The 57671-nt window shown below is 75.1% G+C and carries 51 protein-coding genes and 4 tRNA genes (1 of these 55 running past the window's edge); 35 read left to right on the top strand and 20 right to left on the bottom strand.

The genetic code is table 11. From position 1 onward, the window contains the following. The 14 genes from MT994_RS08145 to htpX all read left to right on the top strand — a co-directional run. The coding region (locus tag MT994_RS08145) for a fibronectin type III domain-containing protein (protein WP_354805859.1) at window positions 1–2870 on the top strand (2870 nt) is incomplete at its 5' end. 47 nt (window positions 2871–2917) lie between these two features. Further along, entirely contained in the window at window positions 2918–3892 is a 975-nt protein-coding gene (locus MT994_RS08150; RefSeq protein ID WP_061269450.1) for a MoxR family ATPase, read from the top strand. An 82-nt stretch (window positions 3893–3974) separates the two neighbouring features. Further along, window positions 3975–5318 (top strand): DUF58 domain-containing protein, encoded by a 1344-nt coding sequence (locus MT994_RS08155; RefSeq protein ID WP_082774863.1) that lies wholly within the window; start codon window positions 3975–3977, stop codon window positions 5316–5318. After that, window positions 5318–7819, top strand: coding sequence for a transglutaminase-like domain-containing protein (locus MT994_RS08160; protein ID WP_354805860.1), 2502 nt, complete (start codon window positions 5318–5320; stop codon window positions 7817–7819). Before MT994_RS08155 ends, MT994_RS08160 begins: the two co-directional genes overlap by 1 nt. After that, window positions 7816–9429, top strand: coding sequence for an RDD family protein (locus MT994_RS08165; RefSeq protein ID WP_354805861.1), 1614 nt, complete (start codon window positions 7816–7818; stop codon window positions 9427–9429). The genes MT994_RS08160 and MT994_RS08165 overlap by 4 nt, the downstream gene beginning before the upstream one ends. Next, window positions 9426–10283, top strand: a complete 858-nt coding sequence (locus tag MT994_RS08170; protein ID WP_354805862.1) for a protein phosphatase 2C domain-containing protein — start codon at window positions 9426–9428, stop codon at window positions 10281–10283. Before MT994_RS08165 ends, MT994_RS08170 begins: the two co-directional genes overlap by 4 nt. Then, window positions 10280–11980 (top strand): FHA domain-containing protein, encoded by a 1701-nt coding sequence (locus MT994_RS08175; protein ID WP_354805863.1) that lies wholly within the window; start codon window positions 10280–10282, stop codon window positions 11978–11980. Before MT994_RS08170 ends, MT994_RS08175 begins: the two co-directional genes overlap by 4 nt. Beyond that, window positions 11977–13770, top strand: a complete 1794-nt coding sequence (locus tag MT994_RS08180; RefSeq protein WP_354805864.1) for a protein kinase — start codon at window positions 11977–11979, stop codon at window positions 13768–13770. The genes MT994_RS08175 and MT994_RS08180 overlap by 4 nt, the downstream gene beginning before the upstream one ends. Then, on the top strand, window positions 13767–14468 hold the full coding sequence (locus MT994_RS08185) for a hypothetical protein (protein ID WP_043654136.1): 702 nt from the start codon (window positions 13767–13769) through the stop codon (window positions 14466–14468). The genes MT994_RS08180 and MT994_RS08185 overlap by 4 nt, the downstream gene beginning before the upstream one ends. 103 nt (window positions 14469–14571) lie before the next feature. Beyond that, the gene (locus MT994_RS08190) at window positions 14572–19050 is read left to right on the top strand and encodes an FtsK/SpoIIIE domain-containing protein (RefSeq protein ID WP_061268516.1); all 4479 of its coding nucleotides are present in this window, start codon (window positions 14572–14574) and stop codon (window positions 19048–19050) included. Window positions 19051–19185: 135 nt separating this feature from the next. Continuing rightward, the gene (locus MT994_RS08195; protein WP_021482523.1) at window positions 19186–19458 is read left to right on the top strand and encodes a hypothetical protein; all 273 of its coding nucleotides are present in this window, start codon (window positions 19186–19188) and stop codon (window positions 19456–19458) included. Between the two features lie 131 nt (window positions 19459–19589). Then, window positions 19590–20063 (top strand): LpqN/LpqT family lipoprotein, encoded by a 474-nt coding sequence (locus MT994_RS08200; RefSeq protein ID WP_354805866.1) that lies wholly within the window; start codon window positions 19590–19592, stop codon window positions 20061–20063. Window positions 20064–20280: 217 nt separating this feature from the next. Continuing rightward, window positions 20281–21693: an FAD-dependent oxidoreductase gene (locus MT994_RS08205; RefSeq protein ID WP_034653179.1), complete on the top strand. Its 1413-nt coding sequence runs from the start codon at window positions 20281–20283 to the stop codon at window positions 21691–21693. Between the two features lie 203 nt (window positions 21694–21896). Then, window positions 21897–22781 (top strand): zinc metalloprotease HtpX, encoded by an 885-nt coding sequence (htpX, locus tag MT994_RS08210; RefSeq protein WP_021483666.1) that lies wholly within the window; start codon window positions 21897–21899, stop codon window positions 22779–22781. A gap of 44 nt (window positions 22782–22825) precedes the next feature. Here the strand turns inward: htpX and MT994_RS08215 are convergent, their stop codons facing one another. From MT994_RS08215 to rarD, 3 genes are read right to left on the bottom strand one after another with little or no spacing between them, the layout of a single operon-like run. Continuing rightward, window positions 22826–23797 carry an HAD family hydrolase gene (locus MT994_RS08215; protein WP_342065193.1) on the bottom strand — a complete coding sequence of 324 codons (972 nt, stop codon included), beginning with the start codon at window positions 23795–23797 and terminating at the stop codon, window positions 22826–22828. 5 nt (window positions 23798–23802) lie between these two features. Beyond that, complete coding sequence (locus tag MT994_RS08220) at window positions 23803–24297, bottom strand: YajQ family cyclic di-GMP-binding protein (protein ID WP_043654125.1); 495 nt, start codon at window positions 24295–24297, stop codon at window positions 23803–23805. 56 nt (window positions 24298–24353) lie between these two features. Continuing rightward, window positions 24354–25391 carry an EamA family transporter RarD gene (rarD, locus tag MT994_RS08225; RefSeq protein WP_076405062.1) on the bottom strand — a complete coding sequence of 346 codons (1038 nt, stop codon included), beginning with the start codon at window positions 25389–25391 and terminating at the stop codon, window positions 24354–24356. A gap of 130 nt (window positions 25392–25521) precedes the next feature. Between rarD and MT994_RS08230 the strand changes: the two genes are divergently transcribed. From MT994_RS08230 to MT994_RS08255, 6 genes are all read left to right on the top strand, one after another. Then, a tRNA-Tyr gene (locus tag MT994_RS08230) sits at window positions 25522–25603 on the top strand. Between the two features lie 165 nt (window positions 25604–25768). Then, window positions 25769–25841: transfer RNA gene (locus tag MT994_RS08235), tRNA-Thr, on the top strand. Between the two features lie 61 nt (window positions 25842–25902). Beyond that, window positions 25903–25979 (top strand) — tRNA-Met (locus MT994_RS08240). Window positions 25980–26065: 86 nt separating this feature from the next. Further along, window positions 26066–26236 carry a 50S ribosomal protein L33 gene (gene rpmG / locus MT994_RS08245; protein WP_021482899.1) on the top strand — a complete coding sequence of 57 codons (171 nt, stop codon included), beginning with the start codon at window positions 26066–26068 and terminating at the stop codon, window positions 26234–26236. Window positions 26237–26264: 28 nt separating this feature from the next. Beyond that, window positions 26265–26723: a MaoC family dehydratase N-terminal domain-containing protein gene (locus tag MT994_RS08250; RefSeq protein ID WP_076405063.1), complete on the top strand. Its 459-nt coding sequence runs from the start codon at window positions 26265–26267 to the stop codon at window positions 26721–26723. After that, complete coding sequence (locus MT994_RS08255) at window positions 26720–27154, top strand: MaoC family dehydratase (protein WP_021482901.1); 435 nt, start codon at window positions 26720–26722, stop codon at window positions 27152–27154. Before MT994_RS08250 ends, MT994_RS08255 begins: the two co-directional genes overlap by 4 nt. 88 nt (window positions 27155–27242) lie before the next feature. On the opposite strand, the gene MT994_RS08260 is transcribed toward MT994_RS08255, so the two are convergent. After that, window positions 27243–28274: a hypothetical protein gene (locus MT994_RS08260; RefSeq protein ID WP_076405064.1), complete on the bottom strand. Its 1032-nt coding sequence runs from the start codon at window positions 28272–28274 to the stop codon at window positions 27243–27245. After that, window positions 28271–28807, bottom strand: coding sequence for a SigE family RNA polymerase sigma factor (locus MT994_RS08265; RefSeq protein WP_255181242.1), 537 nt, complete (start codon window positions 28805–28807; stop codon window positions 28271–28273). Before MT994_RS08265 ends, MT994_RS08260 begins: the two co-directional genes overlap by 4 nt. A gap of 239 nt (window positions 28808–29046) precedes the next feature. Here MT994_RS08265 and MT994_RS08270 point away from each other — a divergent pair, with 239 nt between their 5' ends. Further along, window positions 29047–30576, top strand: a complete 1530-nt coding sequence (locus tag MT994_RS08270; RefSeq protein WP_354805870.1) for a Tat pathway signal sequence domain protein — start codon at window positions 29047–29049, stop codon at window positions 30574–30576. Window positions 30577–30585: 9 nt separating this feature from the next. On the opposite strand, the gene MT994_RS08275 is transcribed toward MT994_RS08270, so the two are convergent. Next, window positions 30586–31728, bottom strand: a complete 1143-nt coding sequence (locus MT994_RS08275) for a LacI family DNA-binding transcriptional regulator (RefSeq protein WP_168944725.1) — start codon at window positions 31726–31728, stop codon at window positions 30586–30588. 192 nt (window positions 31729–31920) lie between these two features. Here MT994_RS08275 and MT994_RS08280 point away from each other — a divergent pair, with 192 nt between their 5' ends. The 3 genes from MT994_RS08280 to MT994_RS08290 all read left to right on the top strand — a co-directional run bounded on the left by MT994_RS08280 (window position 31921) and on the right by MT994_RS08290 (window position 35998). Next, window positions 31921–33408 carry an MFS transporter gene (locus MT994_RS08280; protein ID WP_338077385.1) on the top strand — a complete coding sequence of 496 codons (1488 nt, stop codon included), beginning with the start codon at window positions 31921–31923 and terminating at the stop codon, window positions 33406–33408. Further along, window positions 33405–34718: an MFS transporter gene (locus MT994_RS08285; protein WP_168944723.1), complete on the top strand. Its 1314-nt coding sequence runs from the start codon at window positions 33405–33407 to the stop codon at window positions 34716–34718. The genes MT994_RS08280 and MT994_RS08285 overlap by 4 nt, the downstream gene beginning before the upstream one ends. A 92-nt stretch (window positions 34719–34810) precedes the next feature. Next, window positions 34811–35998 carry a UDP-N-acetylmuramate dehydrogenase gene (locus MT994_RS08290; RefSeq protein WP_206153842.1) on the top strand — a complete coding sequence of 396 codons (1188 nt, stop codon included), beginning with the start codon at window positions 34811–34813 and terminating at the stop codon, window positions 35996–35998. A gap of 87 nt (window positions 35999–36085) precedes the next feature. Here the strand turns inward: MT994_RS08290 and MT994_RS08295 are convergent, their stop codons facing one another. The 3 genes from MT994_RS08295 to MT994_RS08305 all read right to left on the bottom strand — a co-directional run bounded on the left by MT994_RS08295 (window position 36086) and on the right by MT994_RS08305 (window position 38542). Beyond that, on the bottom strand, window positions 36086–37072 hold the full coding sequence (locus MT994_RS08295; RefSeq protein ID WP_354805871.1) for a L,D-transpeptidase family protein: 987 nt from the start codon (window positions 37070–37072) through the stop codon (window positions 36086–36088). 155 nt (window positions 37073–37227) lie between these two features. Further along, window positions 37228–37623: a GntR family transcriptional regulator gene (locus tag MT994_RS08300; RefSeq protein ID WP_085388410.1), complete on the bottom strand. Its 396-nt coding sequence runs from the start codon at window positions 37621–37623 to the stop codon at window positions 37228–37230. Next, the gene (locus MT994_RS08305) at window positions 37616–38542 is read right to left on the bottom strand and encodes a hypothetical protein (protein ID WP_354805873.1); all 927 of its coding nucleotides are present in this window, start codon (window positions 38540–38542) and stop codon (window positions 37616–37618) included. Before MT994_RS08305 ends, MT994_RS08300 begins: the two co-directional genes overlap by 8 nt. A gap of 165 nt (window positions 38543–38707) precedes the next feature. Between MT994_RS08305 and MT994_RS08310 the strand changes: the two genes are divergently transcribed. Both MT994_RS08310 and MT994_RS08315 read left to right on the top strand, forming a co-directional pair. Further along, window positions 38708–40036 (top strand): aminoglycoside phosphotransferase family protein, encoded by a 1329-nt coding sequence (locus tag MT994_RS08310; protein ID WP_354805875.1) that lies wholly within the window; start codon window positions 38708–38710, stop codon window positions 40034–40036. A 64-nt stretch (window positions 40037–40100) separates the two neighbouring features. Then, complete coding sequence (locus MT994_RS08315) at window positions 40101–40493, top strand: hypothetical protein (protein WP_194522157.1); 393 nt, start codon at window positions 40101–40103, stop codon at window positions 40491–40493. Between the two features lie 69 nt (window positions 40494–40562). Here MT994_RS08315 and MT994_RS08320 read toward each other — a convergent pair whose 3' ends face one another. The 3 genes from MT994_RS08320 to MT994_RS08330 are packed head-to-tail and all read right to left on the bottom strand — an operon-like array spanning window position 40563 to window position 43245. After that, window positions 40563–41237, bottom strand: a complete 675-nt coding sequence (locus tag MT994_RS08320) for a response regulator transcription factor (RefSeq protein WP_354805877.1) — start codon at window positions 41235–41237, stop codon at window positions 40563–40565. After that, entirely contained in the window at window positions 41234–42907 is a 1674-nt protein-coding gene (locus MT994_RS08325; RefSeq protein WP_354805878.1) for a HAMP domain-containing sensor histidine kinase, read from the bottom strand. Before MT994_RS08325 ends, MT994_RS08320 begins: the two co-directional genes overlap by 4 nt. Continuing rightward, window positions 42904–43245 (bottom strand): hypothetical protein, encoded by a 342-nt coding sequence (locus tag MT994_RS08330; RefSeq protein ID WP_354805880.1) that lies wholly within the window; start codon window positions 43243–43245, stop codon window positions 42904–42906. The genes MT994_RS08325 and MT994_RS08330 overlap by 4 nt, the downstream gene beginning before the upstream one ends. Before the next feature lie 122 nt (window positions 43246–43367). Here MT994_RS08330 and MT994_RS08335 point away from each other — a divergent pair, with 122 nt between their 5' ends. After that, entirely contained in the window at window positions 43368–44138 is a 771-nt protein-coding gene (locus MT994_RS08335; protein ID WP_308821541.1) for a methyltransferase domain-containing protein, read from the top strand. Between the two features lie 49 nt (window positions 44139–44187). Here MT994_RS08335 and MT994_RS08340 read toward each other — a convergent pair whose 3' ends face one another. The 5 genes from MT994_RS08340 to MT994_RS08360 all read right to left on the bottom strand — a co-directional run bounded on the left by MT994_RS08340 (window position 44188) and on the right by MT994_RS08360 (window position 49150). Next, complete coding sequence (locus MT994_RS08340) at window positions 44188–45207, bottom strand: adenosine deaminase (protein ID WP_034654722.1); 1020 nt, start codon at window positions 45205–45207, stop codon at window positions 44188–44190. A 101-nt stretch (window positions 45208–45308) separates the two neighbouring features. Further along, on the bottom strand, window positions 45309–45974 hold the full coding sequence (locus tag MT994_RS08345) for a response regulator transcription factor (RefSeq protein WP_354805881.1): 666 nt from the start codon (window positions 45972–45974) through the stop codon (window positions 45309–45311). Next, a complete protein-coding gene (locus MT994_RS08350) occupies window positions 45971–47299 on the bottom strand; it encodes a sensor histidine kinase (RefSeq protein WP_354805883.1) in 1329 nt (442 codons plus the stop codon). The genes MT994_RS08345 and MT994_RS08350 overlap by 4 nt, the downstream gene beginning before the upstream one ends. Then, window positions 47286–48143, bottom strand: coding sequence for an ABC transporter permease (locus tag MT994_RS08355; RefSeq protein WP_168944717.1), 858 nt, complete (start codon window positions 48141–48143; stop codon window positions 47286–47288). Before MT994_RS08355 ends, MT994_RS08350 begins: the two co-directional genes overlap by 14 nt. Continuing rightward, complete coding sequence (locus MT994_RS08360) at window positions 48140–49150, bottom strand: ABC transporter ATP-binding protein (protein ID WP_354805884.1); 1011 nt, start codon at window positions 49148–49150, stop codon at window positions 48140–48142. Before MT994_RS08360 ends, MT994_RS08355 begins: the two co-directional genes overlap by 4 nt. 205 nt (window positions 49151–49355) lie before the next feature. Between MT994_RS08360 and MT994_RS08365 the strand changes: the two genes are divergently transcribed. The 5 genes from MT994_RS08365 to rplA all read left to right on the top strand — a co-directional run bounded on the left by MT994_RS08365 (window position 49356) and on the right by rplA (window position 52152). Continuing rightward, a tRNA-Trp gene (locus MT994_RS08365) sits at window positions 49356–49428 on the top strand. Between the two features lie 160 nt (window positions 49429–49588). After that, complete coding sequence (gene secE, locus MT994_RS08370; RefSeq protein WP_034653782.1) at window positions 49589–49816, top strand: preprotein translocase subunit SecE; 228 nt, start codon at window positions 49589–49591, stop codon at window positions 49814–49816. Between the two features lie 114 nt (window positions 49817–49930). Next, complete coding sequence (gene nusG / locus MT994_RS08375; RefSeq protein ID WP_354805885.1) at window positions 49931–50788, top strand: transcription termination/antitermination protein NusG; 858 nt, start codon at window positions 49931–49933, stop codon at window positions 50786–50788. 96 nt (window positions 50789–50884) lie between these two features. Beyond that, window positions 50885–51316 carry a 50S ribosomal protein L11 gene (gene rplK, locus MT994_RS08380; RefSeq protein ID WP_021482529.1) on the top strand — a complete coding sequence of 144 codons (432 nt, stop codon included), beginning with the start codon at window positions 50885–50887 and terminating at the stop codon, window positions 51314–51316. 119 nt (window positions 51317–51435) lie between these two features. Beyond that, the gene (gene rplA, locus MT994_RS08385; RefSeq protein WP_074808882.1) at window positions 51436–52152 is read left to right on the top strand and encodes a 50S ribosomal protein L1; all 717 of its coding nucleotides are present in this window, start codon (window positions 51436–51438) and stop codon (window positions 52150–52152) included. A 116-nt stretch (window positions 52153–52268) separates the two neighbouring features. Here rplA and MT994_RS08390 read toward each other — a convergent pair whose 3' ends face one another. The 3 genes from MT994_RS08390 to MT994_RS08400 form a co-directional block, all read right to left on the bottom strand. Beyond that, complete coding sequence (locus MT994_RS08390) at window positions 52269–53564, bottom strand: glycosyl hydrolase family 18 protein (RefSeq protein ID WP_354805888.1); 1296 nt, start codon at window positions 53562–53564, stop codon at window positions 52269–52271. A gap of 210 nt (window positions 53565–53774) precedes the next feature. After that, window positions 53775–54329, bottom strand: coding sequence for a hypothetical protein (locus MT994_RS08395; RefSeq protein WP_194522164.1), 555 nt, complete (start codon window positions 54327–54329; stop codon window positions 53775–53777). After that, window positions 54326–54733 (bottom strand): DUF4383 domain-containing protein, encoded by a 408-nt coding sequence (locus MT994_RS08400; protein WP_043659485.1) that lies wholly within the window; start codon window positions 54731–54733, stop codon window positions 54326–54328. The genes MT994_RS08395 and MT994_RS08400 overlap by 4 nt, the downstream gene beginning before the upstream one ends. Before the next feature lie 354 nt (window positions 54734–55087). Here MT994_RS08400 and MT994_RS08405 point away from each other — a divergent pair, with 354 nt between their 5' ends. The 3 genes from MT994_RS08405 to MT994_RS08415 form a co-directional block, all read left to right on the top strand. Then, window positions 55088–55723: a sigma-70 family RNA polymerase sigma factor gene (locus MT994_RS08405; RefSeq protein WP_034653623.1), complete on the top strand. Its 636-nt coding sequence runs from the start codon at window positions 55088–55090 to the stop codon at window positions 55721–55723. Beyond that, complete coding sequence (locus MT994_RS08410; RefSeq protein WP_034653625.1) at window positions 55720–56217, top strand: hypothetical protein; 498 nt, start codon at window positions 55720–55722, stop codon at window positions 56215–56217. Before MT994_RS08405 ends, MT994_RS08410 begins: the two co-directional genes overlap by 4 nt. 145 nt (window positions 56218–56362) lie before the next feature. Further along, window positions 56363–57671, top strand: the 5' portion of a protein-coding gene (locus tag MT994_RS08415) for a S8 family serine peptidase (RefSeq protein ID WP_354805889.1). Its footprint extends 479 nt past the window's final position; 1309 of the gene's 1788 nt are visible here — the first part of the coding sequence; it begins with the start codon at window positions 56363–56365; the stop codon falls past the right edge of the window.

Below are 57671 nucleotides of genomic sequence, written 5' to 3' on the forward strand. Positions count from 1 at the left end.
CGCCCCTGCTGCCCCCGGTCGCGCGCGACGACACCGTGCCCGTGGAGGACATCCTGGGCAAGACCGAGGTCACCGTCCCCGTCCTGGACAACGACGAGGACCCCGACGGCGCCGCGAGCGAGCTCACTGTCACCACCGACGCGAGCACCGCGAGCGTCACCCCCGACGGCGAGCTCACCGTCACCCTCACCGAGGGCCGCCAGGTCATCACCTACACCGCGACCGACATCGACGGCCTGACCGCCAAGGCCTTCGTCAAGGTCCCCGGCCTCACCGACCAGAAGCCCACGCTGCGGCCGGGCACGCAGCTCGAGGTGCTGGCGGGGGAGTCGCTCCCGATCGACCTCACCCAGCACGTGCTCGTCGTGGAGGGCCGCTCCCCGCGCCTGACCACCGAGGACAAGGTCAAGGTCACCGAGGGGGACCGGCAGGTCCCGTCCGTGACCGAGATCGTCTACACGCCCGACGCGGACTACACCGGCCCGGCGTCGGTGTCGTTCGAGGTGACGGACGGGTCGGGCCCGGACGACCCGGAGGGCCGGACGAACGTCCTGACGATCCCCGTCCAGGTGCTCCCGCCGGAGAACCTGCCGCCGGAGCTGTCGACCCCGACGCTCGACGTCGCAGCGGGCGAGGAGGCCTCGATCGACCTCGCGCGCTTCGCGACCGACCCCGACGGCGACCCCCTGACGTTCAAGGCCACCGGCCAGGCGCAGGGCGTGACCGTGTCCGTCGAGGGCACCACGCTGCGCGCCCAGGCGACCCCGGACGTGCCCAAGGGCTCGGTCGTGCAGGTCCCGATCACCGTCACCGACGGCGAGCACCCCCCGGTCGAGGGCACCGCGACCCTGACCGTCGTGGCCTCGACCCGGCCCCTGGCCCGCGCCAACCCCGACACCGTCGACGACGCCCACCAGGGCAAGGCCACCACCGTGCCCGTCCTGGCCAACGACTCCAACCCGTTCCCCGACCGGCCGCTGACCCTCGTCGACGCCGTGGTGGAGACGGGGCAGGGCACCGCCTCCGTCTCGGGCGACCAGGTCTCGGTCACCCCGCGCGACGACTTCGTCGGGGTCATGGTCGTCCGGTACCGGATCCAGGACGCGACGAAGGACCCCGACCGCGAGGTCGAGGGCCGCGTCCAGCTCAAGGTGCTGGGCAAGCCCGAGGCGCCCGCGACCCCGCAGGTCGTCGAGGTCCGCTCCAAGACGGTCGTGCTCACCTGGGACCCGCCGAACAACAACGGCGCCGACATCACCGGCTACACCGTGCGCTCCCAGAACGGCTACGAGAAGGCCTGCGGCACCACCACCTGCACCCTGGACGGGCTGACCAACAACGTCGAGTACACGTTCACCGTCTTCGCGACCAACGCCGTCGGCGACGGACCCGCCTCCCCGGCCTCCGCCGTCGCCCGACCGGACGAGAAGCCCGACCCGCCCGCCGCACCCACCCTCGAGTTCGGCGACAAGTCCCTCACGGTCACCTGGACCAACAAGACCTACACCGACCGCTCCCCGATCCAGGCCGTCAACCTCGAGATCTCGCCCGCGCCGCCGGGCGGCGCCGTGCAGAAGACGGCCCTGACCGGGACGTCGGTGACGTGGGACGGCCTGCAGAACGGCGTCGCGTACAAGGTGCGCGCCCAGGCCGTGAACCTCGCCCCCGACCCTTCGGACTGGGGCGACTACTCGGCGGCCGAGACGCCGGCGGGCAAGCCGGCGGCTCCCGCCAAGCCGGCGGTGCAGCGCACGTCGATCGGCGACACGTCGCAGATGCAGGTCTCGTGGGGCGCGCCGGACGGCAACGGCGCCCCGATCACGCGGTACACGATCGAGGCGCTGCGGGGCGGGAGCGTCGTGCAGACCTCGACCGCCGCCGGCGGCGCGACGTCCGCGACGGTCGGCGTCCCGGCGGACACGACGGGCTACGCGTTCCGGGTGCGCGCGCACAACAAGGCGACGGACAAGCTCGGCGACGCCGAGTTCTCGCCGGCGTCGGACCCGGTGCGCGCGTTCGCAAAGCCGGGCGCGGTGTCGAACCTCAGCGCCGACGCGAACGGCACGGACGGCCAGATCCAGCTGTCGTTCGGCGCCGCGTCCGGCAATGGCGTGCGGGCCGAGGAGATCTCCTACCAGTACGACGCCGGCGGTGGCTGGCAGCCGCTCGGCGCGAACAAGGTCGTCGGCGGGCTGTCGAACGGCAAGACGTACCGGATCGCGGTGCGCGCCGTCGCGGGGGTCGACGGCGCGCGCGAGCCTGGCGCTGCGGCGACGGCGAACGAGGAGTCGCCCTACGGGCCCATCCCGGCGCCGGTCGTGTCGATGAACGGCGGCGACCGCTCGATCACGTACAGCTGGTCGACCGCGGGCAACGGGCGCGGGTACTCCGTGCAGGTGCGCGGCGCGGTCCAGTCCACCCAGAAGGAAGGCTCCGGGAGCCTCTCGGTCGGCTACTCCGAGACGCGCGAGATCTGCGTCCGGGTCACCCCGACGGAGGGCGCCGCGAAGGAGACGTGCAGGTCGGCGACGTCCGACAAGAAGCCCGAGCCCGTCCTCACGGTGAGCAAGGGGAGCAATCACAAGCTCCCCGACGGCAACTGGCCGGGATACTGCACCCACTCGTCGTGCGCCGAGCTCTACCTCACCATCAAGGACGGCCCGGCCAACACCGCGTTCCGGGTGACGTGCTACGGCGGCGGGTCGCAGATCGGGTCCGGCAACTACAGCCGCGACGCCCAGGGCCGCGCCCTGCAGACCGACGGCAACGGGAACTACTCCGGCGGCCAGCAGTGCGTCTACGGCCAGCCGGGCGGCTCGGCGCGGATCGAGACGACCATCGGGAGCACGAACACCATGACGTGGTACTAGCGCGGCCCGCGCCCCACCTCGGACAGCACAGCGAACGGAAGCGACGAATGACCACCATGACCCCCGAGCAGGCCACCTGGTTCGCTCAGACCTTCGACCGCCTCGTCGGCAACGTGGGCCAGGCCGTCCTGGGCAAGGCGCACGTCGTGCGCCTGACCCTGACGTGCATGCTCTCCGAGGGGCACATCCTCCTCGAGGACGCGCCCGGCACCGGCAAGACCTCGCTCGCGCGCGCCCTCGCTGCGAGCGTCCAGGGCACGAACAACCGCATCCAGTTCACCCCGGACCTCCTGCCGTCCGACGTCACGGGCGTGACGATCTACGACCAGAAGACGGGGAAGTTCGAGTTCCACCAGGGCCCGATCTTCGCGTCCATCGTCCTCGCGGACGAGATCAACCGCGCCTCGCCCAAGACGCAGTCCGCGCTCCTCGAGGTCATGGAGGAGGGCCGGGTCACGGTCGACGGCGTCGGTCACGAGGTCGGCCGCCCGTTCATGGTCATCGCGACGCAGAACCCCATCGAGCAGGCCGGGACGTACCGCCTGCCCGAGGCGCAGCTCGACCGCTTCCTCATGAAGGCCTCGATCGGCTACCCGGACCACGCCTCGACGGTCGAGATCCTCTCGGGCGCGTCCGTCCGCGACCGGAGCAAGACGCTCCAGCCGCTCATCACGACGCAGGCCGTCACGGAGATGGCCGAGCTCGGCGCACGGGTGCACGTCGACGGCGCGGTGCTCGAGTACGTCTCCCGGCTCGCCGAGGAGACGCGCAACGCGCCCGAGGTGCGCGTCGGCGTCTCCGTCCGTGGTGCGCTCGCCCTCGTGCGCTGCGCGAAGGTGTGGGCCGCCGCGCACGGGCGCAACTACGTCCTGCCGGACGACGTCAAGGAGCTGGCGCAGCCGACGTGGGCGCACCGCCTCGTGCTCGACCCCGAGGCCGAGTTCGCGGGCGCGACGAACGAGGCCGTGCTCGGCCGCCTGCTCGCCGACGTCGCGGCGCCGCAGGAGCGCCGCAGCGCCTGACACGACCGGCGTCCCGCACGCCGGCCGCACGCCGTCCCGCCGCCGGCGGACCGACGGCCCGCACCGACCGAGAGCTCATGCCATGAACGCCACCCCCGGCCCGACGAGCGGGCGCCCCAGCGCCCGCTCCGGCCGCACCGCCAGCGGCGGCCGCCCGGGCGCACCCCGCGCGGGGTCCGCCCTCGCCGGGCTGCTCCGCCCCCTGGCCGCACCCCTCGCGCGGGTCACCGCGCCGGTCGGGCGTGCGCTCGCGCCCGCCGCGCGGACGGTCCGGCCCGTGACGTCCGCCGTCAGCCCGTTCGGCTGGGCGGCGCTCGTCGTCACGGTCGCGGCCTGGTGGGCGGGGCTCGCGCTGTCGTGGCTCGAGCTGCTCGTCGTGGCGGTCCTGCTCACGGTCGCGCTGCTCGCGGCCGTCGCGTTCGTCCTCGGGCGCTTCCGGTACGCCGTCGTGCTCGACCTCGCGCAGCAGCGCGTGACGGTGGGGGACCGCGCGGTGGGCCGGCTCGACGTCCGCAACGACTCGGCCCGTCCGCTGCTCCCGTCCGTGATGGAGCTGCCCGTGGGGCAGGGCATGGCGACGTTCCCCGTGCCGCGTCTGCGCCCGCAGGGGAGCCACGAGGAGATCTTCACCGTGCCGACCCACCGGCGGTCGGTCATCTCCGTCGGCCCGGTGCGCTCCGTGCGGGCCGACCCGCTCGGGCTCCTGCGGCGCGAGGTCGTGTGGACCGAGCCCGAGGAGCTCTTCGTCCACCCGCGGGTCAAGAACCTGTCCGGCTCGTCGACCGGGTTCCTCAAGGACCTCGAGGGCCGCGTGACCACCGACATCTCGAACTCCGACGTGTCGTTCCACGCGCTGCGCGACTACGTGCCCGGCGACGACCGCCGCCACATCCACTGGAAGACGACGGCCCGCACGGGCCAGCTCATGGTGCGCCAGTTCGAGGAGACGCGGCGCTCGCACCTCGCGGTGCTGCTCTCGACGCGCGCCGAGGACTACGCGCACGACGACGAGTTCGAGCTCGCCGTGAGCGCGTGCGGGTCGCTCGGGCTCCAGGCGATCAAGGAGGACCGCGGCGTCACGGTCCTCGTCAACGACGGCAACCTGCGCGGCGACCACCGCACGCGCCTCCTCGACGACCTCGCGCGCGTGGAGACGCAGTCGCAGCGCACGTCCCTCGTCGACGTCGCGCGCGTCGCGGGCCTGACGATCACCGACGCGTCCGTCGTGGCGTTCATCGTCGGGAGCCGGGTCACCCCGACGGAGCTCCGTGCGGCGTCGGCGCGCCTGCCGCAGGACGTGCGCGTCATGGCGATCCAGTGCGTGCCCGGCGCGTCCCTCAGCCGGCACGCCATCGCGGAGCTCGTCGTCCTCACCATCGGCGAGCTCGGCGAGCTCCCCCTCGCCCTGCGGAGGCTGAACGACTGATGAGCGCGCCCAGCACCACGACGCGCGGCTCGCGCCGCGCCACGCCGGTCGGCACGCCGGCGCCCTCGTCCGGCACGTCGCAGCGGAACACGACCCGGCTGAGAGGCGCCGACACGCCGCGCGCCCTCACGGCGCTCGGCGCCGTCGACGCGCTCGCGCTCGTCCTCGTCCTCGGTGCCACGGTCGTCGGGTTCGGCCCCGTCTGGGGCTCCTCGGGCTACCTGCTCCCCGCGGCGGGGGGCGCCCTCGTCGGTCTCGCGGTCGCGTGGCTCGGCGCCTGGCGGCGCTGGGCGGCCTACACCGTGCTCCCGGTCGCGGTCCTCGCGTACCTCCTCCTGGGCGGTCTGCTCGCCCTGCCCGCCGACGCGATCGGCGGCGTGCTCCCGTCGCTCACGACGATCGCCGACCTCGCGCGGGGGGCGGTGACGGGCTGGAAGGAGTTCGTCACGACGGTCCCGCCGCTGCACTCGTTCCCGCACCTCGCGGTCGTCCCCTACCTGCTCATGCTCGTCACGGGTCTCCTCGCGGGCACGATCGCGTGGCGCGCGCGTCGTGCCGCGTGGGCGCTCGTGCCCGTGGCCGTCGCGTTCGTGGCGGTCATCCTGCTCGGGACCGTCATCGCGGCGTACCCGGTCGCACAGGGCCTCGTGCTCGGCGGCGTCGGCCTGCTCTGGGCGGGGTGGCGCGTCACCGCCGCGCGGCTCGGCGCGCACCAGATCACGACGGAGGCGAGCCGCGCCGCTACCCGGCGCCTGTGGTGGCACCGCGTGCGTACGGGCGCGGCGATGCTCGTCGTCGGGGGCGTCGCGGCGGCGTTCGCGGCCCCCGCGCTCCTGCCCGACGACCCGCGCACCGTCCTGCGCGAGACGGTCGTCCCGCCGCTCGACCTGCACCAGTACGTCAGCCCGCTCACGGCGTTCCGCAAGTACGCGAAGGACATGCGCGAGGACGAGCTGTTCACCGTCCGGGGCCTGCCCCCGGGCGCGAAGGTCCGCCTCGCCGCGCTCGACACCTACAACGGCGTCGTCTACGACGTCTCGAGCGGGCTGCCCGGCTCGGGCGTCTACACGCGCGCGGGCCAGGAGATCGCGACGGTCGCGCCCGGCACGCCGACGCGCCTCGACGTCCAGGTCGGCGACTACACCGGGGTGTGGGTGCCCGACGTCGGCCAGCTCGCGGGCATCACCTACACCGGCGAGCGGGCGCGCGAGCTCGCCGACACGACGTACTACAACGGCACGACCGGCACGGCGCTGTCGACCGCCGGGCTGCGCCCGGGCGACACCTACACGCTCGACGCGCTCGTCACGGCCGAGCCCACCGAGGACGACCTGCGCGCCGGGGCGATCGACCAGTCGGTGCAGGTCCCCACGCCGCCGAAGGGCGTGCTGCCCGCGTCGCTCGCCGGCAAGGCCGCGCAGTTCATGGGCGAGGAGACCGAGCCCGTCGACCAGCTCTACGCGCTGCGCGACGGCCTCGTCGCGAGCGGCATCTTCTCGAGCGGGCTGGACACGCAGCCGCCGTCGCGACCGGGCCACTCGGCGGAGCGGATCGACACGCTGCTCGCCGACGAGGAGATGGTGGGCGACGACGAGCAGTTCGCCGTCGCGCTCGCGCTCATGGCCAACCAGGCCGGCATCCCGGCGCGCGTCGTCATGGGCTTCTACCCCGACCTGGACAAGAACCCGCTCGAGCCGGGCGAGCCGTACACGGCGACCGGGACCGACGTGCACGCGTGGGCCGAGGTGCCGTTCGTCGGGCACGGCTGGGTGCCGATCACGGCGATCCCGGACGAGGACAACAAGATCCAGCCCGAGCCGAAGAGCCTCCAGGTGCCCAAGCCCCCGATCCTCGAGGACCCGGAGCCGCCGGAGGAGCCGGCCGAGGCCGAGGCCGGGAAGATCGACGACGAGGAGAAGGAGAAGGCCGACAGCGACGGGTTCGACTGGGGCCAGGCCGTCCTCATCGGCGTCGCCGTGGTCGTGCCGCTCGCGCTGCTCGCGCTGCCCGTCGTGCTCGTGCTCGCGTACAAGGCGCGGCGCCGGGCGCGGCGCCGCGCCGCGGAACGGCCCGTCGACCGCGTGAGCGGTGGCTGGCGCGAGGTGCTCGACGCCGCGACCGACCTCGGGACGCCCGTCCCCGCCGGCTCGACGCGCCGCGAGGGCGCCGGGCTGCTCGCGCAGGCGTACGGCGCGACGGCGACCATCCCGCTCGCGCACCGCGCCGACGCGACCGTGTTCGGCACCGGGGAGCCGACCGAGCAGGAGATCGAGGCGTTCTGGGCGGACGTCGACTCCGTCGTCGGAGGGCTACGCTCCTCCGTGAACCGTCGCGCGCGGGTGCGCGCCGCGCTCTCGCTGCGGTCCGTGCGCGCGGGCGCCGGTTCCGCGGGCCTGCGCCGGTGGCTGCCCGGCCGCCGCGCCGGTGCGCGGGGTGGAGCCGTGCCCCCGGCGGCAGGGTCGTCGTCGGGGCCGTCGAGTCGACAGGGAGACGAGTCATGAGCGACGTGACGTGCCCCGCCTGCGGGTCCGCGCAGTCCCCGGGGGCCGCGTTCTGCGCGGTGTGCGGTCAGCCGTTCCCGCGGACGGGCCGGCCCGTCGCCGCGCCGTCGGCCGGGCCGGTCGGCGGCGTCCAGGCCGTCGCGGGCCGCGGTGGGCCGGACCTGCCGTACGCCGCCGTCGCGCACTCGGCGCCGGACACGACGACCGAGCCCGAGGTCTACGCGGCGACGCAGAAGGCCTTCGTCCCGGTCTCGGCCGGGGCGTCGCCGTCGTCCCTCGCCGCCGCGCCCTTCGCCGGGACCGGCCGCCGCTTCCTCGCCTACCTCGTGGACGCGGCCGTGCCGGCCGTCGTCGCGCTCGTCGTCCTCGTGGCGGGTCTCGCGGTCGTGGGCGCGCCGCTCGGCAGCGTGCAGACGGTGACCCAGGAGGAGGCCGCCGCGCTGCTCGGCAAGATCCTCGTGGTCTACGTCGTGGCCGCGGTGCTCGCGCTCGCGTGGTGGGTCGGCGTCTGGTTCTGGGAGGGGTCGACGGGCAAGACGCTCGGCAACCTCGCGACCGGCATCCGCACGGTGGACGCAGGCACGCGCGGGCCGGTCGGGTTCGGGCGCGCGGCGCTGCGCTGGATCATCGTGGGCGTCGTGCCGCTGGGCGGGATCCTCGTCGTGCTGCTCAGCCCGCGCTTCGACTCCTCCGGCCGGTCGCAGGGCTGGCACGACAAGGCGGGCCGGTCGCTCGTGCTCGACGTGCGCGGCGTCGCCCCCACGTCCTCGGGGTACGACGGCGTCGCCTCGCTCGTGGCGAGCGGCCCCGCCGGGGCGTACGGCGCCCCGGCCGCCCCCGGCGCGTACCCCGCCGCCCCGGGCGGCCACCCGGCCTCGTACCCGGCGCCCGACGCCGGGCGCCCGCCCGCCCCGTCGGCCGCGACCCCCGCCGCGTCGTTCGCGCCGCCGCCGTCTCCCGCCTCGTCGGCCCGCCCGGGCACGGCGTCCGGGGCGGTGCCGGCCGCGCCCGTGCCGGACCCGTGGGCCTTCCCGTCCACGCCCGCGCCCACCGAGGGCGGTCTCATCACGGGCGTCCCCGGCGTCGGGAGCGGAGCGTCCGCCCCGCCGCCCGCCGCGCCCCCGCCGGCAGCGGTGCCAGCGCCCGTGCCGACGCCCGCCCCGGCGGCTGCTGCGCAGTCCGCCGCCCCGCCGGCGGGCCCCGAGGCCGCCGAGCCCGAGTGGGACAGCACCCGGATGTCCGCGCGCGACGTGCGCGCGATGGACCCCGCGCCCGACGTGGCCGTCGTCCTCGAGCTCGAGTCGGGGGAGCGGCGCACCGTCGACCGCCCGACCCTCGTGGGCCGCAACCCCCAGGCGCCCGACGACGGCCCGTGGACCCTCGTCGCCCTCGACGACCCGACGCGCTCCGTCTCCAAGACGCACGCCGAGCTGCGCGTCGACCCGAGCGGCCTGTGGCTCACCGACCGCGGCTCGACGAACGGGACCGTCGTCTCGGTGCCCGGAGCCCCGCCCCGCGTCGCCGAGCCGGGGACGCGCGTGCGCGTCCCCGTCGGCGCGACCATCCACGTGGGCGACCGTCGCCTCGTCGTCCACCCGGGAGTCTCGTGACCACCGACCAGCCCGCCGAGGTGCACCTGGCCTGGGGCGCGGCGTCGCACCGCGGCGCCCGCCGCCTCCTCAACGAGGACCGCTTCCTCGCCGCGCGCTCCGTCTTCTTCGTCGCGGACGGCATGGGCGGGCACGAGGCGGGGGAGGTCGCGAGCGCGACGGCCGTCGAGGCCCTGCGCCCGCTCGCCGACCTCGAGGTCGTCACGCCCGAGGAGGTGCGGACCCGCATCGCGGTCGCGCAGGAGAACGTGCGGGCGATCGTCACCGAGCCGGGCCGCGGCGCCGGCACGACCGTCACGGGCGTCGTCGTCTCCGAGCAGGACGGCAACCCGTACTGGCTCGTCGTGAACGTCGGCGACTCGCGCACCTACCACCTGGCGGGCGGCCGCCTGGAGCAGGTGAGCGTCGACCACTCCGAGGTGCAGGAGATGGTCGACGCCGGTCTCCTCACCCCGACGGAGGCGCTCACGCACCCGCGGCGCCACGTCGTCACGCGTGCGCTCGGCTCGCGCAACGCTCCGCAGGCCGACTTCTGGTACCTGCCCATCGAGCGGCACGACCGCGTGCTCGTCTGCTCCGACGGCCTCACCGGTGAGCTGTCCGACGAACGGATCGCGGAGGTCCTGCTCGCCACGCCGGACCCGCAGGCCGCGGCCGAGCGGCTGGTCCACGAGGCCATCGCGGCCGGTGGCCGGGATAACATCACAGTCGTCGTCGTCGACGCGACGGGCGTGTCCGACGACACGAGCGGCGGGAGCACGACGCCGCGGGACCAGGTGGCGGCGCCGGGTCCGGTCGTCGACGAGGACACGCTGCCCAGGGATGTTCGTCTGCAGATCGGGGGTCTGACGTGACGCTGCGCTACGTCACCGGAACGGCACGCACCGTGGTGCGCGGCGGCGCGGTCGTGGTGCTGCCCGCACCGGTGGAGCCCTCGCTCGTCGAGCAGGTGTGGGACCAGCTCGGCACCGACGCGGGCGTCGTCGAGGTCCTCCAGGTCCTCACGGGCGCGTTCGGCTCCAGCCTGCGCACGGTGCCGCCGTTCGTCGTCGCGGTCGTCACGGGCCGTCGCGTCCACGTGGCCGCGCGCGGCCGCCTCTCCGTCACGCTCGAGCTCGACGGCGGCGAGCGCGTCCAGGTCGAGGGCGAGGGCGTCACCACCTGGTCGGAGCGGGTGCTGGACGACGTCGTCGAGCTGCTCGTCCAGGCGGACGCGGGCGTGGTGCCCGTCGAGCCCGCACCTCCCGGCGGGCCGCTCCTCGGGGACGCGCTCTCCGTGCCGCTCGAGTCGGGCGTGGTGCTCGCGTCCGCGGTCGCGTGGCCGCTCGTCGAGCGCCCCGAGCAGCCCGTCGCGTCGGGCGGCGAGGACCTCGGCTCCGACCCCGGGCCGGACGACGACCGGCTCGTCACCTCGGAGGCGAGCGCCCCCGAGGACCGGGCCTCGCAGCCCGGTCCGGGTGCGCGCCACGCCGCCGCGGAGACGGCGACGCTCGCCGAGGCGCCCGCGGTGCCGTCGGCGACGACGGTCCTCGGCGGTCTCGGGGCGACGCTCCGGCTCCCTGAGGAGACGATCGCGCCGCAGCCCGACGCCGTCGAGCCGCCGCCCGTCGTGGAGCCGGCCGCGCCGGTCTCCGAGGCGCCCCCGGAGGAGGACGACGACTACGCCCACCTGTGGGGCTCCACCATCCTGCGGACCGTCGAGGACGCCGCGGTCCGCTCCGCGGAGGACGACGAGACGGACGAGGCCGACGAGCCCGCGCCGTCGGCCACGGTGCCGCCCGCGCCGCCCGTCCCGGCCGTCCCCGCCCCGCCGGCGGACGAGGCGCCCGTGCCCGCCCCGCCGCCCGCGCCGGACGGCCTCATCGCGGGCGTCCCGCGCGAGTGGACGGGCGCCACGCCCGCCGCCGCGCACCGGGCGGCGACCGTCACGCCCGACGACGAGCCCGCGCCCGTCGCCGGGCTCGACCACGACGGCCACACCGTGCTGTCGTCGGCGATCGCGGACCTGCGCGCGGCGGCCCAGGAGCCGGCGGTCGAGGACGCGCCCGTGCCGCCCCCGGTCCCGTCCTTCAGCCCGCCGCCCGCACCGGGGCAGCAGCAGATCCTCGCGCGCACGTGCCCCGAGGGGCACGCGAACCCGCCGTCGCGCGACACGTGCGCCGTGTGCGACGCGCCGCTCGACGGCGACGCCGAGCTCGCCGTGCGCCCGCCGCTGGGCCGGGTCGTGGTCTCGACGGGGCAGACGCTCGAGCTCGACCGGCCCGTCGTCGTGGGCCGCCGCCCGCGCTCGCCGCGCACGCAGGCCGCGGAGCTCCCGCGCCTCGTCACGGTGCCGAGCCCGCAGCAGGACATCTCGCGCTCGCACCTGGAGATCACGCTCGAGGGCTGGCACGTGCTCGTGAGCGACATGGCGACGACGAACGGGACCACGCTCCTGCGCGGCGACCAGCCGCCGCGGCGCCTGCACCCGTCCGAGCCGGTCCTCGTCGTCGACGGCGACGTCGCCGACCTGGGCGACGGCGTGACCCTGCGCTTCGAGGGGATCCGGTGAGCAGCAAGCGCGCACCGTCCCCACCACCGGAGATCCGCGGCTTCGAGTACGTCTCGCTCATCGGCTCGGGCGGGTTCTCGGACGTCTTCCTGTACCAGCAGCAGCGCCCGCGCCGCCGCGTCGCGGTGAAGGTGCTGCTGCACGAGTGGTCGAGCCACTCGCAGCGCGCGGCGTTCGACGCCGAGGCCGACCTCATGGCGACGCTCTCGACGCACCCGTCGATCGTCACGATGTACGAGGCGGACATCGCGGACGACGGCCGCCCGTACCTCGCGATGGAGTACTGCTCGCGGCCCAACCTCGGCGCGCGCTACCGCACCGAGCGGCTCCCCGTCGCGGAGGCGCTGCGCACGGCCGTCCAGATCGCCGGTGCCGTCGAGACGGCGCACCGCGCCGGGATCCTGCACCGCGACATCAAGCCCGCGAACATCCTCGTCACCGAGTACGGGCACCCCGCGCTCACGGACTTCGGCATCTCGTCCACGGTCGACGACGCCGCGCGCGCCGAGGGCATGTCGATCCCGTGGTCCCCGCCGGAGTCGTTCGCGGAGCCCCCGCGCAGCGGCATCGCGACGGACGTCTGGGCGCTCGCCGCGACGACGTACACGCTGCTCGCCGGGCGCACGCCGTTCGAGGTGCCCGGCGGGTCGAACTCGAGCGCGAACCTCATCTCGCGCATCGAGGGCTCGCCCCTGCCGCCCACGGGCCGCACCGACGTCCCGGCCTCGCTCGAGCGCGTGCTCGCGACGGCGATGGCGAAGAGCCCGGCGTCGCGCTACCCGACGGTCCTCGCGTTCGCGCGCGCCCTCCAGCAGGTCCAGAACGAGCTGTCGTACGCGGTGACGCCGATCGACCTGCTCGACGACTCGGGCCACGTCCAGGAGGAGGAGCCGGACGACGACGCCGGGACGCGCCTCCGCCAGGTCGTCTCGATCGACCCGTCCGGGACCGGGACGTCCGCGGGGCCCGTGGCGCCCGGCCGTCCGACGCAGCCGACGACCCCGCTGCACACCGCCCCGCCCGGTGCGTGGCCCGGGCAGACCGTCGCCCCGGGCACCGCGCCCGGGCAGCCGACGCCGTACCGCCCCCAGGTGCCGTACGCGCCCGCCGCGTGGGACCAGGGGCCCTCGGCGGGGACGTCCGGCACGGTGCCGACGACCGCCGTCGGGCAGGGCGGCGCGCCCGTCGCGGAGCTCACGGACCCCTCACGGCTGTACCCCGGCCCGCGGCGTCCCGGTGGCTGGGGGACCCCGCCCGTCGAGGACACCGTGCACCGGACCGCCGGGCCGGACCAGGCGCCCGACGACGCGTCCCCGCAGGAGCAGCGCTCCGGCCGCGGCGCGCTCTGGGCGACGGTCGCGGGCGTCGTCGGCGTCGCGGTCGCCGTCGGGGGCTTCTTCCTCCTGCGGCCCGACGCGACGCCGGACGACACGGAGACCACCGCGGGCGGCGAGAGCTCGGCCTCGCCCGACGACGACTTCGTCCCGTCGGACAACCTCGGCGACCTCGTGCCCCCGGTGAACAACCTCGTCGGCACCTACGACCCGGCGCGCGAGGTCGCGACGTTCACGTGGGCCTACGACTCGGACAAGGCGCTCGAGGACGACTCCTTCTGGTGGCGCAAGATCGACCCGATCGAGGAGACGCCGTTCAAGGAGAACTTCGACAAGACGTCGGTCGAGCTCCGGGCCAAGCCCGGCGAGCAGGTCTGCGTCGAGGTCATCGTCGACCGCGACGGCAAGGTCTCGGCCTCGCCGCAGAAGGCGTGCGTCACGGGGGAGGCGGCATGAGCGAGCTGGCGGTCGAGTTCTGCGGGGAGTGGTTCCGCCCGTCCACCGACGGCGACCCGTTCGACATCGGGCGCGACGGGGACCTCGCGATCGAGGACAACCCGTACCTGCACCGGCGCTTCCTGCGCATCGCGCACGAGGGCGGCATCTGGTGGCTCGCCAACGTCGGGTCGCTCATCTCCGCGACGGTGTGCGACTCGGGCGGCGGCGTCCAGTCGTGGCTCTCCCCGGGCAACCGTCTGCCGATCGTCTTCCCGACGACGTCGATCGTGTTCACCGCGGGGCCGACGACGTACGAGATCACCGCGCAGCTGCGCGGCGCGCCCTACCAGGAGATCCGCTCGGAGGACCCGGAGGCGGGCGGCGCGACGACGATCGGCATGATCACGTTCACGACGAGCCAGAAGCAGCTCATCGTGGCGCTCGCCGAGCCGATGCTGCGGCGCGACGGCACGGGCCTGTCGGAGATCCCGTCGTCCGCCGCGGCGGCGGCCCGGCTCGGCTGGGCGACGACGCGCTTCAACCGCAAGCTCGACAACGTGTGCGACAAGCTCGACCGGATCGGCGTCAAGGGCCTGCGCGGCGGGCCCGGCGCGCTCGCGACGAACCGCCGCGCGCGCCTCGTCGAGTACGCCGTCGCGTCGCGCCTCGTGACGGCGGCCGACCTGCCCCTGCTCGACCTGACCGACGACGGCTGAGCCGACCCGCTCCTGCGAGCGCGCGCCGCGCGCTCCGGTCGGTCGCGCCCGTCGACCGCTCGCCGTCCGCCGCTGACCACCCGGACCCGAACGAGGAACTCCCGTGCGAATCAAGCTCACGCTGCACCGCCCCGACGCCAGCACGACGAACGTCGCCGTCACGGCCGACGCGACGGCGTCGGTGCGCGACGTCGCCGAGGCGCTGTTCGCGGGCGACCCGACGCGCGCGGGCACCGCCGTCCCGGACCGGCTCACGCTGCAGGTCGGGACGTCGCCGTCGGGCAGCGGCCAGGGCCGCGTGCTGTCGCCGACGAGCGACCTCGTCGAGGCGGGCCTGCGCTCGGGGTCGACCGTCTCGATCGTGCGGGTCTCCGAGCAGTTCGACTCGCCCGGGCAGGACCGCGGGGCCGCGGTCGCCGTGCTGCGCGTGCTGGAGGGCCCCGACGCGGGGCGCGAGTTCTCGCTGCCCGTCGGCACGAGCTACCTCGGGCGCGACCGCAACATGGACATCCGCCTGAGCGACCCGCAGGTGTCGAAGCGGCACGCGCGCATCACGGTCGGCGAGACGATCGAGATCACGGACACGAACTCCGCGAACGGCCTGGTCATGGGCGGTCAGCGCATGCTGCGCTCGACGCTCACGTCCGCGGACACCGTGACCATCGGCTCGACCGTGGTCTCGGTCGTCGCGCTGCACCGCACGACGAGCCTCGCGCCGACGAGCCCCGTCGTGGAGTTCAACCGGTCCCCGCGCGTCGTGGCCCGCTTCGGCGAGCGCAAGCTGCGCGCGCCCAAGCCGCCGCAGCCGCCCGAGCCGCAGCGGTTCCCCTACCTCGCGATGGTCGCGCCGCTCCTCATGGGCGTGATCCTCTACTCCGTCACGCGCAACGTCCTGTCGATCGTCTTCATCGGGCTCAGCCCGATCCTCATGCTCGGCAACTACCTCGACCAGAAGGTGCAGGCGCGGCGCAAGCTCAAGGCGCAGCGCGAGCAGTTCGAGGCTGCCGTCGTCGCGATGCGCGACACGATCGACCGCACGCACGCGGTCGAGCGCGCGGTGCGGCTCTCCGAGGCGCCCTCGGTGGCCGACACGGTCGACGCGGTGCGGCGCCTCGGCGGCCTGCTGTGGACGCACCGCCCGGAGCACGACGCGTTCCTCTCCGTCCGGATCGGTCTCGGCTCCGCGCCCGCGCGCACGCAGCTCGAGCAGCCGAACGAGAACAACACGCTGCCGGAGTACTGGAACGAGCTCGAGAAGCTGCACGCGCAGTGCGCCACGATCTCCGGCGTCCCGGTCGTCGCGCGCCTGCGGACCGACGGCGCGCTCGGCGTCGCGGGGGCGGGCGCCGCGGTCGACGCCGTCGCGCGCGGTGTGCTGGTCCAGCTCGCGGGCCTGCACTCGCCGTCGGAGCTCGTGCTCGCCGCCGTGACGTCGCAGCGCTCGCGTGCGGACTGGGAGTGGCTCGAGTGGCTCCCGCACACCGGGTCGGCCCACAGCCCGCTGGGCGGCGAGCACCTCGCCGACAACCCGGGGGCCGCGCAGTCGCTCCTGTCCCGGCTCGAGGACCTCGTCGAGCTGCGCGGTGCCGACCTCGGCACGCACGCCGAGCTGCGCGGGCCGATCGACCCCGAGGAGGGAGAGGACACCCCCAAGCCGGTCCTGCCGACCGTCGTCGTGCTCGTCGAGGACGACGCCCCGGTCGACCGCTCGCGCCTCACGCGCCTCGTCGAGCGCGGCGCGGACGCCGGCGTGCACGTCGTGTGGGTCGCGCCGTCCGTCGAGCAGCTCCCGGCCGCGTGCCGCACGTTCGTGCTCGTGGACACCGTCGACACCGCCGACACCCCGGGCGGCTCCGCCGGCGCGACGAGCGGCGAGGTCCGCGTCGGGCGCCTGACCTTCCCCGTCGCGTGCGAGACGGTGGACCTCGCGACGGCGCACGAGGTCGCGCGCATCCTGGCCCCGGTGGTCGACGTCGGCGCGCCCGTCGACGACGACTCCGACCTCCCGCGCTCGGTCTCCTACCTCGCGCTCGCGGGCACGGCGCTCGCGGAGGACCCGAGCCGGCTCATCGACGCGTGGCGCGAGAACGGGTCGCTCACGCCGCGCGACGGCTCCCCGCCGGTACGGCGCTCGGCGCCGACCAACCTGCGCGGGCTCGTCGGCCACTCCGGCACGGAGCCCCTGTACCTCGACCTGCGCACGCAGGGCCCGCACGCGCTCGTGGGCGGGACGACGGGTGCGGGCAAGTCCGAGTTCCTCCAGTCCTGGGTGCTCGGCATGGCCGCCGCGCACAGCCCGGACCGCGTGACGTTCCTGTTCGTCGACTACAAGGGCGGCGCCGCGTTCGCGGACTGCGTGAACCTGCCGCACACCGTCGGGCTCGTCACGGACCTCTCGCCCCACCTCGTGCGCCGCGCGCTCACGTCGCTGCGGGCCGAGCTGCGCTACCGCGAGCACCTGCTCAACCGGAAGAAGGCCAAGGACCTCGCGTCCCTCGAGCGCACGGGCGACCCGGACGCGCCGCCGAGCCTGCTCATCGTCGTCGACGAGTTCGCGGCCCTGGTCAACGAGGTCCCCGAGTTCGTGGACGGCGTCGTGGACGTCGCCCAGCGCGGCCGGTCCCTCGGGCTGCACCTCATCCTCGCCACGCAGCGTCCCGCGGGCGTCATCAAGGACAACCTGCGCGCCAACACGAACCTGCGCGTCGCGCTGCGCATGGCCGACGAGGACGACTCGACGGACATCCTCGGCATCCCCATGGCCGCGCACTTCGACCCGTCGATCCCGGGCCGCGGCGCCGTGAAGACCGGCCCCGGCCGGATCACGCCGTTCCAGACCGGCTACGCCGGCGGCTGGACGACGTCGCGCCCCGAGCGTCCCCGGATCGACGTGCAGGAGATGTCGTTCGGCACCGGGGTGCGCTGGGAGCTCCCGGAGCCCGAGGTCGAGGAGGTCACGGACCCCGGCCCCAACGACATCGCGCGCGTCGTCGCGACGATCTCGCGGGCCGCGACCGAGGCCGCCGTCCCGATGCCGCGCAAGCCGTGGCTCGCCGAGCTCGCGCCGACGTACGACCTCGCGCGCCTGCCCAACCCGCGCACGGACACGATGCTGCTGCTCGGCGTGGAGGACGACCCGAAGTCGCAGGCCCAGCCGACGGTGTTCTACGAGCCCGACCGCGACGGCAACATGGCGATCTACGGCACGGGAGGCTCGGGCAAGAGCGCGACGCTGCGGACGATCGCGGTCTCGGCCGCCATCACCGCGCGCGGCGGCCCCGTCCAGGTGTACGCGATCGACGCGGGCGCGAGCGGCCTGCGGATGCTCGAGGACCTGCCGCACGTCGGCGCCGTCATCTCGGGCGACGACGAGGAGCGCGTCCAGCGCCTGCTGCGCACCCTGCGCGACCTCGTGGACGAGCGGTCCGCCCGCTACGCCGCCGTCCGCGCGGGCAGCCTCGACGAGTACCGCCGGCTCGCCGGCGCGCCCGACGAGCCGCGCATCCTGCTCCTGGTCGACGGCATCGGTGCGTTCCGCGAGTCGTACGAGTTCCGGCCCGCGCACGCGTTCCCCGTGTGGGGCGCGTTCACGGCCGTCGCGACCGACGGGCGCCAGGTCGGCGTCCACGTCGTCGTCGCGGGCGACCGCGCGGCGTCCGTCCCGACGTCGCTCGGCTCGACGATCCAGAAGCGGCTCGTGCTGCGCCTCGCGAGCGAGGACGACTACCTGACGCTCGGCGTCCCGAAGGACGTGCTGTCGCTGACGTCCCCGCCCGGTCGCGGCGTCCTCGACGAGAACGAGGTCCAGGTCGCGGTGCTCGGTGGCGACCCGAACGTCGCGCTCCAGGCGCGCGAGCTCGGCAAGCTCCGCGACGCGATGACGCGGCTCGGCATCCCGCAGGCGCCGGGCGTCGAGCGGCTGCCGGACGGCTTCGCGCTCGAGTCGCTGCCCGAGGTCACGGGCGGGCGCCCGACGATCGGCCTCGACGACCTCGACATCGCGCCCGTGGGGCTCCCCGCGCGCGGCACGTTCATGCTCTCCGGCCCTCCCGGGGGCGGCCGCACGACGGCGCTCGTCACCATCGCGCAGGCCGTGCGCCGGGCGCGCGCGGGCCGGGTCGTGTACCTCTCGCCGCGCCGCACGAGCATCTCGGCGCTCGACGCGTGGGACACCGTCGCGACGTCGCCCGAGGAGGTCGTGACGCTCCTCGAGACGCTCACCCAGGCGATCGAGGGCGGGTCGCTGCGTCCTGGCACGCTCACGGTGCTGGTCGAGTCGGTGACCGAGTTCACCGGCACCCCGGCCGAGCAGCCGCTCGTCGCGTTCGTGCGGGCCGCCACGCGGGCCGAGCAGCTCGTCGTGGGCGAGGCGGAGTCCTCGACGTGGGGCCAGGCGTGGGCGATCGCGCAGCCGTTCAAGGCGGGCCGCACCGGTCTGCTCCTGACGCCCGGCGACCTCGACGGCGACACGCTGCTCGGGACGGGGCTGGGCCGCATCCGCCGCGCGGACTTCCCGCCGGGACGCGGTTTCCTCGTGGTCTCGGGGAGGGCACGCAAGCTGCACGTCGCGCTCCCGCGGTAGCGACGTGACGACCACGGGCACCTCATGGGGACACCTCCCCATCGACGGCGCTCGTGGCCCGATGGTTGAGTACTGCCATCGACAACGGGACGACGTCCACGCAGGGTGGGGGTCGAGACACAGAAGGAGAACACCATGGCTGGTGGCATGTGGGGCGCGAACGTCGAGGAGCTCCGTGGGCTCGGTCAGACGCTGCAGCAGAAGGCGGACGAGATCCGGACGACGATGCAGAACCTGAACTCCCAGATCCAGAGCGTGCCGTGGGAGGGCCCCGACGCCCAGCAGTTCAAGGGCAGCGACTGGCCGGCCGCGCAGACGCAGCTGAACAACGTCGCGCAGACGCTGACGGACGCGGGCCAGAAGGCCACGCAGAACGCGCAGCAGCAGGAGCAGGCTTCGAACAGCTGATCCGGCTGAGCTCCGCCGAGGGCGCGGGACCCCGAGAGGGTCCCGCGCCCTCGGCGTACGCACGCCCGGCGTCGGGTGCGAGACTGCTGACGCGCCCGGTGGCGCCCACCCCCGACGAGAGGACCTGACGCATGACCGAGCTGCGCTACCCGAGCGACGACTTCCCCGCGCCCGTGGGGGTGCGCGTGGTCGCGCCGGAGAGGTGGGTCCCGCTCCCGCACGTGGGCCTGCCGCTCGCGCTCGGCCGCGAGGTCGAGCCGGGGGAGTTCAACCCGAACGTCATCGTCACGGTGTCGCGGATCCGGGCGGAGCAGACGCTCGAGGACGCGCACGCCGAGGTGCTCCGCAAGCTCCGGCCGATGCCGCGCCTGCGCGAGCTCGACGGCGGCGAGGTGGACGTCGACGGCCTGCCGGGGCGCTGGCTGGAGGCGTCGTTCAAGGGGGGCGGGGGCACGGTCCTCGTGCAGGCGGTGCGCACCGTCGTGGTCCCGCGCGGCCCCGTGGCCGACCTCGTGCAGACGACGGGGACGTGCACGCTGACGCAGCACCCGTGGGCCGCGGGGGAGATCCGCGCGGTCCAGGAGAGCCTCCGCGTCGACCGCTGACCCCCGGCGTTACATTCGCCCGGACCGCAAGACGGGGTATCCAGCAGGCGAGACCGGTGTCAGGCTGGTCACGGAGGAGAGGGTCTGAGTGAGGCGACCCTCACCCCAGTCGTACAATCGAGAGGTCTCCTGCGGCCGGTACCCACCGGTCGACGCGGAACGGCCCGTCGGCCGCGCGGGAGAGACCCCCGTCCTCGACCGGAAGGCGCCCTGTCCTGTGAGCAGCATCCGTCCACTGCGCGTCGCGATCGTCGGCGCTGGTCCCGCCGGGATCTACGCCGCGGACATCCTGTCCAAGACCGACCTCGACGTGAGCATCGACCTGTTCGAGCGCCTGCCCGCGCCGTTCGGCCTCGTGCGCTACGGCGTCGCGCCGGACCACCCGCGCATCAAGCAGATCATCGTCGCGCTCCACAAGGTGCTGAGCCGCGGCGACATCCGCCTGCTCGCGAACGTGGACTACGGCGTCGACCTCAAGCTGGACGACCTGCGCCAGTACTACGACGCGGTGATCTTCTCGACCGGCTCGATCCGTGACGCGGCGCTCCCGATCGAGGGCATCGACCTCCCGGGCTCCTACGGCGCGGCGGACTTCGTGTCCTGGTACGACGGCCACCCCGACGTCCCGCGCACGTGGCCGCTCGAGGCCCAGCAGGTCGCGGTCCTCGGTGCCGGCAACGTCGCGCTCGACGTCGCGCGCGTGCTCGCCAAGCACGCGGACGACCTGCTGCCGACCGAGGTCCCGCAGAACGTCTACGAGGCGCTCAAGGCGTCGCCGGTCACCGACGTGCACGTCTTCGCGCGCCGCGGCCCGGCGCAGGCCAAGTTCTCGCCGCTCGAGCTGCGCGAGCTGGGCCACGTCCCGGACGTCGACGTCATCGTCTACCCGGAGGACTTCGAGTTCGACGAGGGCTCGATGGCCGCCATCAGCTCCTCGAACCAGACGAAGCAGGTCGTCAAGACCCTCACCGACTGGACGCTCAAGGACCCGAGCGAGAACACGGCGTCGCGCCGCCTGCACCTGCACTTCCTCCACGCGCCGTCGGCCGTCCTCGGCGACGGCAAGGTCGAGGCGCTGCGGACCGAGCGCACGCGTCTCAACGGCGACGGCACGGTGTCCGGGACGGGCGAGTTCCACGAGTGGCCCGTCCAGGCCGTGTACCGCGCGGTCGGCTACTTCGGCTCGCCGCTCCCGGAGATCCCCTTCGACGAGCTCAAGGGCGTCATCCCCAACCGCGAGGGCCGCGTCGTCGACATCGACGGCGAGCACCTCCCCGGCGTCTACGCGACGGGGTGGATCAAGCGCGGTCCCGTGGGCCTCATCGGGCACACGAAGTCCGACGCGTCCGAGACCGTCCGGCACCTCGTCGAGGACGTCACGGGCGCGGGCGACGGCGGCGACGTCGCGGCGGCCGACCTCACGGCGGGCCGCGTCGCGCCGCTCGGCGAGCCCGAGGCCGTCCTGGACTTCCTGCGCGAGCGCGGCGTCGACCCGATCGAGTGGTCGGGCTGGGAGCTCCTGGACGCGTACGAGCGCTCGCTCGGCGAGCCGCACGGGCGCGAGCGCATCAAGGTCGTGCCGCGCGAGGACATGATCCGCGTCGCGCGCGGCCAGTCGCAGGCCGGCTGACCCGGCCCCGGCCGCACGCCCGCCGTCGTCGTCCCGGGCGTGGTCCGGGACCTCCCTCGTCGCGGGTGCCCGACGCCGTCGCCCCGCCCGGGAACGGGACGGTCGCCTCGGGCGTTCATCCAGGTGGGCGTCGGCAGGGTCGGCGCCCGTCGGGCGCCCGGCACACCGCGCGGGCGGGCCCGGGGCGCGGAAGGGAGCACAGCGTGGGGCGTCAGCACTTCAACGGTCTCAAGACGGCGGGCCTGTTCGGCGTCATGTGGGCCATCGTCCTGGGCCTGTGGGCCCTGTTCGGCGCGCGCGCGAACCTGCTGTGGGTGTTCGTCGGCATCGGCCTCGTCACGACGTTCTACGGCTACTGGAACTCCGACAAGATCGCGATCCGCGCGATGCACGCGCGCCCGGTGAGCGAGCTCGAGCAGCCCGCCATGTACCGGATCGTGCGCGAGCTCTCGACCGAGGCGCGCCAGCCGATGCCGCGCCTGTACGTCTCGCCCACCCAGGCGCCCAACGCGTTCGCGACGGGTCGCAACCCGAAGAACGCGGCCGTGTGCTGCACCGAGGGCATCCTGCGCCTGCTCGACGAGCGCGAGCTGCGCGGCGTCCTCGGGCACGAGCTCATGCACGTGTACAACCGCGACATCCTCACGTCGTCGGTCGCCGGCGCGCTCGCCGGGGTCATCACGTCGCTCGCGCAGTTCCTGCTGATCTTCGGCGGCGACCGCGACCGGGGCGGCAACCCGCTCGCGGCGATCGCCATGGTGGTCCTCGCGCCGATCGCGGCGATGCTCGTGCAGCTCGCGATCTCGCGCACGCGCGAGTACGACGCGGACGAGGACGGCGCGAAGCTCACCGGGGACCCCCTCGCGCTCGCGTCCGCGCTGCGCAAGCTCGACGCCGGGACGCAGCGCGCCCCGCTGCCGCAGAACCGCGACCTCGTCGACGTCTCGCACCTCATGATCGCCAACCCGTTCCGCGGCGCGGGCGTCGGCAAGATGTTCGCGACCCACCCGCCGATGGCGGAGCGCATCAAGCGCCTCGAGGCGATGGCCGGCCACGGCCCGGGCTACGGCGGCATCACGTACCACTGACCGGCCCGCACCGGAGTGCAGGGCCTGGAGCGCGGTGGCCGCGCTCAGCGGGCCGTCGTCCTCCTCGGCGCGCCGCGCAGCGCCTCGACGGCGTCGAGCAGGACGCGCGCGACGCCGTCGTGGTCGTTCGAGCCCGTGCGGTCGGTCGCCGCAGCGAGCACGTCGGGGTGCGCGTTCGCGACGGCGAACGAGCGCCCTGCCCAGCGCAGCATGGGCAGGTCGTTGGGCATGTCGCCGAACGCCCAGACGTCGTGCGGTTCGACGCCGAGGCGCGCGCACCAGCGCGCGAGCGCGGCGTCCTTGGTGACCGTCGGGGCGAGCAGCTCGGCGAGCCCTGCCGCGCCGGAGTAGGCGAGGTGGGCGCGGTCCCCGACGGCGTCGCGCACGCGCGCGAAGAACGTCTCCTGCGCCGTCGTCTGCCCGTCCGCGACGACGACCGGCTGCGTCGCGGGGGCGTCCTCGACGGGCACGGCGGGGTCGCGCGCGAGGATCTTGCCGACGGGCTGCCGTCCCGCGTCGCCCGGCGCGTCGTCGTGGCCGAGCGTCGTCTCGACCACGGCGACGACGTCGGCGTCGTCGTCCGGCGTGGAGCGGAAGCCCGGGTCGAACGTCGGGCCGTCGACGCGCTCGAACGCGAGCGCGACGCCCGGGACGGCGGCCCGCAGGTCTTCGACGAGCGTCGAGGCCTCGCTGTCCGTGAAGCCGCACACGTCGAGCGGGCTCGCGGTCGCGAGGTCCCAGACGGCGGCCCCACCGAGGCAGATGACGTGCCCGTGCCCGCCCACGACGTCGGCCAGCGCGCCGAGCCAGCGCGGCGGCCGGGCGGTGACGAACACCACCTCGACGCCCGCGTGCTCGGCCGCGCGCAGGGCGGAGCGGGTGCGCTCCGAGACGGTGCCGTCGGAGCGCAGGAGCGTGCCGTCGAGGTCCGTCGCGACGACGCGCGGGAGCCCGCTCGGCGACGCGGCGGGACGGCCCGGCGCGACCGGGCGCGGGCCGCCGTCGGGCACGGTCACGGTGGCTACCGGTAGTTCGTGAACTGCAGCGCGACGTCGAGGTCGGCGCCCTTGAGCAGCGCGATGACGGTCTGGAGGTCGTCGCGCGACTTGCTCGTCACGCGCACCTCGTCGCCCGTGATCTGGGTCTTCACGGCCTTGGGGCCCTCGTCGCGGATGATCTTGGTGATCTTCTTCGCGTTCTCGCTCGACAGGCCCTCCTTGAGGGTCGCGACGAGGCGGTACTCCTTGCCCGACGCCTTGGGCTCCTTGTCGCCCGTGTCGAGGGACTTGAGCGAGATGCCGCGCTTGATGAGCTTGGTCTCGAACACGTCGAGGATCGCGAGCACGCGCTCGGCCGAGTTGGCGACCATGACGATCGTCTCGCCGCTCCAGGCGATCGACGCGCCGACGTTGCGGAAGTCGTAGCGCTGCGAGACCTCCTTGGCGGCCTGGTTCAGCGCGTTGTCGACCTCCTGGCGGTCGACCTTGCTGACGATGTCGAACGACGAGTCGGCCATGGGTGGTCCTCTCTCGGGCCGGGAACGGTGCTGGGTCCCACCGTAGTCGAGCGTGCTCAGCGGCGGGCCGCGAGGCGCGTCGCGCGGGCGGTGCGCAGACCGTCGACCGACAGCACGACGAGCGCGAGCCAGACGAGCCCGAAGCCCGCCCACCGCGTCGGCGACATGGGCTCGTGGAACACGAGCAGGCCGAACAGGAACTGCAGCGCGGGGCCCAGGTACTGCAGGAGGCCGACGACGCTCAGCGGCAGCCGCCGGGCGGCCGCGCTGAACAGCAGCAGCGGCAGGGCCGTGACGATCCCGGCGGAGGCGAGCAGCAGCGCGTGCCCGACGCCCTCGGTGCCGAACGTGCCGGCTCCCGTGGCGCCCAGCCACCCGAGGTAGACGAGCGCGACGGGCGTGAGCACCGCCGTCTCGACGGCGAGCCCCGGGAGCGCCTCGACAGTGCGGCCCACGCGGTTCTTCACCAGGCCGTAGAGGCCGAACGAGCCGGCGAGGACGAGCGCGATCCACGGCAGGCCGCCGGCACCGGTGCTGATGACGACGACGGCGGCCGCGCCGACGCCGACCGCGACCCACTGCGCGGGCCGCAGCCGCTCGCGCAGGACCGCCACGGCGAGGAGCACGGTGACGAGCGGGTTGATGAAGTACCCGAGCGCGGCGTCCAGCACGTGGCCGGAGAGGACGCCGTACACGTAGACCGTCCAGTTCGTCACGATGAGGACGGCGGCGACGGCGAGCGTCCCGAGCGTCCGGGGCGACCGGAGGGCGGCGACGAAGCCCCCGAGCTGGCGTGTCGCGGCGAGCAGCACGAGACAGAAGAGCAGGCTCCACACGACGCGGTGGGCGATGATCTCGAGCGGTGCGGCCGGCTCCAGGAGCGGGAAGTACAGGGGCATCGCGCCCCAGAGGAAGAACGCGCCGGCACCGAGCAGCAGGCCCCAGCGGTCCGTCGGGGCGGGTGCGCCGCGGTCCGTGCCCGACGGCGCGGGTGCCGCGGCGTCGGACGGTGCGGCGGGGACGGACGGGGCGTCGGGGGGCGCGGGCGTCCCGGTGCCGGGGAGGTGGTCCGGCGCGGGAGAGGGGTGGGTCACCGCACCACTGTACGGAGGGGCGCCCACACGCGGATTTCGCACCTGGTCCGCTCGGGCTGTATCGTTGGCTCGCCCGCACGGCAGGGGCTGCACCTGGTGCAGCGTCCACCGGCGAGCGACAACTCCACACGGCAGGTTGCCCGAGCGGCCAAAGGGATCTGACTGTAAATCAGACGGCTCAGCCTTCGGGGGTTCGAATCCCTCACCTGCCACCGGAGCGACGGGGCGTCACCCACGGGTGGCGCCCCGTCGTCGTGCCGGTCCGGTGCGTGGGGCGTGCCCCGCGAGCGCGTCGCCGGCACGGTCCGACGGCCCGGAAACGGCGGAACGACGCCGATTTCTCTCGGCGCCATGTTCCGTGTAGAGTTTTCCGCGCTGCCCCGATAGCTCAGTCGGCAGAGCGTCTCCATGGTAAGGAGAAGGTCAAGGGTTCGATTCCCTTTCGGGGCTCTGTGGTGACGCGGGGTCGTCTTGCTGGAATACTGCAAGGCGACCTCGCGTTCAGTCACGCGGCGGGGTAGCTCAGATGGTTAGAGCGCACGACTCATAATCGTGAGGTCGCGGGTTCGATCCCCGCCTCCGCTACCACTTTCGACAACCTCGTACGGCGGCCGGCGTCGTGCGACCTGCACAGCACATGCGCCCTCCGGAGGCGCGAGAGGTGGCTCACTACCGTGGCAAGCAAGAGCGCTGACGTTCGCCCCAAGATCACGCTGGCCTGCGTGGACTGCAAGGAGCGCAACTACATCACGAAGAAGAACCGTCGCAACGACCCGGACCGCCTGGAGCTCGCGAAGTTCTGCCCGCGCTGCGGCAAGCACACCGCGCACCGCGAGACCCGCTGAGCCTCCGGCTCCGCGCCCGCGACCCGCAGTGAGCGTCAACCTGGCCTATGTCGGCCGCGAGTACCCCGCCAACGCGCCGTACTCGGTGGGGCGCGAGAAGCTGCGCGAGTTCGCGGGCGCCGTCGGCGCCACCCACCCCGTGCACCACGACCTCGTGGCGGCGCGGGGTGCTGGCTATCCGGACCTCGTCGCACCTCCGACCTTCGCGGTCGTCGTCGCCCAGCGGGCGGAGGGGCAGCTCATCGAGGACCCGGAGGCGGGCATCGACTTCTCGCGCGTCGTCCACGCGGACGAGCGCTTCACGCACCACCGGCCGATCGTCGCGGGCGACGAGCTCGTGACCGTGCTGCACGTGGACTCGATCGTCGAGCGAGCCGGCCTCGCGATGGTCACCACGCGCTGCGAGATCGCGGCCCTGTCCGACGCCGGCGCCGAGCCGGTCGCGACCGTCACCTCGACCCTCGCCGTCCGCGGGGAGGGCGCATGAGCACCGACGTCACCCGTCCCGTCCTCGCCGACCTCTCCGTCGGCGACGTGATCGGCACGCGCACGGTCGAGGTCGACCGCGCCCGCCTCGTGCGGTACGCCGGTGCGAGCGGCGACTTCAACCCCATCCACTGGAACGACGCGTTCGCGGCCGAGGTCGGCCTGCCGGGCGTCATCGCGCACGGCATGTTCACCATGGGGGCCGCCGTCGCGCTGGTGGAGGACTGGGCCGGTGACCCGGGCGCGGTCGTCGACTACCAGACGCGCTTCACCCGCCCCGTGCCCGTGCCCAACCCGGGCGTCGCGACGCTCGAGGTGACGGGCACCGTCGGCGCGATCGACGGCGAGGCGGGCACCGTCCGCGTCGACCTCACGGTCACGTTCGAGGGCGCACGCGTGCTCGGCAAGACGCAGGCCGTCGTCCGCCTCTGACCCGCGGTCGCCCGGGGCGACCACGCGCTCCTGACGCCACGAGGGCGCCGCACCCGGCCGGGTGCGGCGCCCTTGTCGTCTCGAGGACTCAGCAGGTCTTCCAGCAGTCGGGGCCGCCGCTCGCCGGGGGCGGCCCGGCGACCTCTCCCTCGTCGAGATACGTGGTGTGCAGCACGACGTGCTGCAGTGCGGCGGCGCCGTCGCCGTCCGACCCCGCGGTCGGGGCGTCGGCGGTGGGCTCGGAGCCGGACGTGCCGAGATCGACGTCGAAGGTGAGCTCGAGGAGCCGGTGCTCCGCCGTGTCGTAGACGAGCCGCACGATCCGGTTGCTCTGGTCCTGGCCGACCCATTCGAGGCCCTCCCCGGTACGCCCCTGCGTGTCCTGGACGGCGCCGAGCGGGGTGCTGGCCGCCAGCCCGGTGAGCGTCGCCCAGAGCCCGTCGCGCACGGCGGGCGAGGTGGGGCCGCTGTGCAACAGGTTCCACGTCTTCTGGGCGAGCGCGTCCTCGTTCACGGTCCCGACCTCCGCCCGGACGCTGTCGCGCAGGAGCGCGTCGAGCTCCGCCGGGTCCGTCGGGAGCGTGGCGAGCTCGTCCCAGCCGAGCCGGACGTGCTCCCCGTCGATGACGAGCGACCCGAACGTCGAGCCGGGCGAGGGTTCCATGGCGTCGTCCCCCTCGAAGGCTCGGTACGAGTCGCCCTCCGGATCACGCGCGGTCCAGTACGTGATGCCCTGCGAGCGCTCCTCGGTCCGTCCGTCGCTGGTCGTCTCCGTGCTGGTCGTCAGGGTGCGGACGCGCCAGTACGGCCCGTCGGCCGGGCCGTTGCCCTGCGGCCTCCCGTCGGGGACCGGCGCCGCGGCGTCGCCGCCGCTCGCCGGAGCGATCTGCGACGGGTGCGTGGGACTGGGCTCCGACCAGTAGGACGCCGCACCCACCCCGCCGGCGACGATCGCGAGCGCGCACAGGCCCGAGACCACGGTGCGGCGCCGTCGTCGGCTGCGGCGGGCCGTCGGGAGCACGCGGTCGGTGTCGACGTCGATGCGGGGGGCGAGCGTGTCGACCCGTGCGCGCAGCGCGCGCACGAACGTCTCGTCGTCGGTCGGAAGGGTGCCGGTCATGGCTGCCTCCTGTCGGTCCGGTCGGTGGGGCGGTGGTGCGGCGCGCCGGCGGTGCCGAGGACGGAGCGGAGCTGTCCGAGCCCGCGGGACGCCGTGGACTTCACGGTGCCGACGGAGACGCCGAGGTCGTCGGCGACCTCCCTCTCGCTCAGCCCGACGAGGTGGCGCAGCACGACGACCCGGCGCTGGCGGGCCGTGAGCGTCGCGAGCGCGCGGACGAGGGCGTCCCGCTCGGCGTGCTGGTCGGCCCGGGCGTCGCTCGCCGTCTCGGGTAGGTCGGGCGGCGCGACGAGCACCTCCCGTCGTCGGCGGCGCCACGTGTCGACCCGCAGATTGGCGAGGGTGCGGCGGGCGTACGCGTAGGGATCGCGCTCACGGGCCGTGCGCCAGTGCAGGTACGTGCGGGTCAGGGCCTGCTGGACGAGCTCGTCGGCCAGGTGCGCGTCGCCGCACAGCAGCCACGCGGTGCGCGCGAGCCGGGGAGCGGCGCTCGCCATGAAGTCGCTGAACTCCTGCTCGTGCGACGTGACCACCCGGACGACGGGGAGCAGGGCGTCGGGTGGTGGGCTCTCGTCGGGCTGGTCGTCGGCCGAGAGGGCGATCGCGTTCACGGTCATGACTGTCACACGCGCGAGGGCTCCCGAAGGTTGAGTCTCCGGCGTGCGATGCGGCGCACCGGGTTCGATACGTCTCGCCTCGGCACACCCCTTTCGCCGTGAGAGCGCTCCCACTATGGTGGGTCGCGCCACTCACGACGTCGAAGGAGACGCTCATGACCCAGCTCGACGGCCGCTCTGGACGGCCCGACCTCACCGCGCACGACCCCGGTCCCGCTCGCGGCGTCGACCGACGCACCGTCCTCGCCCTCGGCGGCGCGCTCGCGCTCGCGGGGCTGACCGCGACCCCGGCGGCGGCCCGCTCGGGTGCGACCCTGCCTGCGGCGACGGGCGCCGTCGGGCAGACTGCCGGCGTCCCGGCGCGGGGCCGCGCGGCGTCGGTCCAGCGCGCCCACGGCTTCCTCGCCGCGGCGACCGACGCCTACCCGGAGGTGAACCCCGGCCCGCGGCTCGCGCAGTCCTACGCCGACCAGCTCGGGCTGTTCTCCACCGCGTTCGTCTACGACAACGCCCTCGCGATCCTCGCGACGCTCACCGCGGGGCGACGCCACCTCGACCGCGCGCGGGCGCTCGGCGACGGGCTCGTCTTCGCGCTCGAGCACGACCCCGACCACGACGACGGCCGGCTCCGGCAGGCGTACAACGTCGGGCCCTACACGTTCTACGACGGCACGCCGCAGGAGCACGGGCTCGTGCTCCCCGACGGGACGGCGAACGTCGGGTGGCAGTTCGGCTTCCTCGGGACGGCGGTCGGGGACATGGCGTGGCCGGGCATCGCCCTGCTGCACCTGCACGCCGTGACGCGCGAGCGACGCTACCTCGACGCCGCCCGGCGGATCGGCGAGTGGATCGTCGCGCACACGTGGTCGCAGGCGCCCCTCGGCGGGTTCTCGTTCGGCGTGGACGGCGCGAACGTCCCGATCCCCAACGGCTCGACCGAGCACAACGTCGACTGCGTCGCGTTCTTCCGCCAGCTCGGGTCCGTGACGCGCGACCGGCGCTGGAGCCGTGCCGCCGAGCACGCGCGCGCGTTCGTCGACCGCATGTGGGAGCCCGAGGGCGGCTACCTCTACACCGGCACGAACGACGGCACCGAGATCAACCGGGACCCGCTCCCGCTCGACCCGCAGACGTGGGGGTGGCTCGCGCTGCGCGAGCGGCGCTACGCCCGTGCCCTGGACTGGGCGGACGACGCGCTGGCCGCGCGCGACGTCGCGGGCGAGGGGGTGTCGCAGCTCCCCGCGGGCACGGTCGTCGAGGGCGTGACGTTCTCGAGCGCGAGCCTCACGTCGACGGCCTCGTACAACGACCTGCCGGTGCACCCGCAGGGCGTGTGGCTGGAGGGGACGGCGCAGCTCGCGTCGGCGCTCGCGGACCGCGGGGCGCGCGGGCGGGGGAGCCGCGACGACCGGCGGCGGGGGCGCCGGGGCTGCGAGCGGGACGACGACCGGGTCCGCGCCGAGGGCCTGCTGCGGGAGGTCCAGGGCGTGCAGGAGGGCGTCGGCGCCGGTCAGACGATCGGGGGCGCGCCGCTGCCCGAGCGCGCGGGCGTCGTCGCGGCGTCGAGCCTGCTCGACTCGGGGTTCGGGTTCGGGTACTTCCAGGTCCAGCACGTCGGCGCGACGTCGTGGTACCTGCTCGCCGCGGCGCGCGCGAACCCGCTCCAGCCGGGCCGGCTGGGCTGACGCGGGGACTCAGGTGGTGGGGGCGGGGCCCGTCGTCGTCCCCACCACGAGCTCGACGTCGAGCTCGACCGTGGTGGGCGCCTCGCCCGCGAGCTGGCGGATGACGGCCAGGCCGAGCTCGGCGCCCTTGCGCGCGAGCGGCTGGTGCACGCTCGTCAGGACGTCGGGGGCCAGCCACGGGAGGTCGAGCCCGTCGAAGCCCGCGACCGAGACGTCGTCGGGCACGCGCAGCCCGAGCTCGCGCGCGGCGAGCAGCGCGCCCGCGGCGAGGAGGTCGGAGTGGGCGATGACGGCGGTCGGCCGGGTCGCGGGGTCGGCCGGCTCGGTCGTCCCGTCGGCCGCGGGGCGGCCGAGCAGGGCGAGCGTGGCGGAGCGGCCGTGCTCGACGAGCGAGGCCTCGGTCTCCCAGCTCGCGACCGGCTCGACGACGTCGCGCACGCCCGCGAGGCGGTTGGCCGTCGGGGTCCGGTCCACCTGCGCGAGCCGCGCGGCGTCGAGCGGTCCGCTGCGGTCGGACGTGTCGAGGGGGAGCGAGACCTCGGCGATGCGCGTGTGCCCGAGCTCGACCAGGTGCCGCACGGCGTCCGCGGTGCCGACGCGGTCGTGGATGAGGACGAGCGGGGCGCCCTCGACGGGGCGGCCCTCGCCGACGACGACGGGCACGCCGCGCCGCTGGAGTGCGGCGAGCGTCGCGTCGTCCGTGCCGACGCCCCACACGAGCACCGCGACGTCCATGGCCGCGCTCTCGACGAGCGGGTCGACGGCGCGTGCGGGGTCGTCGGACGGGATGCCGGGGATGAGCAGCACGCCGAGGCCGTTCTCGCCCAGGGTCGAGACGAGGCCGTCGAGCACCTGGACGGCGACGGGGTCGCGGAACGCGCGGCGCAGCTGGTCGCCGACGACGACCCCGACGACGCCCGACCGGCCCGAGCGGAGCTGGCGGCCCAGCGGGTTCGGTCCGGTGTACCCGAGCTCCTTCGCGGCGTCGAGCACGCGCGCGCGGGTCTCCGGGGTGATCGGCCCGGCGCCGGAGAACGCGAGGGAGGCCGTCGAGACGGAGACCCCCGCGAGCTCGGCGACCTTGGCGAGCGTGGGCCGGTGAGCCGGCGCGGCGGGCGCCGCGGGCTCCCGGTTCCCGGGGGTGTCGCTCATCACGCTCCCTGCCTCCCGCGGGCGCGGGATTCTCGATTGACGCGCGGCCAGCGTACCCGCACACTGGTGACCATGCCTCGAATCGATTCGAAGCGCACTCTCGTCCGTCGGATCGAATCGATTCGAGGAGGTGCTGCGCAGTTCTCGTCCGGCCCCGAGTCCGACGCCCGCGCCCTGGCCAGGGCCCGATGGGTGCTCCTCGGGGTGTTCGCGCTCAACGGCGTCATGATGTCGAGCTGGCTCGCGCGCCTCCCCTCCGTGCGCGACGCGCTCGGCCTGGGCCCCGCAGACCTGGGCGTCGTGCTCCTCGCGGGCGCCGTCGGCGCGCTCCTCACGGTCACCGCGGCCGGGCCCTTCGTCACGCGGTTCGGCGGCCGGGTCGCGTTCGCCGTCTCGGCGGGCCTGTTCGGCGTGGCGTTCCTCCTGCTCGGGCTCGGCCCCGCCACCGGGTCGGTCGCGCTCCTCGCCGTGGGCATCTTCGTCAACGGCATGGCGTTCTCGCTCGGCAACGTGCCGATGAACGTGGAGAGCGCGGGCATCGAGCGGCGCGTCGGGCGCACGATCCTGCCCCAGTTCCACGCCGCGTTCTCCGTCGGCGCCGTCGTGGGCTCGCTGGTCGGCGCGGCGTGCGCGCACGCCGAGGTGCCCGTCGTCGTGCAGTTCGTCGCGACCGGGGTCGTCGCCACGGTGTGGCGGCTCGCCGCGATCCCCGCCACGGTCCACGACACCCTCCCGACGCGGACCCCCGCCCGCGGCACCGCGGCGCCGGCCCCGGTCGACGCGCTCGGCGACGCCGTCGTCGACGTCGAGACGGCGGGCCTGCGCGCGCGCCTCGCCCGGCGCGGCGCCCGGCTCGGCGCCGCGCTGTCGGCATGGCGCGAGCCGCGCACGCTGCTCATCGGTCTCGTCATCCTCTCGGCCGCGCTCTCCGAGGGCTCCGCCAACGACTGGCTGTCCCTCGCCGTCGTGGACGGGTTCGCCCAGACCGAGGCCGTCGGCGCGGTCGTCTTCGGTACGTTCGTCGCCGCCATGACCGTCATGCGCCTCGCGGGCACGCGCCTCATCGACCGGTTCGGCCGCGTCACCGTGCTCCGCGCGTCGGGCGTCGCGTCGATCGCCGGTCTCGTGCTGTTCGGGTTCGCACCGACGCTCCCGCTCGCGGCCGTCGGGGTCGTCCTGTGGGGCTTCGGCGCCGCGCTCGCGGTGCCCGTCGGGATCGCCGCGGCGTCCGACGAGCCCCTGCGGGCCGCGAGCCGTGTCTCGGTCGTGTCGGCGTTCTCCTCGATGGCGTCGCTCGCCGCGCCGCCGCTCCTCGGCCTCGCCGCCGAGGCGATGGGCGCGCGCCACGCGCTCGTCCTCATCGTCGCCGCGATGGTTCTCAGCGTCCTCCTCGCGCGCCAGGTGGCGCCCCTGGGCACCGCCGCTGCCCGCGCGGCGCGCCCGGAGCGCGGCACCGACGACGCCGCACCCGTCGCGGTGCAGGATGGTCGGGTGGACGTCCCGACCCCCGGCGCGCACGGCGCCCCGGACGCCGTGGGCGCCCCCGCCCCGGCCGACGGCGCCCGTCGCCGCCGCCCGTGGCGCAGCGTCCGCGCGGGCGCCTCCGCCACCGCCCACCGGGCCGCGTCCCGCCGCCCCCGCACCCGCCCGTCGCACCGCCGCGAGGAGACCTCCGCATGACCACCGCCCGACCCGACCGCCGCGTCGTCGCCCTCGCCACCTGGTCCGTCTTCGCGGTCTTCTTCCTCAACGGGTTCAACTTCGCGACGTGGGCCTCGCGCCTGCCCGCGGTGCGGGACTCGCTCGGCTTCACCGAGGCGCAGATGGGCCTCCTGCTGCTCTTCATGGCGGTGGGGTCGCTGCTCGCGCTGCCGCTGTCCGGGATGGTCGTCCAGCGGCTCGGTGCCTCGAAGGCCGTGACGGTCTTCGCGGTGACCAACGTCGTCGGGCTCGTCACCGCGGTCACGGGCGTCGCGACGGGGGAGGACGTCGTCGTGCGCGTCGGGCTGTTCCTCGCCGGGATCGGCACCGGCGTGTGGGACGCCGCGATGAACCTCGAGGGCGCCGCCGTCGAGCAGCGGCTCGGCAAGGCGATCATGCCGCGCTTCCACGCCGGGTTCTCGTTCGGCACCATGGCCGGCGCCGGCGTCGGCGCGCTCATGGCCGCGCTGCACGTGCCCGTCCAGGTGCACCTCACGGCCGCCGTCGTGCTGAGCCTCGTCGGCGTCCTGTGGTGCGTGCGGTTCTTCCTCCCCGCGGGCAAGGTGGAGCACGCGGTCGCCGACGCCGTCGAGGACGCCGCCGGTGCCGACCCCGCCGCCGCAGCCGGGAGCGGGGCGTCGCACGGCACGGGCAAGGACGAGCGCGGGGCCCTCAGCGCGTGGACCGAGCCGCGCACCCTCCTCATCGGGCTCGTCGTGCTCGCGGCCGCGCTCACCGAGGGCGCCGCGAACGACTGGGTGAGCCTCGCCGTCGTCGACGGGTTCGGCACGTCCGACGCGATGGGCGCCGTCGGGCTCGCCGTGTTCCTCACCGCCATGACCGGGATGCGCCTGCTCGGGACGGGCCTGCTCGACCGCTACGGCCGCGTCGCCGTCCTGCGCCTGGGCGCCGCGCTCGCGCTGCTCGGTCTGCTCGTGTTCACGCTGTCCCCGAACCTCTGGGTCGCGCTCGTCGGCGTCGTCGCGTGGGGCATGGGTGCCGCGCTCGGGTTCCCCGTGGGGATGAGCGCCGCGTCCGACGACCCCGCGCGCGCCGCCGTGCGCGTGAGCGTCGTCGCGACGATCGGGTACTCCGCGTTCTTCATGGGGCCGCCGCTCATCGGGTTCCTCGCCGAGCACGTCGGCTACCGCGGGGCGCTCCTCGTGATCGCCGTGCCCGTCGTCGTCGGCCTGCTGGTCGTCGGCGCTACGCGTCCGCTCCCCACGGCCGCCGGTGCCGCGGGCCAGCAGGCCGCCCAGGGCGCGGACCGCGCGGGGCGCGCCGACTGACGGGGAACCCGAACTACGCTGGACGGGTGACCTGCGAACCTGCCGCCCCCGTGGACCGTGACCTGCCCGAGATCGTCGGGACCGCCCCGGGGCTGCGTCCCGAGGCCGTCGGGACGCCGTCGCTCGCCGAGCTGACGACGCTGCGCGTGGGCGGGCCGGCGGACCGGTACGTCGAGGCGCACAGCGAGGCCGAGCTGCTGGAGATCGTCCGGGCCGCCGACGAGGCGGGGGAGCCGCTCCTCGTGATCGGCGGAGGCTCCAACCTGCTCGTCGGCGACGAGGGCTTCGGCGGCGTCGTCGTGCGCGACCTGCGGCGCGGCATCACCGTCGACGCGGAGGACTCGTGCGGGGGCGCGAGCTTCCACGCCCCGGCGGGTCAGGACTGGGACGAGCTCGTGGCGCGCGCGGTCGCGGAGGAGTGGGTCGGGGTCGAGGCGCTGTCGGGCATCCCCGGCACCGTCGGCGCGGCGCCGGTCCAGAACATCGGCGCGTACGGGCAGGACGTCGCGGGCGTGGTCTCGACCGTGCGGGTCTGGGACCGCGCGCGATCGCGCGTGCGCACGCTCGCCCTGGGCGAGCTCGCGTTCGGCTACCGGACGTCGCTGCTCAAGCGCAGCATGCACGTGGACCCCGGCGCCGGGTCCGACGACGACGGCCCCTGGTACCCGTCGCCCCGCTACGTCGTGCTCGACGTGGGCTTCCAGGCGCGGCTCGGGTCGTTGTCGGCGCCGGTCGCGTACCCCGAGCTGGCACGCACGCTCGGGGTCCAGGTCGGGGACCGCGCGCCGAGCGCGGACGTGCGCGCCGCGGTGCTCTCCCTGCGCGCGCGCAAGGGCATGCTGCTCGACGGCGTCGGCCCCGACGTCGACCGCGCGGCGGGGCCCGACCACGACCGCTGGAGCGCCGGGTCGTTCTTCACGAACCCCGTCGTCCCTGCCGAGCAGGCGGACCTGCTCCCGGCCGAGGCCCCGCGGTACCCGGTCCGCACGGCGACCCCGACCCGGACCACCGGCCCGAGCCTCGGCGAGATCGACCCGACGCTCGTGAAGACGTCGGCCGCGTGGCTCATCGAGCACGCGGGCTTCACCAAGGGGTTCGGCGTGCACGGCCCGTCGAGCCTCGCGCGGCTGTCGACGAAGCACACGCTCGCGCTGACGAACCGCGGCGGGGCGAGCGCGGAGGACGTCGTCGAGCTCGCGCGCGCGGTGCGCGACGGCGTCGTGGAGGCGTTCGGCGTCGAGCTCGTGCCGGAGCCGGTGCTCGTCGGCGTCGCGCTCTGACCCGCCCGTCGCTGAGTGCATGATCTCGTCGCGTTCGGACCCCGCCGCCGCGACGAAGTCATGCACTCAGCGCACCGGGGGCTCGGCTCAGTAGACGAGGACGGTGGTGCCGGGGTCGGCGCGCCAGGTGTCCCAGAGCCAGTTCATGGCCGAGTTCGCGACGCGGACGCACCCGTGCGACGCGGGCCACGGCGGGATCGACCCCGAGCCGTGCACCGCGATCCCGCCGGTGAAGAACTTGGGGCGCCACATGTCGCCGAGCTCGAGGCTGGACGAGTGGTTCCCGTCGACCTGCCGGCCTACCTGGAACGTGCCGCGCGGCGTGCTCGCGCGGTAGGTGCGCCCCTTCGCCTCGTACGACTCGCCGTTCCCGGACGACGCGTTGACCACCGTGACGACGCGACCGTCCTCGACGGCGAGCAGGAGCTGGCGGTCGAGGTCGATCTCGACGACCTTGCCCGACCCGCTGCGCGGCTGCGGCGTGACGCCCTCGTCGAGCGCGGCCTGGGTCGCGGGCCCGACGACGCCGTCGCGCGAGAGGCCCGCCGCCTTCTGCAGGGCCCACACGGCCTGCTGGGTGCCGCCGCCGAAGTCGCCGTCGGGCGCGCCGATGAAGTAGCCGAGGTCGGCGAGGCGCTGCTGGAGGGCGACCACCCGCTCGCCGGTCGCCCCGCGCGCGAGCTCGACCGGCTCCGGCGGGGCCTCGGGCGTCGGCTCGGGCGTGGGCGTGGGTTCGGCGGCCGGCGGCGGCGTGCTGGGCTCGGGCGTCTCGGTGGGCGTCGGGTCGGGCTCGGGCGTCTCGGTGGGGGTGGGCTCCGGCGCCGTGGTGGGCGCGGACGGGCTCGGGCTCGTCGGCTCCGGCGAGGTCGGGCTCTCGGAGGCCGACGGCGTCCGCCCGGGCTCCATGTCCGGCAGGCCCGCCTGGCAGCCCGCGAGGGCCAGCGCGGCGGCGAGCGCGGGCACGACGGCGCGCGCGACCGCCCGCCGGACGGGCCCGCGACGGCGCGGTGCCGCCGTCGGTCGCGCGCCGGGCGCGGGTGCGGTCGCGGTCGAGCGGACGGTTCCCTGCTCCACCTGGTCCCCCTTCGTCTGTCGCGGCGACGCCGCGATGGTCCATCATGCGCCGTCCGCCGCGCCCGGTCGGACGACGGCACCGGTTCTCGGCGGATCGTGACCCGGTCGTGACGCACGGTCTGTGCCGGTGGTCCGTGCCCGGTCGGTGCCGGTGGTCAGTGCGGCGCGCCCCGGTCCGGGCGGTGTGCGTCGAGCAGCGCGCCGCGCAGGACGTCGACGATCGCGTCGTCCGACAGCCCGGCCTCGCGGCCGGTGCGCACGAGCTCGTGCGCGGCGTGGCGCGCGGCGACGTCCGTGGGGGAGACGCCGTCGGCGACGACCGTCCCGGCCCGGCGACGCGTCGTGACGACCCCGGCCGCCTCGAGCTCCCGGTACGCGCGGGCCACCGTCCCGGGGGCGAGACCGAGGTCGGTCGCGAGCGCGCGGATCGTGGGGAGGCGGTCCCCGACGCGCAGCCGCCCGGCCGCGACGTGCGCGACGACCTGGCTCCGGATCTGCTCGTACGGGGCGAGGCCGGTGCGCAGGTCGATCTCGACGCGCAGCTCACCCATCGCGACTCCCGTGCCCCGCGGACGCCGGGGCGGCGACCTCAGCGTCGGGGTCGGGGGCGGGACGCACGCCCACGGCGACCGCCACGAGGGCGATCCCGACGGCGACGACCACGAGCACGACCGCCCCGGGGTAGCCCGCCCGGGCGGCGGCGTTCGCGCCGTAGGCGAGCGTGCCGGCCGCGGTGAGTCCGAGCGCGAGCTGGGTGCCGCGCAGGACCCGGTGCGCGGACGCGCGACGCAGCGCGAGGTCCCACCCGGGCTCGACGCGCGGGACGGCGGGGCGGCGCGCGACCAGCCGGAGCACGCCCTCCGCGCCGGCCACGAGCAGCACGGCGCCGGCCGCGAGCCAGGCGCCGTAGAACCACCCGGGGTAGGGGCTGGTCGTCGACGTGACGTCGCCCAGCACGCGCGTCACGGACCGCCCGTCCGCCCCGGCGGTGAGGCCGCCGACCGCGGTGAGCACGAGCACGAGGGCACCGAGGGCCCAGGTGAGGCGGCGCAGGCCGCGCGGCGCGACGTCGGACACCGTGCGCGGGCGCAGCGTGGCCGCCCGGACCGCCGTGCGCTGGCGCGGCCAGGTGCGCTCGCCGACGGCGTGCGCCCCGAGGAACGCCAGGCCGACGAGCGCGGGGGAGAGCCCCACGAGCACGCCCTCCGCGAGGCCGCCGACGGCGGTCGTCACGGCCTGCACGAGGACGGCGCCCACGAGCGCGGCGGCGGTCGCCGCGGCGACGCTGACGGTCGTCGCGTGCCGTCGGGCGGCGCGGCGCACCGGGTCCCCGTCCGCGAGCCCGTGCAGGGCGGGCGCCGGCTCGCGCGTCAGCGCGCGCACGACGAGCACCACGAGGGCGCCGACGCCCGCGAGTACGGCGAGGGCGACGACGCTCCACAGCAGGTCGTACGCGGCGGGGAGGAACATGTTGACCCCGCCCGGCTCCTCGGAGACGCTTTGTATCAACACATCGATACATTCCCACGGACCCGTGCGCGGGTCAAGGGGCGCCGGGCGCCGCGGGCGGACTCGATGAGAGGACTCTCATCGGGCTCTCACCCCCGTTCCACGCGCGCACGGTGCCCTGGGCGCATGACGATCGCCCCCGCCGTCCCCGACCAGCGCGCCTGGCTCGACCTGCTCACCGGTCCCGACGCGGGCGGCCTCCTCCACGCGGCGCTCGGGGCCGACGGCGCCGCGCTCGGCACGTGGCGCGTGCACCAGGTGCACGCGCGCCCCGGCGCGGAGGTCACCGTCGGGTACGACGTCGTCGCGCGCCGCACGCTCCCGACCCGGCCCGGCGGGGCGGTCGCGACCGTCGACGCGACCGCGTACCTGCTCGCCACGACGGCACCCCTGCCGCCCGACGCCGTCGGGCCGGGCGTCGCGCGCCTGGAGGACGGGCCGCGCGTCGTGCACGTGTGGCGGCACCCGGCCGACCCGGCGCTGCCCGCGCTCGCCGCGGCGTGCGACGCGCCCGGGCTCACGCGCCGCCTGGACGACGCGGGCGTGCTCGCCCCGGGCGAGTCCGTCGAGTCCGTGGCGATGGTCGCCTACCGGCCGCTGCGGCGCGCCGTGCTCCGCGTCCGGACCCCCTCGCGCACGCTCTACGTCAAGGTCGTCCGGCCCGGCCGGGCGCGCGCGCTCGCGCGCCGCCACGACCTCCTCCAGGACGGGGCCGTGCGCGCCCCGCGGTGCCTCGCCCGGGACGACGACGGCCTCGTGGTCCTCGAGGAGGCGCGCGGCCCGTCGCTCGCGCAGCACCTCGCGGCGTCGGGACCGGAAGCGCAGCCCGAGGCGATCGACCCGCACGAGCTGCTCCGTGCGCTCGACGCGCTGCCGGAGCGCGCGACGACGCTGCGCCGTCGGCCCGCGTGGGCGGAGCGCGTGGAGCACCACGCGACGTCGGCACTCGCGGTCCACGGTCTCGACGCCGAGCGGGTGCGGCACGTGGCGCGCGCCGTCGGGGACGCGGTCGCGACGCGCGACCCGGGCCCCGTGGTCGCGACGCACGGCGACTTCTACGAGGCGAACGTCCTGCTCGAAGCGGGCCCGGACGCCGTCGACGTCCCGGGGGCGACGGCCCGGCCGCGCGTGGCCGCGCTGCTCGACGTGGACACGCTCGGGCCGGGCCACCGCGTGGACGACCTCGCGTGCCTCGTCGGGCACCTCGCCGTCCTGCCCGCGCTCGCGCCGACCGTGTACGGGGGCGTGGGCGGGCTCGTCGAGCGGTGCCTCGCGGTGTTCGGGACCGCCGTCGACCCGGTGGGGCTGCGCGCCCGGGCCGCGGGCGTCGTGCTGTCCCTCGTGCCGGGCGCGGGCTCGCGCGAGCTCGCGGAGGCCTGGCTCGCGGTCGCGGACGGGCTGCTCCCGCTTCCTGAGAGCACTCTCATGACGACCTCCTCGGCCTCTCACGCGTGAGCGGGAGGCTCGAGACCTGCACGGCCGAGGGGTCGTGCGCACCATCGGACGAAGGAGAAGCACCATGAAGGCACGCAGCGCATGGATCGTCACCGGGGCGCTCGGCGCGGTCGGTCTCGGGGCCACGATGGCCGCCGCCCAGGGCGCGCTCGACGCCCCCGACGAGGCGGTCGTCTCCCCGTCGGTCCAGGTGACGACGTCCGACGCCGCGACGGCCGCGGCGACCGCGTCGGCCTCCCCGAGCCCGACGGACGTCCAGAACGGGACGTCGATCACGACGGTCACCGCGGGCTCCGCGAACACGTCCGCGTCGCCCACGACGGCGGCCTCCGCCGTGACGAGCCAGACGGCGAACACCGCGAGCACCGCCCCGACGGCCGACACCGCGGGCACCGCGCAGACGGCGAGCTCGCCGGCCAGCCCGGTGACCCCGCCGTCGCCGCAGTCCGCGACCTGACCGGGCCCGGGCCTCGCTGCCCGCGCCCGCACGACGCCCGCCCCGGCCCCCGGGGCGGGCGTCGTCGGTTCAGGAGCGCCGCGGCGCGTCCGCGAGGCGGTAGCCCATCCCGCGCACGGTGACGAAGTGCTCCGCGCCGAGCTTGTTGCGCAGGTACCGCACGTACACGTCGACGACGTTGGAGCCGGGGTCGAAGTCGTACCCCCACACGCGCGACAGGAGCTGCTCGCGGCTGAGGACCTGCCCGGGGTTGCGCAGGAACGCCTCGGCGAGCGCGAACTCGCGCGCGGAGAGGTCGACCTCGCGGTCGGACGTCCGGGCCCGCCGAGTGCGCAGGTCCAGGCTCAGCGCACCGTGCGTGAGCACCGTGACCTCGCCCGCGGGCTCGCTGCGCAGCCGGAGCCGGATGCGCGCGAGCAGCTCCTCGAAGCGGAACGGCTTGGCCATGTAGTCGTCGGCGCCGCCCTCGAGCCCGGCGACGGTGTCCGTGACCGACGTGCGCGCCGTGAGGATGATGACGGGGATCGCGTTCCCGGTCTCCCGCAGCCGGCGCAGCACGGTGAAGCCGTCCTGGTCCGGCAGGCCGAGGTCGAGCACGAGGAGCGCGAAGCCGCCGCTGCTCGCGAGGTCGAACGCCTCGCGGCCCGTCGCGACCGTGGTGCTCGCGTAGCCCGCGGCGCGCAGCCCCTTGGCCACGAACGACGCGATGCGGGTCTCGTCCTCGGCGACGAGGATCTGGCTCACCGGGTGGTCCTTCCGTCGTGGTCGGTGTCGTTCTCGGTGCTGCTCTGGGTGCCGTTGTCGGTGCCGGTCCGGGTGCGGGTCTCGGAGCCCGACCCGGGGTCGTTCGGCCGTGCGTCCGGCGTGTCCGGCGGCAGCTCGGGGGTCGCGGCGGACGGCGCCGTGGGTGCGGTCGGCGCGGTCGCCCCGTACGGGGTCGCGGCGTCGGTCGTCGCGGGGGCCGCTCCCGGGACCGGCACGAGCGGCAGGTCGAGCGTGAACGTCGACCCGACGCCAGGCGTCGAGGCGACGTGGACGCGGCCGCCGTGGCCGTCGGCGATCGCCGCGACGATCGCGAGCCCCAGCCCGGCGCCCTCGGGGTGCGCCGCGCCGGGCGTGGTGGCCTGCGCGAACCGCTCGAAGATCCGTCCCTGCTGCTCGGGGGCGATCCCGACGCCCTCGTCGCGGACCCAGACGCGCACGCGCGCGCCGTCGTCGGACACGGCCGAGCCGAGCGCGACGGCCGACCCGGGCGCCGAGAACTTCACCGCGTTGGCCGCGAGCTGGAGGAGCGCCTGCGTGAGGCGCTGCGCGTCGGCCCGCACCGCGACGTCCGCGCGCGCGTCGACGAGCCACCGCCGGTCGCCGAGCGTGCGGACCTTGTCGTGGACGTCGTCGAGCAGGCGCCCGAGGTCCGTGTCGAGGGGGCGCACGAAGTCCGGTCGCCCGGCGGTCGCGAGCGTCACGAGGTCGTCCACGAGGCGGTTCATGCGGTCGAGCTCGTCGAGCGCGAGGTCGCGCGTCTCGGTCGCGTCGGTCGCGTCGTGCGGGTCCATGAGCTCGAGGTGACCCCGCACCACGGTGAGGGGCGTGCGCAGCTCGTGCCCGACGTCGTCGATGAGCCGGCGCTGCGAGTCGAACGCGCCCTCGAGCCGGTCGAGCATGCCGTTCACGGTGCGGGACAGGTCGGAGAGGTCGTCGTTGCCCGTGACCGGGATCCGCGCGGAGAGGTCGGTCTCGCCGATGCGCTGCGCGGTGCGCGAGAGCGTGCGGATCGGGAGCAGGAGCCGGCCGGCCACGACCCAGCCGACGACGCCGATGAGCACGAGCGCGCCGAGCGCGACGACGGCGTACGTGCGGAAGACCTGGGCGAACTCGGCGTGCTCCGCCGAGCGGTCGTAGGCGAGGACGAGCGCCGCGGGCGGCCCGGCGCCGTCCGCCCCGGTCGCGCGCACGGGTGCGACGAGCGCGCGGTAGTCCGCGGTCGCCGTCCCGACCGAGCGCAGCACCACGTGGTCGCCCGCCACGAGCGGCGACAGCGCGGCGACGAGCTCGGCGTCCTCCTCGAGGCGCAGGCGCACGTCCTGCTGCGACACGAGCGGCGTGCGGCCCTCGCGCAGCCCGAGCACGCCCTCGTTCTGGGCGGGCACGGTGAGCTGGATCGATGCGACGACGACGTCCTCGGCGGACCGGAACGGCTCGCCCGTCACGGGGTTCACGCCGGAGCCCGCGATCCGCCGGAGCTCGTTCGCGCTCCGCACGAGGCTCTCGTCGATGCGCGCGTCGAGCTGGCCGCGCTGCAGGAACCACGCCGCGCCGCCCGCGAGGAGGAGCGCGAGGGCGGACAGGCCGAGGAACGCCGCGAGCATCCGGGTGCGGACCGTGAGCCCCGCGCCGCGCGCCCGGCGCCTCACCCGTCGCCCCGGTCGGGGCCGTCGCGATCGTCGTCCTGGTCGTCGGTCGCGTCGTCGTCGGAGTCGTCCCCCGCGCCGTCGTCCTGGTCGTCGTCGCTCGACGGCGGGGCGGGCGTGACGCGGTCGTCGTCCGTGTCGTCGCCCTCACCGTCGTCGTCGGTCGGGCTGGGCGTCGGGGCCGGCGTCGTCGGGGTCGCGGCCGGGGGAGCGGGCGTCACGACGACGGCCACGCCGACGTCGCGGTCCTGCGGCCGCGCGGCGAGCGCGCCCGCCGCGGCGGCACCGGCGAGGACGAGCACGAGCGCCCCCACGAGCCACGCGACGGTCCGGCGAGTCATGGACCCAGTATCGGAGAGCCGGATGAGACGCACATGAGAGTCCGCGCGACGAGCCGGGAGGACGCGTATATCTTGATGTCAAGATTGTTGACGTCTAGATACTGCGACCGGACGGAGTCGTCATGCCACGCGACTGGGACCCTGCCCTCTACCTCCGCCACGCCGACGAGCGCACGCGCCCGATGGCCGACCTCGTGGCGCGCGTCCCCGTCGACGCGCGCACGGTCGTCGACCTCGGGTCCGGCCCCGGCCACCTGACCCCGCTCCTGCACGCGCGCTGGCCCGACGCCGCGATCACCGGGATCGACGCGTCGCCGGCCATGGTGGCCGCCGCCCGGCGCGACGCGTCCGCGCCCTGGGTGCGGTACGAGCTCGCGGACGTGCGCTCGTGGGCGCCGCCCGCGCCCGCCGACGTCGTCGTGAGCAACGCGACGCTCCAGTGGGTGCCCGGCCACCTCGACCTGCTTCCCCGGCTCGCCGACCACGTCGCCCCGGACGGCGCGCTCGCGTTCTCCGTCCCCGGCAACCACGACGCGCCGAGCCACCGGCTCCTGCGCGAGCTCGCTGCCCGACCCCCGTACGCGGCGCACGCCGCGGGCGTCGAGCGCCCCGCGGCGCACGACCCCGAGGTGTACCTCGACGCGCTCACCACCCTCGGCTGGACCGTCGACGCCTGGGAGACGACGTACGTCCACGTGCTCCACGGCCCGGACCCCGTGCTGCGCTGGGTCTCCGCGACGGGCGCCCGCCCCGTGCTCCAGGCCCTCCCCGACGACCTGCGCGACGCGTTCGTCGCGCAGTACGCCGCCGCGCTGCGGGACGCGTACCCGGAGCGCGGCGCAGGCACGCTCCTGCCGTTCCGTCGCGTCTTCGTCGTCGCGACGCGCGCGTGACCGCTCGCGTCAGCCCGCCGATCCCCGGCGGCCCGCGCGCACGCGGGCGTCAGCCCGCCGCGAGCCAGTCGTCCACGCCCGCGAGCAGCCGTCGCTTGGTGCCCGACGACGCCCGGCTCGCCCGGATCGACGACCGCGCGAGGTCGGCGAGCTCCGCGTCGGAGAACCCGTGCTCGCGCCGCGCCGTCTCGTACTGCCCGACGAGCCGGGACCCGAACAGCAGCGGGTCGTCCGCGCCGAGCGCGACCTGCGCGCCCGCGTCGACGAGCGCGCCGAGCGGGACCTGCCCCGCCTCCTCGTAGACGCCGAGCGAGACGTTCGACGCCGGGCACACCTCGAGCGCGATCCCCCGGTCCACGACGTCGTCGAGGACGCGCCGGTCCTCCGCCGACCGCACCCCGTGGCCCAGGCGGTCCGGGACCAGCTCGCGCACGACCTCGTGCACGTGGCCGGGGCCCAGGAGCTCGCCGCCGTGGGGCACCGACGCGAGCCCCGCCCGTCGCGCGATCGCGAACGCGCGCGCGAACTCGGCCGTGTCGCCGCGCCGCTCGTCGTTGCTCAGGCCGAACCCCACGACCTCGCCCGCGCCCTCGCCCGCGTACTGTGCCGCGAGCCGCGCGAGGGTCCGCGCGTCGAGCGGGTGCCGCGTGCGCGACGCCGCGACGACCACCGCGACCTCCGTCCCCGTCGCGGCGCTCGCGGACCGGGCGGCGTCGAGCACGATCTCCACGGCCGGGGTGATGCCCCCGACGAACGGCGCGTAGGACGTCGGGTCCACCTGGATCTCGAGCCGCCCCGACCCCTCCGCGGCGTCGTCCTGCGCCGCCTCGAGCACGATGCGCCGCATGTCGGCCTCGGACCGCACGCACGCGCGCGCCGCGTCGTACAGGCGCTGGAACCGGAACCAGCCGCGCTCGGTGGGCGGCAGGCGCAGCGGGTCGCCGTCGACAAGCGCGTGGGGGAGCCGCACGCCGTACTGCGTGGCGAGGTCGCGCAAGGTGTCGGGCCGCATGGACCCCGTGAAGTGCAGGTGCAGGTGGGCCTTCGGGAGCGTCGCCAGGTCTCGCACAGCGGGAGTCTGTCACGGGCGCACGGCGCCCGCCGTCGGGCGCGGGTCGACCGCGGCGCAGGTCCCGCCGCAGGTCGGGGTGCCGACGGCGCCCGCGCGCGTCACGCCCCGGGGAGGAACCCGCGCTGCATCGCGACCGTCACGGCGGCGGTGCGGTCGTCCACGCCGAGCTTGGCGAAGGCCCGCAGCAGGTGCGTCTTCACGGTCGCCTCGGCGATGAACAGCTCGCGTCCGACGGCCGCGTTCGACAGCCCGCGGGCCACGAGCCGCAGCACCTCGACCTCCCGGTCCGTGAGCCGCTCCGTCCCGCGCACCGACGTCACGAGCCGCGTCGCGACGCTCGGTGCTAGCACCGTCTGTCCCCGCGCAGCGGCGCGCACGCCTGCGACGAGCTCCTCGCGTGGCGTGTCCTTGAGCAGGTAGCCGGTGGCGCCCGCCTCGACGGCCCGCAGGATGTCGGCATCCGTCTCGTACGTCGTGAGCACGACGACGCGCGGCCCCGCCGCCCCGCGCCCGCGGACCGGTGCGCCGACGATCGCCGCGGTCGCGCCCACGCCGTCGAGCACGGGCATCCGCAGGTCCATGAGCACGACGTCGGGCGCCAGCTCGCGCGCGAGCTCCACCGCCTGCGCGCCGTCGCCCGCCTCCCCGACCACCGCGAGGTCGGGCTCGGCGGCCAGCATCCCCACGATGCCCGAGCGCACGACCGGGTGGTCGTCGACCACGAGCACCCGCACCGCGCCGTCCCGGCCGGTCGTCCCCGTCACCGCACCGCTCCTCGCCTCGTCGGGGCCGTCCGGCCCGTGCCCACGCCCGTCGCGGGCAGCCGCACCGCGACGCGCGTGCCCCCGCCCGGCGCGGGCCCGACCTCAAGGCTGCCGCCCTCCGCGGCGACGCGCTCGCGCATGCCCCGCAGACCGTAGCCCTCGGCCGCGTCGTCGGGCAGCCCGCGACCGTCGTCGCACACCTCCAGGAGGGTCCCGTCCGCGTCGTGGCGCAGCCCGACCCGCACCGTGCCCGCCCCGGCGTGGCGCCGCACGTTCGTCAGCGCCTCCTGGGCCGAGCGCAGCAGCACGACTTCCTCGGCGCTCGACAGTCCCGGGACGTCGTCGGCCGCGAGCTCCACGCGCGTCCCCGTCTCCTCGGTGAAGCGCGTCGCGAGGCGGCGCAGCGCCTCCCCGAGCGTGCTGCCCTGCAGCGGGGCCGGCGCGGAGGCCGCGACCAGGGCCCGGGCCTCGGCGAGGTTGTCGCGCGCCGTCGACTCGACGAGCGCGAGGCGCTCGCGCGCCGCGTCCCGGGCGCCCCGGTCCAGGTCGGCGCTCGCGGCCTGCGCCAGCATGACGACGCTCGTGAACCCCTGGGCGAGCGTGTCGTGGATCTCCTGGGCGACCCGCTCGCGCTCCGCGAGCACGCCCGCCTCGTGGTGCGAGCGCGCGAGCTCGGCCTGCGTCGCGCGCAGCGCGTCGACGAGGCGCGCGTGCCGCTCCGACTGCCGCATCGTGTGCGCCGTCCACAGCCCGAGGCTCAGCGCGAACGCGAGCGCGACGCCCATCTGGGGCGCGGCGCTCGCGAGCTCGTCGGGCTCGACGCGCCCCGTCGCCGGGTCGAACGCGAGCGCGAGCGCGGTACCGGCCGCGAGCGCGACGCACAGCACGACCTGCGCCCAGAGGTGCTCCGAGAGCATCCAGATCTGCGTGAAGACGGCGAACAGCAGCAGCGTGCCGAGCGCGTCCTGCCCGACGACGACGAGCGTCCCGGCGATCGCGACGACGAGGTAGAGGTGCGCCGGCACCTGGGCGCGCGTGCGGGCCGCGCGCCGCCCCCACGCGAGGTAGGCCAGGAGGATCGTCCCGAGCGCGGCGAGCGACACGAGCAGGGCCGTGCCGGCGACGCCCGCGGTGAGCAGCGCGAGCGCGCTGAGCACGACGATGACGTAGAACGCCACGTCCCACCAGCGCACGTCGCGCGCCCAGGCGCCGTCGAGCTGGGCCGTGGCCGGGGCTGCACCGTCCCCGGCCCCGTCCTCGATCCCGGCTCCGGCATCGGCCGCCGGGAGCCCGCCCGCGGGCGAGGGCGGGTCAGCCGTCGTCACGGCGCCGCCACCGGAACGACCGCGCGCCCACCACGAGCCCCAGGACCAGCCATGCGACCAGTACAGCAGCGGTCGCGCCGTGCTGCCACGACCCGGACGGCTCGAGCGCCGCGGCCTGCTCGGGGAGGAAGACCGAGCGCATGCCCTGGGCCATCCACTTGAGCGGGAACACCGAGGCGACGGTCTGCATCCACGCGGGCAGCGCGAAGAACGCGAAGAACACCCCGGAGATGAACTGCAGCACGAGCACGACGGGCGTGACGACCGCCGTGGCGGAGCGGCCCGAGCGCGGCAGCGACGAGAACGCGACCCCGCACACGGCGCCCGCGGCGCACCCGAGCACGAACACCCACGCGAACGTCGTGAGCCGGGTCGCGGCGTCGGGCATGTCCCAGGGCATCGGGACGTCGTACACGACGGCCGCGAGGAGCAGCAGGAGCGCCGTCTGCACGATCGAGGTCGCGAGGACCAGGCCCACCTTGCCGTAGAAGTACGCCGACGCGGGCAGCGGGGTCGCGCGCAGGCGCTTGAGCGCGCCGTCGTCACGCTCGACCGCGATCGAGATCGCGAGCGACTGGAAGCTCGTGAGCATGACGCCCGTCGCGATCATGCCCGGCAGGAAGTACTGCGCGAAGGGCACGGAGTAGCCCGCGTCGCCCTGGTCCTGCCCGTCGAACACGGTCGCGAAGATCGCGAGCATGATGAGCGGGTACGTGAAGATGAAGACGACCGCGTCGCGCTCGCGGAAGAACCCGCGCAGCTCGGCGCGCGTGCGCTCGATGCCGAGGCGGGCGGCCCCGGGCAGGGCGGCGCGCGGTGCGCGCGTGGTCGGGGCGACGGTCACGGTCGGGCCTCCTCGGGGACGACGACGGTCGCGTCGTCGGGCGTGCGGGCCGCGGCGGGTGCGCCGGGCCGGTCGGGGGCGGGGGCCGGGTCGCTCGACGCGGCCGGCTCGCCGATGAGCTCGAGGTAGACGTCCTCGAGGCTCGGGCGCGTCACCTCGAGCCCGGGGACCTCGCCGTCGGGGTACCGCGCGGCGAGCGCCGCGACGACCGCGGTGGGGGAGCCCGTGCGCTCGGAGCGCCGGGTGCCGCCGTCGAGCCACCGCACGACGGGGCGGCGCGCCTCCGCGCCCCCGAGGCGGTCGGGCGCGTCGAGCGCCACGACCCGCCCCGATCGCACGACGGCCGCGCGGTCGGCCAGGTAGGCCGCCTCGTCGAGGTAGTGCGTCGTGAGCAGGATCGTCGTGCCGTCCTCGCGCAGCGACCGGACGAGCGCCCAGAACGCGCGGCGGGCCTGGGGGTCGAACCCCGTCGTGGGCTCGTCGAGGAACAGCAGCTCCGGCCGGCCGACGATCCCGAGCGCGACGTCGAGCCGTCGGCGCTGCCCGCCGGAGAGCTGGCGCGTGCGCGTGCGGGCCTTCTCCCGCAGGCCGACGGCGTCGATCACCTCGTCGGGGTCCCGCGGCGTCGGGTAGAACGTCGCGAAGTGCCGGACGAGCTCGGCGACCGTGAGCTCGGCCTGGTCGCGCGAGTCCTGGAGGACGACGCCGAGGCGCGAGCGCCAGGCGCGGCCCGCGGTCTGGGGGTCCTCGCCGAGCACGCGGACCTCGCCCGCGTCCCGGCGGCGGAAGCCCTCGAGGATCTCGACCGTGGTGGTCTTCCCGGCGCCGTTGGGGCCGAGGACCGCGAAGATCTCGCCGCGCTCGACGCGCAGGTCGATGCCGTCCACGGCCTGCTTGGGGCCGTAGCGCTTGCGCAGGCCGCGCACGTCCACGGCCGGTCCGCTCTGCCCGGCGCCGGGGCCGGAGCCGGCGCCGCGGGGGCCGGCGGGGAGGGGTGTCGTCGTCATGGGACCAGCGTGTCGGCGCGGGGCCCCGGCCCGCGACGCCCGTTCGTCCGGACCTCGTGTCCACCGATCGGTGGACGGTGGTTCGACCAGGGGCGCCGCGTCGCGTACAGTGATCCCTCGGTGGTTGACGCCCGCCACGCTGGTCCGCGCCCGTGAGACGACTTTCGTCCAGGGAGCGGGGCCGTGCGGGGCGCCGTCGGCACGAAGGGTAGTGGCGCAATTGGTAGCGCAGCGGTCTCCAAAACCGCAGGTTGCAGGTTCGAGTCCTGTCTACCCTGCACGGCGTGGCTCTCGCGGGACCTTCCCGGGATCCGCGCGCGGCCCGGCACCGGGTCGCACCGAGGGTTCGAGCAGGTCCCGTACGTGAGCGATGGGGAAGATCGAGTGAGCGAATCGCCGTCAGAGGCCGTGGGCGCAGGCGGTGCACGCGCCGACGAGGTGAAGAAGAAGGGCGGTCCGTCCGCGGACAAGAAGCCCAACGTCTTCGCGCGCATCGCCCTGTTCGTGCGCCAGGTGGTCGCCGAGCTCCGCAAGGTCGTCACGCCGACGCGGTCCGAGCTCATCACCTACACGACGGTGGTCCTCGTCTTCGTGGTCGTGGTCATGGCGTTCGTGACCGTCCTCGACCTGGGGATCGGCCAGGCCGTCCGGTGGGTCTTCGGCTAGCGCACGACCTTCCCCGGCCAGGCCGGGTCAGCACGGCAGCCGGCGCCTCTCGGGGCGCCGTCGGCGCTTCCAGAAGAAGTCTTCGAGCAGTTCGTTGAGAAAGCAGGTTCGTTCGTGTCCCAGGAGTCGCTGGACCAGACGGAGAACGTCGACCCGACGCAGCCCGAGGGTGCCCAGGACGACGTCGACGAGACCACGGACGTCCCGGCGGTCGACGGAGCCGACGAGGCCCTCGACGCCGCTGACGAGACCGACGACGACGCGACGGACGACGCCGCTGACGAGACCGACGACGCGTCGGACGACGACGAGCCGTCGGACGACGACGAGGCCGACGAGGTCCGCCCGGCCGACGAGGACGGCGACGTCATCGAGGACCCGGTCGCGGAGTTCAAGCGCACGCTGCGCTCGCAGCCGGGCGACTGGTACGTCATCCACTCCTACGCGGGCTACGAGAACCGTGTGAAGGCCAACCTGGAGAACCGCATCCAGAGCCTGAACATGGAGGACTACATCTTCCAGATCGAGGTCCCCATGGAGGAGGTGGCCGAGATCAAGAACGCGCAGAAGAAGATCGTCCGACGCGTGCGCATCCCCGGCTACGTCCTCGTCCGCATGGACCTCACCGACGAGTCGTGGGGCGCCGTGCGCCACACGCCCGGTGTCACCGGCTTCGTCGGCCACACCCACCAGCCGGTGCCGCTGACGCTCGACGAGGTCTTCTCGATGCTCGCGCCGATGCTCACCCCCGCCCCGGAGGCCGGCAAGCCCGCGCAGGCCGCGGCGAAGGCTCCGGTCGAGGTCGACTTCACGGTCGGCGAGTCGGTCACCGTCACGGACGGCCCGTTCGACACGCTGCCCGCCACGATCTCCGAGATCAACGTCGAGAACCAGAAGCTCAAGGTCCTCGTCTCCATCTTCGGCCGGGAGACCCCGGTCGAGCTGTCGTTCAACCAGGTCGCCAAGATCTGACGCGCGGGCGGCACGAGCCGCCCCGCGTGAGCGCAGTACTGCAACCGGGTCATCGCCCACGGCGTCGGCCCACGAGAAGAAAGCCAGGGAAGAGTCATGCCTCCCAAGAAGAAGGTCTCCGGCCTCATCAAGCTCCAGATCCAGGCCGGTGCGGCGACGCCCGCGCCGCCGATCGGCCCCGCGCTCGGTCAGCACGGTGTGAACATCATGGAGTTCTGCAAGGCCTACAACGCGGCGACCGAGTCGCAGCGCGGCAACGTCATCCCCGTCGAGATCACGGTCTACGAGGACCGCTCGTTCACCTTCGTGACGAAGACCCCGCCGGCGGCGGAGCTCATCAAGAAGGCCGCGGGCGTGCAGAAGGGCTCGGCGACGCCGCACACCACCAAGGTCGCGAAGATCACCGCGGACCAGGTGCGCGAGATCGCCCAGACCAAGCTCGAGGACCTCAACGCGAACGACCTCGACGCCGCGTCGAAGATCATCGCCGGCACGGCCCGCTCGATGGGTATCACGGTCGAGGGCTGACGAAGGACCGAGGCCTGGCCGGTGTGCCGGCCTCGTGCACGACGTCGCTCCGCACCCCGCGGGCGACGGTGGCAGGGTCCGCGCGGACCCGCTGACCACGACTGCAGAAGGAGAAGCAGATGGCAACGCGCAGCAAGGCGTACCGCAACGCCGAGGAGAAGATCGACCGCGAGCGTCTCTACGCGCCGCTCGAGGCGATCCGTCTCGCCAAGGAGACGTCGACCGTGAAGTACGACGCGACCGTCGAGGTCGCGTTCCGCCTCGGTGTCGACCCGCGCAAGGCGGACCAGATGGTCCGTGGCACGGTCAACCTCCCCCACGGCACGGGCAAGACCGCCCGCGTCATCGTCTTCGCGAACGCGGCGAAGGCGGAGGAGGCCCGTGCGGCCGGTGCCGACGAGGTCGGCGGCGACGACCTGATCGAGAAGGTCGCCGGTGGGTACACCGACTTCGACGCCGCCGTGGCGACGCCGGACCTCATGGGCAAGGTCGGTCGTCTGGGCAAGGTGCTGGGCCCCCGTGGTCTCATGCCGAACCCGAAGACCGGCACCGTGACGATGGACGTGGCGAAGGCCGTGTCGGACATCAAGGGCGGCAAGATCGAGTTCCGTGTCGACAAGCACGGCAACCTGCACTTCATCATCGGCAAGGTCTCGTTCGACGAGAAGGCGCTCGTGGAGAACTACGCGGCGGCCCTCGAAGAGGTCCTGCGTCTCAAGCCGTCGTCCTCGAAGGGCCGGTACATCACCAAGGCCACGCTGGCGACGACGATGGGCCCCGGCATCCCGCTGGACCAGTCCAAGACGACGAAGCTGCTCGAGGACGACGCCGCCTGACGGCAGTCCTCCCCGCGGACGGTCCTCCGTCCGCACCACGCACGACGGCGCGGCACCCGACCAGGGTGCCGCGCCGTCGTCGTCTCAGCAGGTCGCCCGAGGGCGTGCCGGCCGGGTCAGCAGGCGCCGAGGTCCTTCCAGACGCCCCACTGCCCGCTCTGCGCGGGGTTCTCGTTGGTGGTCCACCACTTGGCCTCGTAGGTGCGGCCCTGGTGGGAGACGCGGGCGCCACCGGTGTAGACGGCGGAGGCCGACCACGCGGTCGCGGTGCAGGTCCCGGGGTTGGTGGGGTTCGTCGGGTTGGTGGGGTTGGTCGGCTCGGTGGGGTTGGTCGGCTCCGTGGGCGTGGTCGGACCGCTCGCGAGGCGGCCGCCGATCACGGACGCGACCTGGTAGCCGTTGGTCTTGTCCCAGTTGATCGACCAGGTCATGACGCCGCCGATCTTGCCGTACGGCTTCGCGGGCTTGAAGGCGCCGCAGCCGGTGCCGACCTCGAGGCAGTCGACGGCCTTGACGACGTTCGCGAGCGGCTGGTAACCGCCGCCCGCGGCGCGCGGCACGGCCGGGACGCCGATGCCCACCTGGTCGGGGCGCAGGCCCATCTCGAGCTGGATGCAGGTGAGCGCGGTGAGGAAGTCGACCGTGCCCTGCGAGTAGACCTGCTGGTTGCAGCCCATCATCGAGCCGGAGTTGTAGTACTGGGTGTTGACGATGGTGAGGATGTCCTTGATCGCGAGCGTGAGCTGGTAGTACCCCATGCTCGTCGCCTGGTAGTCGATCGTCTGCGGCGCCATGGTGAGGATCAGGCTCGGACCGACCTTCGCCGCGAGCTGGTGGAGGGCGCTCGACATGTACGTGGCGTTGATGCCGTGCTCGAGGTCGATGTCGACGCCGTCGAACCCGTACTTCTGCATGAGCGCGTACGTGGTGTCGGCGAAGTTCTTCGCCTCGGTCGCGTTCGAGACGATGACGTTCCCCTTCTCGCCGCCTACGGAGATCACGACCTTGCGGCCCTGTGCCCGGATGGCCGTGACGTCGGCCTTGAACTGGGCCTCGGTGTAGCCGCCGAGCTCCGCGCTCGCGAGGTTGAACGTGATGCCGCCGGGGGTCCCGGCGAGGTTGTCCGCGAAGGCGATCGCCACGAGGTTGTACGCCTGCGGGACCTCGGACAGGCGCATCGTCACGGAGCCGTTGTCGAAGTTGTGCCAGTAGCCGGTGAGCCACTGCGTGCTGCCCGACGGCGCGGCGGCGCTCACGGGAGCGGCGGGGGCGGCGGACGGCGCCGCGGCGGTCGCGGGCGCGGCGGCGAGCGCGCCGCCCGCGACGACGGTCGCCGCGGCGACGACGGAGGCGAGGGCGCGCAGCGCGCGCCCGGTGAGGCCGCGCGTGCGGCCGGGGAGGACTGTTCTCACGGAGGTGCTCCTCGTGCTCGGGCGGGGCGCGTCGTCGCGCCTCGCCGGTCCGCACCCGCGGTGTGGGTGCAGGGGTCGCTCCCGACGCTAGGCCCGGTGCCCGCCGCGCGGCATGAGGGATTCCCCGGAACTTCGGGCCCCGCGGTTACGGGAGAACTCGTACCCTCCGGGAGGCGTGGCGACGCTCCGGGCGCAGCCGCCGTCGGGCCCTCACGGCGCGGTGCCGGGCCCGCCGTCGTGGCCCGCGCCGTGCCCCGGCAGGTGCCCCAGGGCGGGCAGGTGGGACCCGTGCGGGACGGCGTGCCGTGCGGCGTCGGTCCCGCCGAGACCGAACGTCGCGACGGCGGCGACCACGACGGACACCGAGAACAGCGCGACGAGCCGCGCCCCGGCGCGCGCCGGCGGGCCGTCGGCGGGGACGCGCGCCGGGCGGGCGAGGACGCACGCCGTCGCGACCCGCAGGGCGGCCGCGGCGGCCGCACCCGCGGAGAGCGGCACGCCGGACGCGACGGGCACGGCCATCCCGGCGACGGTCGCGACGAGGAGCAGGGCGATCCCGACGCGCGGGACCGCCGTCGCGCGACCGGGCCGCGGTCCGCGGGCGAGGAGCACGAGCGCGATGACGAGCTCCCCGGCCCCGGTGGCCAGCGCGAGCAGGCCGGACGGCGCCGGGAACGCGCCCCGGACGAGCCCGAGGTCGACGATCCCGGCGCCGAGCAGCGCGAGCGCGGCGCCGACGCGGCGGGTCGGGACGGGCGTCGTCATGCCGTGACGGTGCGGCCCGCGTCCTCGCGGTCCGCGGCGAGCCCGACGCCGAGGAGCAGCAGCGCGCTGGCGAGGTGGAGCACGTTGTCGGCGCCGTTGAGCGCGATGATGTTGGCGCCGGTGTCGACGAGGAACAGCCCCACCACGCCGACGAGGAGGTACACCGCGCCGATCGCGACGTTCGTGCCGCGCGCGGCCCGGACGCTGCGCGACGCGAGCAGCAGCGCCGCCCCGATGCCGAGGTGGACGATGTTGTGCAGGGGGTTCACCTCGAACAGCAGGAGGTTGCGGCCCTCGGTGGCGGCGAAGCCGACCCCCGACGTCACGACGAAGCCGGCGAGGCCGACCAGCAGGTAGACGGTGCCGAAGACGGCTGCGAGCAGGCGGTTCGGGGACGAGGTCATGGTGGTCTCCGCTCGGTGGTCGCGCGGCCTCTCCGCGCGTCGCCCCGGGTTCGGAGCGGTGCGCGATCCGGACGGGTCCGTCGGTGCGGGTCTCGGGCCGGGATCGCTCCGGACGGAGCCGACCGCGATGTATCAGACGGGCGGTCCGCCCCTCTCGTCCGGGTGGAGGAGCGCCGACCAGACGCTCCCGCCCGTGTGCCGGAGGGACGAGATGCGACGCAACCGCACGAGCCGGGAGGGGTGTGACCAGTGACGATGGTTGTCGACCCCACCGGCCCGGCCGTAGAATCAGGCGCTTCCGGGGACCCCCCGCTGATGCCTGACCGGACGAGCGTGCCGAGGACAGTGCGCCCCATGACCAGAACGACCGACGAGGTGGCCGACACCGGCGAACCGGGCCTCAGCCTGGGGGACCGGGGTGCGTTCGCGCTCCTGGAGTACCGCGACGGCCGCCCGGAGGCGCTCGGGGACTTCGTCCGTGAGGCGTCCCCCCTCCTGTGGCACACGGTGCGCGCGCAGGGCGTCGAGCGCGAGCAGGCCGACGACCTCGTCCAGACGGTGTGGGTCGCGCTCGTGCGCAACGCGATGACCATCAAGGAGCCGCACGCCGTCCTCAAGTGGCTGCTCATCACGGCCAAGCGCGCGGCCTGGGAGGCCGTGCGCAAGCACCGCGACGAGGCCCGACGGCGCACCGAGCTCCCGGACGACACCGACGAGGGCGTCCCCGAGCTCCCGTCGGGCGACCCGACGCCGGACGTCGAGGTGCTCCGCAACGAGCGCGACCGCTCCCTCTGGGCCGCGCTCGACCGGCTGCCGGAACGCTGCCGCCAGCTCCTGCACCTCGTGTCGCTCGCCGACCGTCCGGACTACAAGGCCATCTCGGCCGCCATCGGCATGCCCGTCGGGAGCATCGGCTCCACGCGGGGCCGCTGCCTCGCCAAGCTGCGCGACATCATCGACGACCAGGGGGAACCGTGGGAAGCATCATGAGCACCGAGCCGACGCACAGCCCCGACGAGCCGCTCGACGCCGTCGACCTCGCCCTCCTGGCCGACCTCGCGCGGATCGCCGAGGAGATCGACCCCGTCCCGGACGGCCTCGTCGAGCGGTCGCTCTTCGCGATCACGCTCGCCGGGCTCGAGGCCGAGGTCATGGAGCTGGAGTACGTCCAGGCCCCCGCGACGTCCGTGCGCGGCGACGCGCCGCCCGTCGAGGCGCGCACGATCACGTTCACGTCCGAGTCCGTCACGGTGATGATCTCGCTGTCCCCGACGGACGACGGCCGCATCCGGATCGACGGCTGGGCCGCCCCCGCGACGGCGCTGCGCGTCGAGCTGCACCGCCCCGGCGTGGTGAGCGAGACGACGAGCGACGACGACGGCCGCTTCGTCTTCGAGGCCGTCGACCGCGGCCCGGCGAGCCTCGTGGTCCGCCGCGCCGACGGCGCCGGCGGTGCCGTGAGCACGCCGGTCGTCGAGCTCTAGCACCCGGTGGGCCGCGGGCGACGCCCGCGGCCCACCGACCGCACCACCACCAGCAACGCTTCCCCGCGCAGCGGTGCGCGGGCGGCCGCCCGTCGACGACGACGCGCGCGGCACCGGACGAACGTCATCTCCCGAGGAGGAGCACGTGAGCGAGACCCCTGAACCCCCCGCAGCGGCGGACCCCGGCTTCTTCGGCGACCGGCCGAGCCGGCTCCAGTGGCGCACCCGCACGATCGACCCGGTCGCCGCGCAGCGTCGCGCCGGGCAGCAGTCCCCGCACCCGACCTGGTACGTGGGCGACCGCATCCTCATCCCCGAGTCGCCGTTCGACCGCGAGGGGAACCGCTCGCTGCGGTGGCTCGAGCGCGCGGCCGAGCGTCTCGGCCTCCGCGTGGAGGTGCAGCAGGAGAGCATCGACGACGCCGAGCTCGTCCGTGAGGCGGGCCTCGACCCGGAGACGACGACCGACCTGCTCCGCACGTTCGGCTACTCCGTGCGCCTGCGCTACCGCGACGACGCGCAGGGACAGCTCCCGGACGCCTGGCACCTCGTCGAGGAGCTGCGTGGACGGCTGTGCCCCGACGACCGGCACAGCCCGCGGCTCGCGCTCGACCACATGGTCGCGCCGACCCCGTTCATCGGCGGCCAGCCGTACACCCAGCCGTTCCCGTACACGCAGCCGCACCCGTACACCCAGCCCCACCCCTACACGCAGCCGCACCCGTACACCCAGCCCCATCCCTACACGCAGCCGCACCCCTTCGCGGGCACCGCGGAGTACTCCCTGCCGGGCTCGGGCGGCCGCACGCCCGTGAGCTGGATCGGGCCCGTGCCGCGCCGCGCGCTGCCCGCGGGGGACACGCCGTGGGTCGCGGGCGACGGTGTCCGTCGCCCCGTCGTCGCCGTGCTCGACACCGGCGTCGGCGAGCACCCGTGGTTCGACGACGACCTCGAGACGCGCGGCACGATCGTCGTGCGCGACCCCGAGCTGCTCGGTCAGCCGCTGTCGACGCTGCCGCCGACGGAGTACCCGTACGAGGACCCGGAGATCGGCGGCGTGTCCGTCTCGCCCCTGACCGGTCCGCTCGACCCGGTCGCGGGCCACGGGACGTTCATCGCGGGCCTCGTGCACCAGCTCTGCCCGGACGCCGTCATCCTCGCCCCGCGTCTCTACGGCGGGTCGGGCATCGTGCCGGAGCGCGACCTGCTGCGGACGCTGCGCCGCGTGCTCCTGTGGCACGTGCTCGGCCTGTCCGGTCACGACGGCTACGCGCCGATCGACGTGCTCGTGCTCTCGCTCGGGTACTACCACGAGCGCCCGGAGGACGCGGACTTCGACGCCCCCTTCGGGGCGCTCATCCGCGCGCTGCGCCGGTACGGCGTCGTCGTGGTGGTGTCGTCGGGCAACGACGGGCAGACCCGCCCGACCTACCCCGCGGCGTTCGCCCCGCGGA

The sequence above is a fragment of the Cellulosimicrobium sp. MI9406 genome, from assembly GCF_040595865.1.
GTDB classification, from domain to species: domain Bacteria; phylum Actinomycetota; class Actinomycetes; order Actinomycetales; family Cellulomonadaceae; genus Cellulosimicrobium; species Cellulosimicrobium funkei.

Bases quoted from the DNA above. Each gene is read 5' to 3' on its own strand.
- MT994_RS08150 (WP_061269450.1), top strand. From the start codon at position 2,918: ATGACCACCATGACCCCCGAGCAGGCCACCTGGTTCGCTCAGACCTTC.
- MT994_RS08155 (WP_082774863.1), top strand. From the start codon at position 3,975: ATGAACGCCACCCCCGGCCCGACGAGCGGGCGCCCCAGCGCCCGCTCC.
- MT994_RS08160 (WP_354805860.1), top strand. From the start codon at position 5,318: ATGAGCGCGCCCAGCACCACGACGCGCGGCTCGCGCCGCGCCACGCCG.
- MT994_RS08165 (WP_354805861.1), top strand. From the start codon at position 7,816: ATGAGCGACGTGACGTGCCCCGCCTGCGGGTCCGCGCAGTCCCCGGGG.
- MT994_RS08185 (WP_043654136.1), top strand. From the start codon at position 13,767: ATGAGCGAGCTGGCGGTCGAGTTCTGCGGGGAGTGGTTCCGCCCGTCC.
- MT994_RS08195 (WP_021482523.1), top strand. From the start codon at position 19,186: ATGGCTGGTGGCATGTGGGGCGCGAACGTCGAGGAGCTCCGTGGGCTC.
- MT994_RS08200 (WP_354805866.1), top strand. From the start codon at position 19,590: ATGACCGAGCTGCGCTACCCGAGCGACGACTTCCCCGCGCCCGTGGGG.
- MT994_RS08220 (WP_043654125.1), bottom strand. From the start codon at position 24,297: ATGGCCGACTCGTCGTTCGACATCGTCAGCAAGGTCGACCGCCAGGAG.
- MT994_RS08255 (WP_021482901.1), top strand. From the start codon at position 26,720: ATGAGCACCGACGTCACCCGTCCCGTCCTCGCCGACCTCTCCGTCGGC.
- MT994_RS08260 (WP_076405064.1), bottom strand. From the start codon at position 28,274: ATGACCGGCACCCTTCCGACCGACGACGAGACGTTCGTGCGCGCGCTG.
- MT994_RS08270 (WP_354805870.1), top strand. From the start codon at position 29,047: ATGACCCAGCTCGACGGCCGCTCTGGACGGCCCGACCTCACCGCGCAC.
- MT994_RS08275 (WP_168944725.1), bottom strand. From the start codon at position 31,728: ATGAGCGACACCCCCGGGAACCGGGAGCCCGCGGCGCCCGCCGCGCCG.
- MT994_RS08285 (WP_168944723.1), top strand. From the start codon at position 33,405: ATGACCACCGCCCGACCCGACCGCCGCGTCGTCGCCCTCGCCACCTGG.
- MT994_RS08300 (WP_085388410.1), bottom strand. From the start codon at position 37,623: ATGGGTGAGCTGCGCGTCGAGATCGACCTGCGCACCGGCCTCGCCCCG.
- MT994_RS08305 (WP_354805873.1), bottom strand. From the start codon at position 38,542: ATGTTCCTCCCCGCCGCGTACGACCTGCTGTGGAGCGTCGTCGCCCTC.
- MT994_RS08310 (WP_354805875.1), top strand. From the start codon at position 38,708: ATGACGATCGCCCCCGCCGTCCCCGACCAGCGCGCCTGGCTCGACCTG.
- MT994_RS08315 (WP_194522157.1), top strand. From the start codon at position 40,101: ATGAAGGCACGCAGCGCATGGATCGTCACCGGGGCGCTCGGCGCGGTC.
- MT994_RS08330 (WP_354805880.1), bottom strand. From the start codon at position 43,245: ATGACTCGCCGGACCGTCGCGTGGCTCGTGGGGGCGCTCGTGCTCGTC.
- MT994_RS08335 (WP_308821541.1), top strand. From the start codon at position 43,368: ATGCCACGCGACTGGGACCCTGCCCTCTACCTCCGCCACGCCGACGAG.
- MT994_RS08360 (WP_354805884.1), bottom strand. From the start codon at position 49,150: ATGACGACGACACCCCTCCCCGCCGGCCCCCGCGGCGCCGGCTCCGGC.
- rplK (WP_021482529.1), top strand. From the start codon at position 50,885: ATGCCTCCCAAGAAGAAGGTCTCCGGCCTCATCAAGCTCCAGATCCAG.
- rplA (WP_074808882.1), top strand. From the start codon at position 51,436: ATGGCAACGCGCAGCAAGGCGTACCGCAACGCCGAGGAGAAGATCGAC.
- MT994_RS08395 (WP_194522164.1), bottom strand. From the start codon at position 54,329: ATGACGACGCCCGTCCCGACCCGCCGCGTCGGCGCCGCGCTCGCGCTG.
- MT994_RS08400 (WP_043659485.1), bottom strand. From the start codon at position 54,733: ATGACCTCGTCCCCGAACCGCCTGCTCGCAGCCGTCTTCGGCACCGTC.
- MT994_RS08405 (WP_034653623.1), top strand. From the start codon at position 55,088: ATGACCAGAACGACCGACGAGGTGGCCGACACCGGCGAACCGGGCCTC.
- MT994_RS08410 (WP_034653625.1), top strand. From the start codon at position 55,720: ATGAGCACCGAGCCGACGCACAGCCCCGACGAGCCGCTCGACGCCGTC.